This window comes from Actinosynnema sp. NPDC050801 (assembly GCF_040673975.1).
Classification (GTDB): domain Bacteria; phylum Actinomycetota; class Actinomycetes; order Mycobacteriales; family Pseudonocardiaceae; genus Actinosynnema.
Genome location: NZ_JBFAQZ010000019.1, coordinates 111,690 through 158,547 on the forward strand (window position 1 = coordinate 111,690; position 46,858 = coordinate 158,547).

The window sequence follows — 46,858 nt, forward strand, 5'->3', positions numbered from 1 at the left end:
CGGGACACGGCCAACCCGTCGACGTCCACTTGCGACGGTGACTGCGCGCGGATGTGGCCGCCGCTGCTGGCCACGTCCGGTGACGTGCGGCTGCGTGGGGTCGACCGGGCGCTGGTGACGACCCTCGACCGCGCGGACGGCACCAGGCAGGTCACCGTGGCCGGGTGGCCGGTGTACCGGTTCGCCGAGGACACGGCGCCCGGCCAGGCCAAGGGGCAGGGCGTGGGCGGCACGTGGTTCGTGGCCGCGCCGGATGGCAGGAAGGCGGCGCCCGCGCCGGGTGTGGTGCTGACGACCGCGTCCGTCGGCGACCTGGGCACGGTGCTGACCGACAAGGACGGCATGACGCTGTACCGGTTCGACCGGGACACCGCCGACCCGTCGGCGTCGAACTGCGACGGCGACTGCGCGGCGAAGTGGCCGCCGCTGCTGGTGGACGCGCCCGGGTTCGGCGTGCAGGGCGTGGACCCGTCGGCGGTGGGCGCGGTGACCCGCGCGGACGGCACGTTGCAGGCCACGGTCGCCGGGTGGCCGCTGTACCTGTTCGCCGACGACGTGGTGTGCGGTGACGCGAAGGGCCACGGCGTGGGCGGGGTGTGGTTCGCCGCCAAGCCGGACGGCACGAAGGCGGGCGGGTGAGACGACCGGTCGATCAGCCGCGGCTGCGGGGGTTGCGCAGGGCACGTCCGGGCAGGGCGTCGGTCCGCCGGCCCTCGTGCAGCACGGCGACGCCGTTGACGAGGACGTGGGTGATGCCCGCGGCGGCCTGCCGGGGCGCCTCGAAGGTGGCGGTGTCGGCGACGGTGTCCGGGTCGAACAGCACGAGGTCCGCCGCGTACCCCTCGCGCACGAGCCCCCGGTCGGTCAGCCGCAGCCGCCGCGCGGCCCGCCCGGTCAGGTGGGCGACGCACTCCTCCAGGCCCAGCACGCCGAGCTCGCGCACGTACCGGGCGAGGTAGCGGGGGAAGGTGCCCCACGCGCGCGGGTGGGGCCGGTCGCCGACGAGCAGCCCGTCGCTGCCGCCGGTGTGCGCGGGGTGCCGCATGATCGCCCGGACGTTGTCCTCGTGGCCGACGTGCATCAGGCACGAGGTGCCGAGCCGTTCGGACAGCAGGACGTCGAAGAACAGGTCGGCGGGCGGGCGCCCGGCGCGGCGCGCGGACTCGGCGATCGAGGAGCCGACGAGGTGCGCGTTCTCCGCCTGGCGCACCCCGTTGACCTCGATCGTGGTCCAGTCGACCGGCACGCCGTGGCAGCCGTCGGAGCCGGTCTCCTCGATCTCGACCCGGATCCGCTCCCGGGTGTCCACATCGGACAATCGGGTGAGCGTCGCCTCGGGGCCGCCCGAGCCCGCCCAGCTCGGCAGCAACGCCGACAGGTAGGTCGCGCCGGGCAGGTAGGGGTAGGTGTCGAGGGTGATGTCCGCGCCCGCCGCGATCGCCCGGTCGAGCAGGTCCAGCAGCTCGCCCGCCCGTCCGCGGTTGACCTCGAAGTTCATCGTGGCGTGCGCGAGGTGCAGCGGGCAGCCGGAGTCGCGCGACACGCGCACCATCTCCGCGTACGCCGCCAGCGCGCCCGCGCCGTAGCTGCGGTGGTGGGGGCTGTAGAACCCGCCGAGCTCGCCGACGACCCGGCACAGGCCGGTCAGCTCGGCGGTGTCGGCGTACATGCCGGGGGTGTAGGTCAGGCCGGACGACATGCCCACCGCGCCCTCCCGCAACGACCGCGCCAGCACCTCGCGCATCCGGTCCAGCTCGGCGTCGGTGGCGGGCCGGTCGTCCTGGCCGACGCACAGCATCCGCAGCGTGCCCTGCGGCACGAGGTAGGCGGCGTTGACCGCGATTCCCCGGTCGAGGCGGTCCAGGTACTCGCCGACCGTGCGCCAGTCCCAGTCGAACCCGGGCGGGTCGTCGTTCCACCCGGCCAGCTGGGCGCGCAGCACGGCCAGCACGTCGTCGTCCGCGGGCGCGTAGGACAGCCCGTCCTGGCCCAGGACCTCGGTGGTCACGCCCTGCGAGACCTTCGCCAGGTGGTCGGGCTCGGCCAGCACCTGGAGGTCGGAGTGGGAGTGCATGTCGATGAAGCCGGGGGTGAGGACCCGGCCGTCGGCGTCGACCACCCGGCCGCCGTCGACCCGGTCGCCGATCGCGGCGATCCGCCCGTCGCGCACGCCGACGTCGGCCCGGTAGGCGGGCGCGCCGGTGCCGTCGACGACCCGCGCGCCCCTGAAGACGATGTCCACGGCGACGGTCCCCCTAGAAGTAGGTGCGCACCAGGTCGACCACGGTGGTGCCCTCGACCACCGGGATCAGCGGCCACTTGTCGAACACCGTGCAGGGGTGCGACAGGCCCAGGCCGACCCAGTCGCCGACCTCCACGTCGTCACCGGACAGCCGCACGAACGCGTGCTGGTCGTTGAGCGCGGTGACCTCCGCCGCGAACGGCCGCTCGACGCCGTCACGGCCGCGCACGACCTGCGGTTCGGGCAGCCCCTCGTCGAACGACGCGTCCCGCTTGCCCAGCGTGAGCAGCGCCAGGCCGGCCTGGGGCCGTGAGGTGACCTGCGCCCACGCGCGCAGCGCGCCGCGGAACGGTTGCGCGCCGGGCGTGCGGGCCAGCGGCGAGATGCCGCGGTAGAAGCCGTCGTCGTGGGTGATGTACGCGCCGCTGCGCAGCACCGGCCGCACCGGGAACGGCCACGGCCGGGTGAGCGCCGCGGCCACCTGGTCGAAGTACGCGCTGCCGCCCGCGGTGACGATCGGCTCGTCCACGGCGAACAGGTCCCGCAGCGCGATCGCCAGCTCCCGCAACGAGGTCAGGTAGTCGTCCACGACGGACCGCGCCGCGGGTGACGCGTCGTGCGCCAGCGCGCCCTCGTAGCCGCCGACGCCGACCAGCCGCAACGCCGGGCTCGCGGCGGCGGCACGGGCCACCTCCAGCGCCGTGGCCTGGTCGCGCGCGCCCGTCCGCCCGCCGCGCGCGCCCAGCTCGACCAGCACGTCGACCGGTCGCGCCGGCGTGCCCAGCGCCTCGGTCATCCGGGCCACGCCCGCGACGGAATCCACCCAACAGGTGAACTCGAACGTGTCGTCGGCGGCCAGTTCGGCGGCCAGCCACCGCAGCCCGGCCGGGTCCACGAGCTGGTTGGCCAGCAGCACCCGCTCCACCCCGAACGCCCGGTAGACCCGCAGCTGGCTGGTGTTGGCCGCGGTGATGCCCCACGCGCCGTGCGCCAACTGGCGGGCGAACAGCTGCGGGGCCATGGTCGTCTTGCCGTGCGGCGCGAGCAGCACGCCGCGGTCGGCGCACCACCGGGCCATGGTGGCCAGGTTGTGCTCCAGCGCGGCCGCGTCCAGCACGACCAGCGGACCGACGAACCCGTCGGCGAACAGGTCGAGCCGGCGCTCGGCCACGTCGCCGATCGTCGCGCCGAACGCGTCGGCCGGCAGGCCCTTGAACCGCCAGTCGACCCGCTCGTCGCGGATGGCGGCCACAGCGTCGAGGTCCACGTCAGTCGCTCCTCACGTTGCATGTTACGCAACGGCTATTGCGCGATGTGCTGCTGGAGTGTGTAACATTCGGTCGCCCCGCCGTCAATCAACCGACGCCGGTCACCCGACCGCGCCCGTCACCGGGCCGACGTCCGCCGGCCGGCACCGTCGATCAAGGAGCAAGGATGCGGTTCGACCTGCCGGGCGGCGTGGTGTGCCTGGGCGAGACCATGGCGGTGCTGGTGCCCGCCGAACCCGGACCGGTGCGCGCCGCGCGCACCTGGACCCGGGCCATCGGCGGCGCCGAGTCCAACGTGGCCATCCACCTCGCGCGGCTGGGGGTGCGCAGCCGGTGGGTCGGCGCCGTGGGCGACGACGCGTTCGGCGGCGCGGTCCTCGACGCGATCGGCGGCGCGGGCGTCGACGTCACCGACGTGCGCGTGGATCCCGACCGGCCGACCGGCCTCTACGTCAAGGAAGCCGACGCCGCCGGCAGCGCCGTGCGCTACTACCGGCGCGGCTCGGCGGCCTCCGCGATGGGCCCCGACGCGCTGGACCGGCTGCGCCTGGACGACGTCGCGCTGGTGCACGTCAGCGGGATCACCGCGGCGCTGTCGGACAGCTGCCTGGACCTGGTGCGCGCGGTGCTGCGCCGACCGAGGACCGCGCTCGTGTCGTTCGACCTCAACTGGCGGCCCGCGCTGTGGCGCGACCGCGACCCCTCCGTGCTGCGCGACCTGGCCGACGCGGCGGACGTCGTGCTCGCCGGCTCGGACGAGGCGGAGGTCGTGTGGGGCACCGGCGACCCCGCCGACCTGCGGTCACTGCTGCCCGGCCCGACGACGCTCGTGGTCAAGCACGGCGCCCGCGGCGCGACCGTGGTCGAGGGCGGTGCGACGACGTTCCAGCCGGGACTGCGGGTGGACGTGGTGGAACCCGTCGGCGCGGGCGACGCGTTCGCCGCCGGCTACCTCGCCGCCCACCTCTCCGGGCAGCCACCGGCCCGCCGGCTGCGCGTCGGGCACCTCCAAGCCGCCGCCGCCCTGCTCACCAGGGAGGATGTCGGCGAACCACTGCCGTCCGCGGTGACCGCGCCACTGCTGGACGCCGACTCCCGCACGTGGGCCGCCGCACACCTGAGGAGCCGTCGATGAGCCAGAGCCTGGACCGGGCGCTGACCCTGGTGGGTCAACTGGCCACCGGACCGAAGACGCTCGAAGAGCTGTCGGGTGTCATCGAGGTGCACAAGTCCACCACCATGAGGCTGCTGCGCACCCTGGAGTCGCACCGGTTCGTGCAGCGCGAGGGCGTGCACCACTACCGGCTGGGCACCGCCCTGTTCGACCTGGCCAACCGGGCCCTGGAGGAACGCGACGTGCGGCGCAGCGCCGAGAACGCCCTGCGCGACCTCAACACCCGCACCGGCTACACCGTGCACCTCGCGTCCTACGAGGACGGCGAGGTCATCTACATCGACAAGTACGACAGCACCCACCCGATGCGGATGTACTCGCGCATCGGCAGACGGGCACCGCTGCACTGCACCGCCGTGGCCAAGGTGCTGCTGTCCGACCTGCCCGAGCCGCGCCGCCGCGAGGTCGCCCGGTCCATCGACTACGTGCCGCTGACCGCCAACACCATCACCTCACCCGAGGCCTACCTGGCCGAGCTCGACCGCGTCCGCACCGCCGGCTACGCGGTGGACAACGCCGAGCACGAGGACTTCATCCACTGCGTCGCCGCACCCGTGCGCGGCGCCCGCGGCGAGGTCGTCGCGGCCGTGTCCCTGTCCGTGCCCAAGGTGCTGCTCGACTTCGACGGCCTGCTCGGCCACCTGCCCGACCTGCTCGCCACCGCGCGGGCCGCGTCCGTCGAGTGCGGCTGGACGCCGCGCGACTGACGAACCACCAGAGAGGACAACGCACACCCATGGCGAAGACCGACATCAGGACCGCCGACGCGCCCACCCCCGTGGCCGCGTTCTCCCAGGGCGTCCGCAAGGGCCCGATCCTCCAGGTCGCGGGCCAGGTCGGGTTCGACCCGGCCACCGGCGCCATCGTCGGCGACACCGTGGCCGAGCAGACCCGGCAGGCCATGCGCAACGTGCTCGCCGTGCTCGCCGCCGGCGGCGCGTCCCTGGCCGACGTGGTGATGCTGCGCGTCTACCTCACCGACACCGCGCACTTCGCCGAGATGAACGCCGCCTACGGCGAGTTCGTCACCGAGGAGCCCTACCCCGCCCGCACCACCGTCTACGTCGGCCTGCCCGCGAAGCTGCTGGTCGAGATCGACGCCCTCGCCGTGCTCGACTGACACCGGACTCGACCGGCGCCGGCCTCGACTGACCGTGTTCGACCGACGCCGGACGCGACCGACCGTGTTCGACTGACACCGGACTCGACCGACCGGCAGAACCCGCGCGGGGGGACCGCACGTACTTCTGCCGGTTGTTCTGCGTGGTGCCGGGCCCACCGGGGCGATTGACTGGAGTCACCTCCGAGAAGCACGTCAGGGAAGGACCCGGCGATGGCTAGGAACGCATCACCGATCGGCTGACTCCACGGCCGCGGCCCGGTCGCGGGACACCCCAGCCTCGACCGGGTCGCCCAGGGCCTGCTGGACGTCCGCCAACGCGGTGAGCACGACCGCCAGCCGGTGGTGGCGATGCCCCTCCGCCAACGCGACCGCCCGCACCAGCTCCGCCCGCGCACCCTCCGGATCACCCAACCGGTGCAGTGCGAGCCCACGCAGGTAGTGCGCGTCGCACAGGCTCGGCGTCGCGGTCGACGCACGCAGCAGCCCCAGCGCCTCGTCCGCCGCCGCCAGCACCTCCGGCCACCGCGCCAACCGGCCCAGGCTGTCGGCCATGCGCACCAGCAGCGTCGCCGACATCTCGGTCGCCATCACCGGCGCCAGCGCCAACCTCCCCGACCGCACGTTCCCCAGCAGCTCCCGGTGCACCTGCACCGCGTCCTCGTACCGCGCCAACCCGTCCAACACCAACGCCAGGCACGACAACGAGATCTGCTCGCCCAACGGGTACCCGGCCTCCCGGAACAGCTCCTGCGCCCGCCGCGCGCTGACCTGCGCCTCCTCCAACCGCCCGGTCCGCAACTCCGACACCGACCGGTAGTGCACGGCCCAACCCTGCTCTGTCACGTCACCCGCGGCCACCGACGCGCGCCACGCCTCGTCGTACAACGCCAACGCCTCCGGGTAGCGGCGCATCAGCACCGACAACGTCCACGTCAGGAAGTTCAGCTGCACGGCCTCGTCCCGCACGCTGCCCAACGCCCGCGCCGCCGCCACACCCGCGGTGAACACCTCGACCCACGTCTCGGCCCGCCCGCGCTGGTCCGAGTACCAGTGCATGGCCGTCGCCAACCGCACCACCTCGGCGTGCATCCCGTTCCCGCCGGCCCACCGCAACGCGCCCAACCAGTTGCCCGCCTCCGCGGTCAACCACGCGTCCGCGTCCTCCTGGCCGCGCAACGACCCCGACGGCGTGACCCGCGCGTCCGGCCCGAAGAACCCGGCCGCCGCCACCGCCGTGCCCAACAACCAGTCCACCACCCGCCGCCGCGCCTGCCCCACCACCGGCGCCGGCTCCTCGTCCGCCAACCGCTCACCGGCGAACACCCGGATCAGGTCGTGGAACACGTACCGGCCGGGCACCTCCGCGGTGTCCAGCAAGCTCATGTCCACCAACTCCTCCAACGTGTCCTCGGCCGCGAACCGGTCCACGTCGGCCACCACCGCCGCCAACTCCGGCCCGAAGTGCGCCCCCGGCGCCAACGACAGCCGCCGGAACAGCACCGCCGCCTTCTCACCGAGCTGCCGGTAGGACATCTCGAACGCGGTCCGCACCTGCAGGTCACCCGCCGTCAACGCGGACAACCGCCGCCGCTCGTCCACCAGCTGCCCCGCCAGGTGCCCGATCGTCCACTTCGGACGACTGGCCAACCGGTTGCCCGCGATCCGCAACGCCAGCGGCAGGTGACCGCACAACGTCGCCACCCGCGCCGTCGCCACCGGCTCCGCACCCACCCGCGCCGGCCCCGCGATCGCACCGAGCAGGTCGAACGACTCACCCGGGTCCAGCACGTCCAACCCCAGCCGCCTGCCCGCCTCCAACCCGCCCAGCACCAGCCGCGACGTCACCACCACCAACGAACCCGACCCCGTCGCCAGCAACGGCCGCACCTGCGCCTCGTCGGAAGCGTTGTCCAGCACCAACAACGTCGACCGCTCCCGCAGCCGCGCCCGGTACAGGTCCGAACGCTCCGCCTCACCCGCCGGGATCTGCTTCTCGTCCACCCCCAGCGCCAACAACATCCGGTGCACCACCTCCGACGGGTGCACCGGCCGCACGTCCATGCCGCGCAAGTTGAAGAAAAAACACCCGTCCGCGAAACGAGACGCCAACTGGTACGCCGCCCGCACCGCCAACGCCGTCTTCCCCGCACCCGGCGGACCGTGCACGACCACCAACGACGTCGTGCGCGCCCGCTCCGCCTCCGCCGCCAACACGGCCAACTCGCTCTCGCGCCCGGTCAGGTCGGCGACATCGGGCGGCAACGCCAACGGCGCCACCGACGACGGCACCCGCCGCACCCGGCCCTGCTTGGCCGCGTCCAACAACTCCCGGATCTCCCGCTCCGCCAACGAGAGCACCCCGGCCAGCGCCTCCACCGTGCGCCGCTGAGGCCCCTTCGCGCGACCGCGCTCCATGTCGCTGATCGCCCGCACGCTGACCCCGGAACCCTCCGCCAGCTCCTCCTGCGTCAACCGGACCCGCAACCGGTGCGCACGCAGCAGCTCACCGAACGTCATCCCCACGCCTCGACAGTAGTGGCACGCGCCCCGGCCGAGGCCCACCGTCCCGGCGACGACCATCACGTCGGTTTCCGGTAACGCCGAGGTGGTAAGACCACACCCCATGAAGTGGTACGCGGATCGTTCGCCCCGGCTGGTCCGGCAAGTGGTCGCCGACCTGCTCGCGCTCGCCTGGACGTGGTTCTGGGTCCGGGTCGCCACGGCGGTGGGTGACGCGGTCCAAGCGCTGCGCGCCCCCGGCGACGGCCTGGCCACCGCCGGACAACACCTGACCGACACCTTCGGCGACGCCGCCGCCAAGGCCCGCGACGTGCCGCTGGTCGGCGGGAAGCTGGCCGAAGCGCTGGAACGCGGCCGGTCCGCCGGCGGCACGCTGACCGCCGCGGGCGACGCCCAGGTGCAGGCCGTCGAGTCCACCGCCCTGTGGCTCACCATCGCCCTGATCGCCATACCCCTGGCGTTCCTGCTGGTCACGTGGCTGCCGCTGCGACTGCGGTTCGCCCGACGGGCCGCGGTGGCACGGCGGCTGCGCGACCAGGGCCGCCTCGACCTGCTCGCGCTGCACGCGTTGAACACCCTGTCGCTGCGCGACCTGGCCGCCTTCCCCGGCGACCCGGTCGAGGGCTGGCGACGCCAGGACCCGGAGGTGATCCGCCAACTCGCCGCCCGACGGCTGCGAGCCAGCGGCGTCCGGCCGTGACGCCGGGGCCGGGCGGACCGACCCCGGCGTCACGACTCGCGGATCAGGCCAGGCGGTGCCAGAACACCTGACCACCCGGGCCGTAGAGCACCAGGTTCGAGTCGTTCTGCACGACCAGCCGGTCGGCCGCCGTGCCGTGCGTGCTCGTGTGCCACAACGGCTGCCCGGCCGCCGTGTAGATCACCAGGTTGCCGTCGTGCTGGAGGACCACGTGCGTCGCCGCCGTGCCGTGCGTGTTCGTGTGCCACAGCGCCTGACCGGCCGCCGTGTACAGCACCAGGTTGCCGTCACCCTGCATCACCAGCGTGAACCGGCCGTCCTGGGACACCTTGCTCTGCCCGGCCGCCAGGCTCTCACCGCGGACCAGGGTGTCCGCGCCCGGCTGCGGCGGCGGCGCCGAACCGGTGAACAGCAGCACGTTCGGCGAACCCGTACCCGGGTTCGCCACCTTGTTCGGCGTCGCCGCCGTCACCAGCGCGTCCCGCACCTGCTGCGGCGACGCGCCCGGGTTGCCCGACACGTACAGCGCGGCGGCACCCGCCACGTGCGGCGCGGCCATCGACGTCCCGCTGATCGAGTTCGTCGCACCGTCACCGGTGTGCCACGCCGACGTGATGCCCACACCCGGCGCGAACACGTCCGTGCAAGTGCCCCAGTTCGAGAACGACGCCCGGTTGTCGGCGCTGTCCGTCGCGTTGACCGTGATCGCCTCCGCCACCCGCGCGGGGGAGAAGGAACAGGCGTTGGCGTTCGAGTTTCCCGACGCCACCGCGTACGTGACGCCCGACGCGATCGACCGCCGCACCGCCGCGTCCAGGGTGTCGTTCGCACCGCCGCCGAGGCTCATGTTCGCCACCGCCGGCTTCTGCGCGTTCGCCGTGACCCAGTCCACACCCGCCACGACGCCCGCGATCGTGCCCGAACCGGCGCACGTCAGCACCTTCACGCCGTGCAACCGGACGGCCTTCGCCACACCGTGCGCCGCACCGCCGACCGTGCCCGCGACGTGCGTGCCGTGACCGTTGCAGTCCGTGTTGTTGCCGTCACCGGTGGTGTTGGCGTCGAAGCTGGCCCGACCGCCGAAGTCCGCGTGCGTGGTGCGGATGCCGGTGTCGATGATGTAGGCGTGCACGTTGCCCGCCGTGGTGGCGTAGCTGTAGTTCGCGTTGAGCGGCAGGTCGCGCTGGTCGATCCGGTCCAGGCCCCACGACGGCGGGTTCGGCTGGTCGGCCAGGGCGTGCACCCGCTGGTCCTGGGCCACGTAGGCGACCGCCGGGTCGGCGGCCAACCGCTTCGCGTCCCGCTCGCTCATCGTCGCGGCGAAACCGTTCAGCGCGGACCGGTAGCGGTGCGTGACGCGGGCGTCGACCCGCGCCGCCACCGCGTCCACCCCGGCGCCGTCCTCCAGCACCACGATGTAGCTGCCGGGCACGGCCGTCGGACTGCCGGCGTCGCGGATCGACGCCTCGCCGGCCTGCGCGGGCGCCACCGCCAACGCCGCCGCCACCAGCGCCGACGCGCCGACACCGGCCGCTCTCGTCGCTAATCGGATCCAGGGCGCGCGAAACTCTCCCATGTCGGGTTCTCCCTCGTGCAGGGTTCGAGGATCAAAAAGGGGTTCGCGCGAACCTCCCCGACCCTGGCACGCCCGGGACCCCACCTCCAGACCCGACGAGTCGAACCTTCGGCGCCCCTCCACCGCACCTTCGGCGCCCCCGCCCGCCCCACCCCACGCGTGTCCTACCCCCAGAACCCGCGTGTCCTACCTCCAGCACCCGCGTGTCCCACGTTCAGGACCCGCGAGTCCCACGTTCAGGACCCCTGAGTTCAACGCTCAGTAGACGGGGCCGGTGTACTTCTCGCCCGGGCCCTGGCCCGGCTCGTCCGGGTACGCCGACGCCTCGCGGAACGCCCGCTGCACCGACTGCAACCCCTCGCGCAGCGGCCCGGCGTGCGGTCCCAGGTACTCGGCCGACGCGGTCACCAGGCCGGCCAGCGCGGTGATCAGGCGGCGGGCCTCGTCGAGGTCGCGGCGAGGGCTGTGGTCGGGGTCTTCGTCGGCCAGGCCCAGGCGTTCGGCGGCGGAGGAGAGCAGCATGATCGCCGCCTTGCTGATCACCTCGACGCTGGGAACATCGGACAGGTCGCGGACGTTGTTCGAAGGCAGGTCGGTCACGGGAGCCATTCTCGCAACCGCCCCGGACGGGTCGCCGATTCGGGGGTTGACAAGGCCGTCTGCTAGTATTCTCCGCGCGACCAGTCCCCACACGTGTGGGGACGGCAAGTGGAGCCCCGCTCCCACCCGAGTCTGCCGCTTCGTGCAGGTGGCCGGGTCCGGTCCATCGAGGGGTCGACTGCGCCCTTCGTTGTGCGATCGGTAGGAAGCGGGCCTCACACCGGGCAGGTGTGAGGCCTCTTGTCTTTGGCGCACAACGAGTCACAAAGGACGTGAATGACAAGTCCCTCGAACCGAGGTGCTCCGGTGAGCACCGAGCCGCGCATCAACGACCGCATCCGCGTGCCCGAGGTTCGTCTGGTCGGGCCGAACGGCGAGCAGGTCGGGATCGTTCGCATCGAGGACGCGCTCCGACTCGCCCAGGAATCGGACCTCGACCTCGTCGAGGTCGCCGCGCAGGCTCGGCCGCCCGTCTGCAAGCTCATGGACTACGGCAAGTTCAAGTACGAGAGCGCGCAGAAGGCCCGCGAGTCACGCCGCAACCAGCAGCTGACGGTCATCAAGGAGCAGAAGCTCCGGCCGAAGATCGACCCGCACGACTACCTGACGAAGAAGGGCCACGTGGCCCGCTTCCTGTCGCACGGGAACAAGGTCAAGGTGACCATCATGTTCCGGGGCCGCGAGCAGTCCCGGCCGGAGCTGGGTTACCGACTGTTGCAGCGGCTCGCGGAAGACGTCGCGGAGCTCGGTTTCGTCGAGTCGAACCCGAAGCAGGACGGCCGCAACATGATCATGGTGCTGGCCCCGCACAAGACCACGAAGACCCGCCCGATCAAGCACGACGACGCCGATGAGGCGCCGGCGGAGTCTGTCGAGGAGTGATCTCCCGGCCTCCGGGCCGGGAGCAAGCATGGCCGCCCCCATCCCCGGTGGCTGCACGAGACTGAGGACGGAAATGCCCAAGAACAAGAGCCACAGCGGGACCTCCAAGCGAGTGAAGGTCACCGGCAGCGGCAAGCTGATCCGTGAGAAGACCGGCAAGCGCCACAAGCTGGAGAAGAAGTCCAGCAAGCTGACCCGTCGCCTCTCCGGAACGACCGACGTCTCGAAGCACGACGTGCCGCGGCTGAAGAAGCTGCTCGGCCTGTAAAGGCCTTAGACCTTCACCCCCTTGAACACCGGGGCCTCCACCGGCCCCATGAGATCGACAGGATGGACCCGTGGCACGCGTCAAAAGGGCAGTGAACGCCCAGAAGAAGCGCCGTACCACCCTTGAGCTCGCCAGCGGCTACCGCGGCCAGCGTTCGAGGCTGTACCGCAAGGCCAAGGAGCAGGTGCTCCACTCGCTCAACTACGCCTACCGGGACCGCCGCGCCCGCAAGGGTGACTTCCGGAAGCTGTGGATCCAGCGCATCAACGCCGGTGTCCGCGCCAACGGCATGACGTACAACCGCTTCATCCAGGGCATGCGGCTCGCCGGCATCGAGGTGGACCGCAAGATCCTCGCCGAGCTGGCCGTCAGCGACCCCGGCGCGTTCGCCGCGCTGGTCGAGGCCGCTCGCGCCGCCCTGCCGAGCGATGTCAACGCGCCCGTCGAGGACAAGGCCTGAGCGCGGACGATCGCGCACCACGACCCGGGGAAGCTCCGTTCACCGAACGGACTCCCCGGGTCGTTGCCGCTAGGCGTCTGACCAGGCGTTCCGGCCGTGACCGCGCGGAGCGCTTCCTGGCCGAGGGCGCGCAGGCCGTGCGCGAAGCCCTGGCCTGGGCGGCCGCCGGGCGCGGCCGGGTGCACGAACTGTTCGTGACCGCCGTCGCCGCCACCCGCAACCGCGAGCTCGTGCGCGACGCCGTGGACGCCGGAGTGCCGGTGAGCAGCGTGACCGACAAGGCCGCCGCCGCGCTGTCGGAAACCGTGACGCCGCAGGGCATCGTCGCGGTGTGCTCGCTGGTGGACGTGCCCGCGGCGGAGGCGCTCGCGCCGGGGGTGCGGCTGGTGGCCGTGCTGCACGGCGTGGCGGACCCCGGCAACGCGGGCACGGTGGTGCGCGTGGCGGACGCCGCGGGCGCCGACGCGGTGATCTTCGCGGGCGACACGGTCGACCCGCACAACGGCAAGTGCGTGCGCGCGTCCACGGGCAGCGTGTTCCACCTGCCGATCGCACGGGTGCGGGACGCCGGTGAGGCGTTCGCGGCGTGCCGGGACGCCGGGCTGCGGCTGGTCGCGGCGGACGGTTATGCGCCGGAGGACCTGGTGACCGCCGACCTGCGCGGTGACCTCGCGGTGCCGACGGGGTGGGTGTTCGGCAGCGAGGCGCACGGGTTGCCCGACGAGGTCGTGGCGGGCTTGGACGCCTCGCTGAAGGTGCCGATCTACGGCGGGGCGGAGAGCCTCAACCTGGCTACCGCAGCTGCGGTGTGCCTCTACGCTTCGGCTCGGGCTCAGCGGACCTGAGGGGACATCGGGCCTCGGAACCTGAGGGGCCGGGGATCTGAGGGGCCCGGGGGCCACCGTCCCGGCCGGGTGCCGGGTTGGGTGCCGGTTGGGTGGAGGCCCCGTTGGCGGGATGGCCCTGTTGGGTTCCCGTTGGCTGGGTGGCCTTGTTGATCCCGTTGGGTGGGTGGGCCCTGTTGGGTCCGGTTGGTTGAGCGGCCGGTTGGTTGAGTGGCTGAGCGGCGGATTGGCTGGGTGGTGGGGGCGGGGGTGCGGTGCCTGAGCCGGCCTCCGTTCTTGTTCTAGGCGACGCGCGAAGTGGGTTTTGGTTCTGGCTGGACCGGTGATTCGCTCGATGTGGTGATCGTTCTTGACTTTGTCGTGCCGCCTTCAACGGCGTGCTGACCAGCCGTTACAGGCCGATCAGCACGCCGTTGGTCAGTCTTCGAGGCGGCTGGTGAGGGTGCGGAGCAGGGGGTCGCCCGAGGTGGGCTTGTCCTGCGTTCGGAGGGCTTCCTCCAGGGCGTTGGCGATGTCGCCGAGGATCTGTGGCGGGGTCTCGTCGTTGATCAGGGCGCCGGCGCGCCGGGCTTCGGCCTCGGCGTTGACCGGGTCTCCCGACTCCAGGAGGAACCTGGCGCCGCGGGCCACCAGGAACGTCTGCCAGTCCGGGTCGTCCAGGTGCGCGGCGAGTTCCTCGGCGATGCCGTTCTGCTCGATCGCCGCCGCGTGGTCGCCCGCCTGGATGTGCAGGAACGCCCGGATCGCGGCGATCCGCGCGGTCAGGTGGGTGCGGTGGTCGGGATCCTCGACGTCGGGCAGGAGCTGTTCGGCGGCGGTCAGGGTGGTGGCGCACTCGGCGGCCTCGTCGTTCGGCAGCGCGGCGGCCGCCTCGACCAGGGAACCCGCGGCTTCGGCCGGATCCGCGACCTCCTGCCACGCCGCCGCGGCGCCCTGGTAGGCCGACGCGGCCTCCAAGGGCAGTTCGAGGCGGCGCAGCACACCGCCCAGGACGTCCAGCACCATCGCACGCCGCCACGGCTCGTCGGCCGGGACCAGGCCGAGCGCCACCTCCAGGTGCCGGCGGGCGGCCTGGATCTCGTCCAGCCGCGCGCACACCTGACCCAGCCGGTACCGGACGGGGACGACGACGTCCGGGTCGACCTCGCCGTCCTCGATCACGCGCACCGCTTCTTCGAGCGCCTCGGCGGCCTCCACGAACCGGCCGGACTTGAGGTAGCCGCCGGCCAGCGCGTAGCACGCCTTCGCCACGTCGTCCGGCACGCCGAGCTCGTGCCCGGCGCTGACCGCGTCACGCAGTTCCGCCAGGTGCTCCGCCTCCAGGCCGAGCCGTTCGACCGACGCCACCCGCTGCCGGTGCGCCTCGGCCGTCCACGGCCCGCGCGGTGAGCTGAACGAGTCGACGAACGCGGCGGCCGTGGCCACCGCCTCCTCGTCGCCGCGCACGGTCTGGATCTTCAGCAGCAGCCGCAGCGCGTCGAACCGCACCGAAGCGGGCTCCTCGCCCGCCAGCACGTCCGCCACCTCGGCCTGCGCCTCGTCCAACCGCCCGGTGGTGGCCAGGTGCTGCGCCCGGTCGCACCGCGCACGCGACACGAGCTCCGGCACCTCGGCCCGCGCCAGCTCCAACGCCTCGGCCGCCAACGCGCCCTGCTCGTCGTTCTCGTCCGCGTCCGCCAGCAGGTCCGCCAGCAGCAGCCTGGTCAGCACCCGCGTGTACGCGGTGCCCGCGACCTCCGCCTCGGCCAGGCACGTGCGCGCCACCGCCGTGGACTCCGCGAGCCCGCCCTCCTCCGAACGCAGCGCCGCGCCCCGTGCCCGGTACCGGTTGGCCAGGTCGTGCTCGCCGCACGCGGCCAGCCGCTCGATCGCGGCGTCCAGCTCCGCCAGCACCTCCGACTTCGGCCGGGCGTGCGCGCCGACGGTCGCCCGCCGCGCCGCGACCAGCGCGCTCAGCGACTCGGGCAGCAACGGGTCCATGTCCTCGGGCAACGACCGCAGCAGCCGCATGCCGAGGATGAACTCGCCCTGGTCGAACGCGTCGCACATCTGCCGCGCCAGCTCGACCGGGTCGGCGACCGCCACCGGCTCCTCGTCCACCACGGGCCGGGGCGCGGGTGCGACCGGCACGGCCAGCGGCACCGGGATCGTGTCGGCCGCCGCCAGCGTCCGGCGGATGCGGGTGCTCACCGCGTCGCTGCCGTTGCGCTGGTCGAACCGGGCCGCGAGCTCCAGCGCCCGCGCCTCCAGCAACGAGCGCAGCTCCGGCGCGGACAGCACGGTCGTCAGCCCGTCCTGCGGCACGGCGAACTCCTCGTCCGGCGACACCCGGCTGAGCAGCAGCGCCGCACCCGCGGCGAAGTGCATGGCCCGGGACGGGCTGGTCGAGTGGTGCACCCGGTGCAGGTGCCCGCGCAGCAGCTCGACGCCGCGCCGGACGTTGCCCGACGTCGCGCAGAACTCCAGGTGGTCGTCCAGGTAGCCGCTGACCAGGTCGTCCCGCACCAGCCGGTACGCCACCACGTGCGCCTGCCGGGCCCGGTCGACGTGGCCGAGCGCCACGAACGCGGGCGTCAACGTGGTCAGGATGCCCTGCGGCTGGGTGGCGCAGCCGGTCTCCTGCGCCAACTGGTGCTCGGCGTGCGCGACGGCCTCGGCGTGCCTGCCCTGCCGGATCAGGTGCCCGGCCTGCTCCTCGATGACGCACGCCTCGCAGTCGCTCATCGGGCCGCGGTCGACCGCCAGGTACTTCGCGAAGTGCTCCCGGTACGCCTCGTCGTCGCCGACGTGCGCGGCCAGGTCGGCGCGGGCGCCGTGCACCGGCTGCATCGAGTACCCGAGCCGCTGGTAGCGCGCGGCGAGCTGGTCGACGAACGAGCCGATCTGCGCCAACGTGAACCGCGGGTCGGCGATCAGGCCGCTGACGATCCACTTGTGCGCCCAGTCGAAGCTGTGCGTCTCCCACTCGTCGAACGCCGTGGGGTCGCGCTGCTCGGCCGTGCCGCACCAGGCGAACGGCGCCAGCATCAGGTCGTAGCGGCCCAGGTCGTAGGCCGAGCGGATGAGCGCGATCCGGCAGCTCACGGCCAGCGGCAGGTGGTCGAGGGCGTCCGCGGCACGTGCCGCGCGCTCCAACGCCTCGTGCCGCGCCATGCCCTCCGGCATGTGGTAGGCCTCGACGAACTGCCGCTCGGCGGCTTCCTTGTCCTCGTTCACAGGTGATCCCCCACGGCGCGGTCCAGCAGTTCCAGGAACGAACGGTTCAGCGCCGCGGTGTCCTTCGGGCGCATCGGACGCCGTGCCTGCAGCAAGGCGTGCACGTACAGCGACTCCATGGTCAGCTCGACCAGTGCCGAATCGGTGAGCTGCGCCAGCCGCCGCACCAGCGGGTTGCGGCAGTTGAGCACCAGCCGCTGGGAGGCGTCCGACGACGACTCGACCAGGCTGCCCAGCAGCTCCGCCCACAGCGGGTCGGCCTGCTCGCCGACCTGCTGCGCGTCCCGCTTGCGCTCGGCGTCGACGTTCGTGACCAGCAGCGCGGGCAGCGAGCCCGGGTCGAAGTCGCGCGGCACGGCCTCGCAGTCGTGCCGTTCCAGCACGTCCTTGGCCAGCGTGAACCGCTCGCGCAGCGCGCGCTCCAGCTCGGGGTCCGGGTCGTCGAGCGCGGCCAGCACCTCGTTCGGCGCGACCCGGCGGGCGGCCGTCGGCCCGTCCAGCGCGACCAGCCGTTCCATGATCTCCGCGTCGTAGGCGTAGCCCGCGTTGACCAGGCCCATGCCCTGCGCGTGCGCGACGGGTGCGAGTTGGCGGAACTCGTCGACGTCCGGCACGTGCGCGATGGTGCCGTGCTTGCGGCGGAACTGGCGCAGCGACTGCGGGCCGTCGGTGGTCTCGAACGGCAGCCACCGCTCGACCAGCCGCAGCATCTCGTCGTCCACCCTGGCCAGCGACTTGATGCCCAGGTGGTGCGCGTCGAGCAGGGCCCGCGTGCGCTCCGGGTTCGTCGCGTCGAGCCGGACGAGCCAGTCGCGGACCTGGCGGCCGAGCTCCTCGCGCACGGCGAGCAGCGTCTCGTCCTGGTAGAGCGACTCACGGCTCGCGGTCGGCCGCAGCGACGTCGAGTCGACCACGCAGCGCACGAAGTACGCCCACTCCGGCAGCAGGCCCTCGATGGCGTCACCGACGAGCATCCGCTTGAGGTAGACGCGGTGCGACTGGCGGGCGCCGGGGTGCACGCCGCGCGGCAGCACGTAGGCGATGCCCTTGAGGCCGACGGTCGGCACCTCGACCGGGATCGCGTCGAACGGCGCCACGCCCAGCACCCGCTCGCCGTAGGCCAGGGCGTCCTCGCCCCACGGCAGCTCGCCGTGCGTGACGACCTCGTCGCCGACCCGGACGGTGACCGGCAGCAGTTCGCCGTACTCGGTGACGAGCGCCTTGACCACGTCGCGCTCCAGCCAGTGCTCGGAGTCGCGGTGCGGCACCAGCTCGATGGTGGTGCCGACTGGGATGTCGGAATCGGCAGTGTCGGCTGAAGTCGGATTGTCGGCTCCGCCGACGACCTCCACCTCGTAGTTGCCCGCCGCGTCGGCCGTCCAGCGCACGGCCGGGCCGCCCTTCGCGGACCGGCTGACCAGCCGGATGCGTTCGGCGACCAGGAACGCCGACAGCAGGCCGACGCCGAACTGGCCGAGGAAGCCCTGGCGGGCGAAGCCCAGGTCGTCGCGCTTGGACGTGCGGCCGAGCGTGGAGAGCAGGTCGTGCACCTCGCGCTCGGTGAGGCCGATGCCGGTGTCGGTGATGCGGAGGGTGCCGCCGGAGGACCCGACCGGCTCGATCACGACCTCGCCCGGCGCGTCCGGTTGCAGGGCGCGGCGGGCGGTGATCGCGTCCACCGCGTTCTGCAGCAGCTCGCGCGCGTACACCCGGGGGCTGCTGTAGAGGTGGTGGCTGAGCAGGTCGATGATCCCGCGCAGGTCGACACCGAAGGTGTGTGCCATGGGACTGGAGTTCACCTCGGGTCAGGTCACGGGGAGGGACGATTCTAAGGGCGTGCCGGCGGCTTGTGACCCGGTTTTTCGCTGATCGCCCGCCGGGGTCCTGCTCGCAAGGTCCAGATTGCCACGGCCCACCGACAATTCCGGCGCCGCCGGTTGCGAACGGCGATTACGGCACGATGTCACCACGGACGGTGGGAGGTGGTGTCCGGGTGCCGGACGGGTGGGACTTCTTCGTCTCCTACACGCAGGACGACCGCGCGTGGGCCGAGTGGGTGGCCTGGGAGCTGGAGGAAGCCGGGTACCGCGTGCTGGTGCAGGCCTGGGACATGGTGCCGGGCAGCAACTGGGTCAACGGCATGCAGGAGGGCGTGCGGGGCGCCTCGCGGACGATCGCGCTGCTGTCGTCCGCGTACACCGCGTCGGTCTACGGGGCGGCGGAGTGGCAGGTGGCCTGGCGCGACGACCCGCTGGGGGTGGAGCGCAAGCTGCTGGTGCTGCGGGTGGAGGACTGCGAACGGCCTGGGCTGCTGGGGTCGGTGGTGTCGGTTGACCTGTTCGGCGTGCCGGAGGGGGAGGTCCGTGAACGGGTTCGGCGGGCGGTCCGGGGGGCGGTCGACGGGCGGTTGAAGCCCGCGAAGGCCCCCGACTTCCCCGGACGGGCGGTCCCGGTGCAGCGGCGGTTCCCCGGTTCGCTGCCGGAGGTGTGGAACGTGCCAGCCCGCAACCCGAACTTCACCGGCCGGAAGGAGTCACTGGTCCGATTACGGGAGGCGTTGCGCGCGCCGGGGACCGTCACGGTGCACTCGATCAAGGGGATGGGTGGGGTCGGCAAGTCGCAGTTGGCGATCGAGTTCGCGCACCGGTACGCGGATGACTTCGACGTGGTGTGGTGGGTGGCCGCAGAGCAGTCGGCCTCGATCCCAGACCACCTGGCGGAGTTGGGCGCCAGGCTGGGGCTCGACGGTCAGGGCGACTCGGAGGCAGTGCTGGAGGCGCTGCGGGATCGGCGGTTCCTGCTGGTGTTCGACAACGCGGAGGACGCCGCCGCGTTGCGCGACTTCCTGCCCTCGGGCCCCGGACGAGTGCTGGTCACGACCCGGCGCAGCGGGTTCGGGGGACTCGGCGAGGTGCTGGACGTCGACGTGCTCGACCGCGCCGAGAGCGTGGCGCTGGTGCGGCGCCGGGTGCCTGTGGCCACGGATCAGGAGGCCGACGAGCTGGCCGGGTGGCTGGGCGACCTGCCACTGGCGATCGAGCAGGCATCGGCGTACTTGGAGGGCACTGGGCTGACCGTGGCCGAGTACCTGTCGCTGCTGCAGGACCACACCGCGAAGATGATCGGCCGAGGGCACGTCATCGACCGCGAGGAGACGCTCGCGACGCTGTGGGACCTCTCGCTGGCGGTATTGGCCCAGGACAACCCGGCAGCGGTCCAGCTGTTGCGCGTTGTGGCCTGGCTGGCGCCGGAACCTGTTCCTCTGGACCTGTTCACCGCGAACCACCGCGCCTTGCCCGCACCACTGGACGGGGTGGTGGTGGATCCGATCGCCTTCGTGGAGGCCGTCGGTGCGCTGGTCGGACACTCCCTGGTTCGCCGCGAGCCGGGCGGGGTCGTCATCGGCCACCGGTTGCTGCAGCAGTCGCTGCGTGCCCGCCATGCTCTTGGCGCGCACGCGGTGGCGCAGGAGCTGCTCGCGGCAGACCTGCCGACAGAAGTTCCGGACGATCCGCTGCGTTGGCGCGTACTGCTGCCGCACGTATTAGCAGTCCACGACGACACTTACGCGGACAAGAGCTTGAGGACGCAGCACACGGCCCAGCTGTTGAGCGGGTTGGCCGACTACCTCCTTGCTCATGGCGGCCCCCGCTCCGCCCGACCGGTGCTGGAGCACGTACTGGCTTTCGAGGAGGAGGCACACGGACCCGATCACGAGATAGTTGGCGCCCGCTTGCACGAACTCGGCCGCGTCTTGCATCAATTCCGGGAGTACGACGAGGCCTGTTCGTCGCTGGAGCGCGCGGTGGCGATCAGTGAGGCGAATTTCGGGCTCGACCACCCGAGGGTCGCCGATGTGGTGACCAGTCTGGCGTGGACGCTGCTGTACCTCGGCCGACACGACGAGGCGCTACTGCTGTTGGAACGGGCGGTGGCGATTGACGGGAAAGCAGGCCACCCAGGCGACGGCCGGCACTTCACCAATCTGGCCAAGGCGCTGAGCGGCCTGGGTCGGGACGAACAGGCACTACCGCTGTGGGAGCGGGCGCTGGTGATCGACGAGAAGACCTACGGACCCGATCATCCGGTGGCCGTCATCAGCCTCAAGCGCCTCGTCCGGGCGCTGCTCGACCTCGGCAGGTTCGAAGAGGCGCTGCCGCTGGCGGAACGGCTGGTGGTCACGGTGGAGGAAGCTCCTCGGCCGCACGACCCTCACGACCCTCACTATTGGTATTTCCTGGCCGATCTGCCCCGCATCGCCGGCCTGCTGGTCCTCGCCCTGTCCGACCGGGCCCGGCCGCTGCTCGACCGAGCGGAGCGGCTGGCGGGAGAGCGGATCCCGCCCGAGTTCCGGGATGCCTGAACACCGGAGAACTCCCTGGTCGGACGGCGGTGGGGGTGGGGGAGGGGGGATCACCTAGGATCGAGCCGCTACTCCGCATGCCGTGCGGGGGGCTGACCACTTGTGTCCGTGACGGGAGCTGTTCACCAACCATGTCCGGAGCCAACGACCCGTACGACCCCAAGCAGGTCGCGGCGCTCTCCCCGGAGGCGCTCGACGCGGCGGTCGAGCAGGCTCGTGAGGCGTTCGCGAAGGCGGCCGACCTCGACGAGCTCGCCGCCGTGAAGCCGAGCCACCTGGGTGACCGCTCGCCGGTCCTGCTGGCCCGCCGCGAGATCGGCGCGCTGCCGCCGGCCGCGAAGGCCGAGGCGGGCAAGCGGGTGAACGAGGCGCAGAACGCGGTCAAGGTCGCGTTCGAGGAGCGCCGCGCCCGGTTGCAGGCCGAACGCGACGAACGGGTGCTGCGCGAGGAGACGGTCGACGTCACGCTGCCCTGGGACCGGGTGCCCCGCGGCGCACGCCACCCCATCTCCACCCTCGCCGAGCGCATCGCGGACGTGTTCGTGGCCATGGGCTACGAGGTCGCGGAGGGCCCGGAGCTGGAGACCGAGTGGTTCAACTTCGACGCGTTGAACTTCGGCAAGGACCACCCGGCGCGCACCATGCAGGACACGTTCTACGTGGGCCCCGCCGACTCGGGCCTGGTGCTGCGCACGCACACCAGCCCGGTGCAGGCGCGCACCCTGCTCGACCGCGAACCACCGGTGTACGTGGTCTGCCCCGGCCGCACGTTCCGCACCGACGAGCTCGACGCCACCCACACCCCGGTCTTCCACCAGGTCGAGGGCCTGGCCGTGGACAAGGGCCTGACCATGGGCCACCTGAAGGGCACGCTCGACGCGTTCGCCCGCGCCATGTTCGGCGAGGACTCCAAGACCCGCCTGCGGCCGAGCTTCTTCCCGTTCACGGAGCCGTCCGCCGAGGTGGACGTGTGGTTCCCGCAGAAGAAGGGCGGCGCGGGCTGGGTCGAGTGGGGCGGCTGCGGCATGGTCAACCCCAACGTGCTGCGCAACTGCGGCGTCGACCCCGACGTGTACTCCGGGTTCGCGTTCGGCATGGGCCTGGAGCGCACCCTGCAGTTCCGCAACGGCCTGCCCGACATGCGGGACATGGTCGAAGGCGATGTCCGCTTCACCCAGCCATTCGGAACGGAGGCCTGACCGGTGCGTATTCCGGTTACCTGGCTGGTCGAGAACCTGGAGTTCGCCGAGACGCCGACGCCCGAGCAGCTCGCCGAGGCGTTCGTCCGGATCGGCATCGAGGTCGAGGACGTCCACAAGCTCGACTCGGTCACCGGCCCGCTCGTCGCGGGTCGCGTGGTGGAGGTCGAGGAGCTGACCGAGTTCAAGAAGCCGATCCGCTACTGCCAGGTCGAGGTCGGCCCGGGGCAGGTCAACGGCATCGTCTGCGGCGCGTCGAACTTCCAGGAGGGCGACACCGTCGTGGTGGCGCTGCCCGGCGCGGTGCTGCCCGGCGACTTCACCATCTCCGCCCGCAAGACCTACGGCAAGACCAGCAACGGCATGATCTGCTCGGCCCGCGAGCTGGGTCTGGGCGACGACCACTCGGGCATCATGGTGCTGCCCAGCGGCACCGCGCAGCCCGGTGACGACGCGATCGAGCTGCTGGGCCTGGGCGACACGGTGATCGAGGTCGCGCCGACCCCGGACCGGGGTTACGCGTTCTCCGTGCGCGGTCTGGCCCGTGAGATCGCGTGCGCGTTCGACGTGCCCTACCGCGACCCCGGCACGGCCGAGGTGCCCGAGGGTGAGGGCGAGGTGCTGCCCGTCACCGTCGAGGACCAGGGAGCGTGCCCGCGGTTCGTGGCCCGCCGCGTGAGCGGTGTCGACCCGACCGCGCCGACGCCGTGGTGGATGCGCCGTCGGCTGATGCTGGCCGGCATCCGGTCGATCTCGTTGCCGGTGGACGTCACCAACTACGTGATGCTGGAGCTGGGCCAACCGCTGCACGCGTTCGACGCGTCGGCGGTCCGGGGCGGCCTGGTGGTGCGCCGCGCGGCGGCGGGCGAGAAGCTGACCACGCTGGACGAGCAGGTCCGCACGCTGGACCCGGACGACATCGTGATCGCCGACGACAGCGGCGTGATCTCGCTGGCCGGTGTGATGGGCGGCGCGAGCACCGAGGTCTCCCCGGCCAGCTCGGACATCCTGCTGGAGGCGGCGAACTGGGACCCGGCGTCCATCGCCCGCACGGTGCGGCGGCACAAGCTGCCCAGCGAGGCGGCGAAGCGGTTCGAGCGCACGGTGGACCCGGCGTTGGCGCCGGTTGCGCTGGAGCGCGCGGCCCGGCTGCTGGACATGTTCGGCGACGGCAGCATCAAGCCCGGCCGCACGGACGTCGGCACGCCCGCGCCGCCACGGCCGGTGTCGATGCCGATCAACCTGCCCGACCGGGTCGCCGGGGTGAACTACGCCCGCGGCGTGACCGCGCGCAGGCTCGGCCAGATCGGCTGCCAGGTCGAGGTCACCACCGGTGACGACGGCGCGACCATGGTCACCGCGATCCCGCCGACGTGGCGCGCGGACCTGACCCAGCCCGCGGACCTGGTGGAGGAGGTGCTGCGGCTGGAGGGCTACGACACGATCCCGTCCACGCTGCCGCCCGCGCCCGCCGGTCGGGGGTTGACCGAGCAGCAGCGCCGCCGCCGCACGGTGTCGCGCGCGTTGGCGGAGAACGGGTTCGTCGAGGTCAAGCCGTTCCCGTTCGTGGCGCCGTCGGTGTTCGACGCGCTGGGTCTGCCCGAGGGCGACGTGCGGCGCAACACGGTCAGCGTGCTGAACCCGTTGGAGTCGGACAAGCACGCGCTGGCCACCACGCTGGTGCCGGGGTTGCTGGAGACCGTGCAGCGCAACCTGGCGCGCGGCCAGAAGGACCTCGCGGTCTACGCGGTCGCGCAGGTGACGTTGCCGCGCACGCAGCAGGTGCCGGTGCCCGAGGTGGGTGTGGGCGAACGGCCGTCGGACGCGCAGGTGGCGTCGCTGCTGGCCGCGCTGCCGCAGCAGCCGGTGCACGTGGCGGCCGTGCTGGCGGGCCACCGCGAGCAGGCGGGCTGGTGGGGCAAGGGCAGGCAGGCCGACTGGGCGGACGCGGTGCAGGCCGCGCGGCTGGTCGGTCAGGCCTACGGGGTGGAGCTGACCGTGGTCGCCTCCGACCTCGCGCCGTGGCACCCCGGTCGGTGCGCCGAGCTCCGGGTCGGTGACTGGCCGGTGGGCCACGCGGGTGAGCTGCACCCGAAGGTCGTGGAAGCGCTGGGACTGCCGAAGCGGACCGTGGCGATGGAGCTGGACCTCGACGCGTTGCCGTTGAGCGACAGCCGGCCCGCGCCGGTGGTGTCGGCGTACCCGCCGGTGCTGCTGGACGTGGCCGTGGTCGTGCCCGCGGAGGTGCCCGCCGAGCAGGTGGCGCGGGTGCTGCGCGGCGGCGGTGGGGCGTTGCTGGAGGACATCCGGCTGTTCGACGTCTACACCGGTGACCAGGTCGGCGACGGCAAGCGGTCGCTGGCGTACTCGTTGCGGTTCCGCGCTCCGGACCGGACGCTCACCGTGGAGGAGGCGACCGCGGCTCGTGACGCGGCCGTGGCCGCCGCGGCCGAGCGCTACGGCGCGGTGCTGAGAAGCTGACGCGGGAAGTCCTGGACCCGCACCAGTGCGGGTCCAGGATTAGACCAGCCGGGTGAACCGCCCGGTGGTCGAGATAGCGGGAACGTGCTGGTCGCGATGCGTCACCGGACGTGTCAAGAGGCCCAAAGACCTTTCTTTCCGGGTCGGCTTGGTCCTTGCGCACAGGTTGAACGTTCTCCAAGATTGGCTTCGCGGCCCGCTGGGCCGAGGGGCGAAGCGATGAACCGCCGGGCGAGTCTGGTCGCCGGTCCGACGGGGAGCTAGCGGCGAACCCACCGCCTGGAGCAGCAATCGAGTGAGGTTGCCTCATGCGCAGCTTGGGCCCGCGGATGGAAGTCGCCGTCGCCATGACCATCCTCGGCGTGGGTGCCGCCGTCGTGGCCGCCATGCACCTGACCTGGCCCGAACCGGATGTGCCGGTGATGGCGTACTCGGTGAGCGGCGGCGAGGTGTCCGACCTCAAGCCGTTCGAGATCAACGACATCTCCGGCGGCGCGGTCGAGCTGACGCCCGGCAGCGAGGGTGCCCGCCTGGTGCGGCTGTCGAACCCGAACAGCGTGGACATCGTGGTGCTGACGTTGCAGGCCGTGCCGGGCCAGCCGTTGGACGAGGCGCAGAACCGGGTGTCGGACTGCCCGTCCGGTGTGCTGACCGTGGTGCCGATGGCCGAGCCGGTGACCATCCCGCCGGCGGGGTCGGTCGAGGTGGAGATGGTCGTGCAGATCGCGCACGACGTGCCGAGCGCGTGCACGGACCTCGTGTTCCCGCTGACCTACACGGGTCGCGCCGCGCCGGTCTAGAGGTACCGCGGACGAGGTACCGCCGGCACGAGTCCGTCCACGGCGACACCGCGGGACGCCCGGTTGTGCGACGCGCCGTTTTGCGGCCCTGCCGTGTGCGGCCCTGCCGTGTGCGACCCTGCCGTGTGCGACCCTTCTGGTCATGAGCGAGTACGACTACGACCTGCTGGTGATCGGCTCGGGTCCCGGCGGGCAGAAGGCCGCCATCGCGGGCGCCAAGCTCGGCAAGCGGGTCGCGATCGTGGACCGCGCCGACATGGTGGGCGGTGTGTGCGTGAACACCGGCACCATCCCGTCGAAGACGCTGCGCGAGGCGGTGATGTACCTGACCGGCCTGAGCCAGCGCGACCTGTACGGCGCGAGCTACCGCGTCAAGCAGGACATCACGATCTCCGACCTGCTCGCCCGCACGCAGCACGTGATCGGCCGCGAGGTCCAGGTCGTGCGCGCGCAACTGCACCGCAACCAGGTGGAGCTGCTCGTCGGCACCGCCCGGTTCCTCGACCCGCACACGATCGCGGTGGACGGCGCGCACCGCGGCGAGCACCACACCGTCACGGCCGGGCACGTGGTGATCGCCACCGGCACCCGTCCCGCCCGGCCGGACCAGGTGGACTTCGACGAGGTGCGGGTGCTGGACTCCGACGAGGTGCTGGCGCTGGAGGAGATCCCGTCGTCGCTGGTCGTCGTGGGCGCGGGCGTGATCGGCATCGAGTACGCGTCGATGTTCGCCGCGCTGGGCAGCCGGGTGACGGTGGTCGAGCAGCGCGACCGGATGCTCGACTTCTGCGACCCGGAGATCGTGGAGTCGCTGAAGTTCCACCTGCGCGACCTCGCGGTGACGTTCCGGTTCGGCGAGAAGGTCGTCAACGTCGACGTGTCCGACACCGGCACGGTCACCACGCTGGCCAGCGGCAAGCGCATCCCGGCCGCCGCGGTGATGTACTCGGCCGGTCGGCAGGGCAACACCGAGGCGCTGGACCTGCACCACGCGGGCCTGGAGGCCGACAACCGCGGCCGGCTGTCGGTGGACGAGCACTACCGCACGCCCGTCGAGCACATCTACGCGGTCGGCGACGTGATCGGCTTCCCGGCGCTGGCCGCCACGTCGATGGACCAGGGCCGGCTCGCCGCCTACCACGCGTTCGGCGAGCAGGCGCGCGAGCTGTCGGCGTTGCAGCCGATCGGGATCTACACCATCCCGGAGATCTCCTACTGCGGCGCCACCGAGGCGGAGCTGACGTCGTCCGCCGTGCCGTACGAGGTGGGCCTGGCGCGGTACCGCGAGCTGGCGCGCGGCTCGATCGTCGGCGACGCCTACGGCATGCTCAAGCTGCTCGTGTCCACTGTGGACCGCAAGTTGCTCGGGGTGCACCTGTTCGGCACCGGCGCGACCGACCTCGTCCACATCGGCCAGGCGGTCATGGCGTGCGGCGGCACGGTGGACTACCTGGTGGACACGGTCTTCAACTACCCGACGCTGTCCGAGGCGTACAAGGTGGCCGCGTTGGACGCCACCAACAAGATCCGCGCCCTGGAGCGGTTCGGGGCCTGACCGGCCCCCTCGCCGTCCCGGCCGACCGTCCTACGCGGGCAGCCGGTCGAGGAACGCGGCGATCAGCGGCGCGATCTCGGGCAGGTTCTCCTCCAGCGCGAAGTGCCCGGTGTCGAACAGGTGCAGTTCGGCGTCGGGCACGTCGCGCAGGTACGCCTTCGCGCCGTCCTCGGTGAAGATCGCGTCACCGCGTCCCCAGACGATCAGCGTGGGCGGCTGGGCCGTGCGCAACCACTCCTGCCACTCGGGGTAGCGGGGGAGGTTGGCGCGGTAGTCGAGGGCGAGGTCGACCTGGATGTCGGCGCGCCCGGGCAGGTCCAGGAAGTGCTGGTCGAGGGTCCAGCCGTCCGGCGCGACCAGGGCCGGGTCGGTGACGCCGTCCTCGTACTGGCTCCGGGTGAACGCGAGGGTCATGAACTCCCTCGCCACCTCGCGGTCGTCGTTGGCGATGAACCCGTGCGCCGCCTGCGACAGGCCTTCGTCGTAGGCGTTGGCGTTCTGCACGACCAGGCCGCTGATCAGCTCGGGCCGCCGCACGGCCAACCGGAAGCCGACCGGCCCGCCGAAGTCGAACGCGTAGAGCGCGAACCGGCGCAACCCGATCGCGTCGACGAACGCCTCCACGGTGTCGGCGAGGCGGTCGAACGTGTGCCGCCCGTCGAGGTCGCCGCTGTGGCCGAAGCCGGGGTAGTCGGGCGCGACCAGGTGGAAGCGGTCGCCGAGCGCGTCGATCAGCCGGCGGAACTGGTGCGAGGCGCTGGGGAAGCCGTGCAGGAGCAGCAGCGTGGGCGCGGCGGCCGGGCCCGCCTCGCGGTAGAAGACCCGGACGCCGTCGACGTCCACGTGCCGGTGGAAGACCTTCGGGATCATGCCGCCGACCATACCTAATGGTTGATGGGGGTATCAACCATTAGAGGCGAGCAGTGCGGTGACGAGGTGCAGCCGCGCGTCCGAGACGTCCCGCAGCGGCGGGACGAGCAGCGTCGGCATGCCGACCTCCACACCCGCCCCGTCGTGGGTGGCGCGGTCGCCGACCATCAGCGTCTCCCCGGGCTCGGTGCCGAGCTCCCGCAGCGCGAGGTCGAAGATCGCCGGGTCCGGCTTGACCACGCCGTGCTCGAACGACAGCACGAACACGTCGACCGGCAGGTCGGCGAACGCGGGCCGGACGTCGAAGTGGATGTCGCTCAGCACCGCGATCGGCACGCCGCGCCCGTGCAGCTCGCGCAACGTCGGCCCGGCGTCCACCGCGAACGGGTTGGCCGCCGGGTCCGACTCCACCGCGTACAGCGAATCGGCCAGCTCAGCGTCCAGCCCGGCCGCCCGGAACGCCTCGTAGTACGTCCTGCGGTGCAGCTCGGCGTCCGCGTCCACGCCGGGCACGTCCATCCGCGCCGGGTCCAGCGCCGCCACCACCTCGGCGGCGCCGTCGGGGTCGCGCCCGATCCGCCGCAACGCCTCCGCCGCCCACCCCCTGAACGTGGGCGTGAGCACGAGCGTCCCCCGCCAGTCGAAGATCACGGCCCGCAGCCGGTCGGCCATCGACGCGCTCCTGTTCATCACGGTGAGTAGTTCGTCGACTCACTCGTGTGAAGGCTGCCGCACCACTCCGACAGGTGACTACGTTTTTTCCCACGATCCCCAACGGTGGGAGGCCGGCATGGCCGCGATACCGACGATGCCCCTGCACATGCGCCGGGTGGGGTTCGACCCCGGCCCCGAGCTCGGAGAACTGCGCGAACGGGACGGGGTCCGGCTGGTCGACTCGCCGCTGGGCCGCCCGGCGTGGCTGGTCACCCGGATCGAGGACGTCCGGGAGGTCCTGGGCGATCCGCGGCGGTTCGGCAACTCCGCGCACCACCTGGTGCCCGGCGCGCCCGCGTTGAGCGAGGACGAGCTGGCGATCGTGCGGCCGGGCAACCTGCTCGCGTTCGACCCGCCCGAGCACACCAGGCTGCGCCGGCTGCTGGCGCCCGAGTTCACCGTCCGCCGGATGCGCCGGCTCGAACCGCGGGTCCACGAGATCGTGCGCGAGCACCTGGACGCGATCGAGCGCGACGGCCCGCCCGCCGACCTGGTGCCGGACTTCGCGCTGCCGATCCCGTCGTTGATCATCTGTGAGCTGCTCGGCGTGCCCTACGAGGACCGGCACGACTTCCAGGACCGGGCCGCCCGCATCTTCGACGTGCGGCTGTCCGCCTCCGCCAGGGTCGCCGTGCAGGTCGAGTCCCGGGCGTACCTGGGGGAGCTGATCGCGCGGGCCAGGGTCGAGTCGGGCGACGACCTGCTCGGCACGCTGGTGCGCGACGAGTCCGCCGACCTCGACGACCGGGAGCTGGTCGGCATCGCGGACCTGCTGCTGCTGGCGGGCCACGAGACGACGGCCAACATGCTCGGCCTCGGCGTGCTCGCCCTGCTGCGCCACCCCGACCAGTTCGCCCTGCTGCGCGACGAGCCGGAACGCGCCGATGCCGCGGTGGAGGAGTTGCTGCGGTGGCTGACCGTCGTGCACACCGGCGTGCCGCGGGTGACGACCACCGACGTCGAGGTGGGCGGTCACGCGATCGGCGCCGGTGAGCTGATCATCTGCTCCCTGCCCGCGGCCAACCGCGACCCCGGGCTCGTGCCCGACCCGGACGGGCTGGACATCACCCGCGACGCGGGCAGCCACGTGGCGTTCGGCCACGGCGTGCACCACTGCCTGGGCGCGCCGCTGGCCAGGATGGAGATGCGGATCGCGTTCCCGGCCCTGGCGCGCCGGTTCCCCACCCTGCGCGTCATCGAGGAGGAACCGCGGTTCCGCACGCAGCAGATCGTCTACGGCCTGGCGTCACTGCCCGTGACCTGGTGAAGGGGGACCGCGCCGCCGCGTTCGCGGACCGTCGAAACAGATTTGAGTGACTTTGCATCAGCGTGCATACTTATCCGCATGACGGTACGGATCGCGGTCGCCGGCGCCAGCGGGTACGCCGGGGGAGAGGTGTTGCGCCTCCTGCTCGGTCACCCGGACGTGGAGATCGGCACGCTCACCGCCGGCGGCAACGCGGGCTCGACGCTGCTCGCCCACCAGCCGCACCTGCTGCCGCTGGCCGACCGGGTGCTGGCGGAGACGACCGCCGACACCCTCAAGGGCCACGACGTCGTCTTCCTCGCCCTGCCGCACGGCCACTCCGCCGAGATCGCCGCGCAGCTGGGTGACGACACGCTCGTCATCGACTGCGGCGCCGACCACCGGCTCACCGACCCGGCCGCCTGGGACCGCTGGTACGGCGGCACGCACGCGGGCAGCTGGCCGTACGGCCTGCCCGAGCTGCCCGGTCAGCGCGACGAGCTGCGCGGCGCCCGCCGCGTCGCCGTGCCCGGCTGCTACCCGACCGTCTCCTCGCTGGCCCTGGCCCCCGCGATGGGGTTGGTCGAGCCCGACGTGACGGTGGTGGCCGTCTCCGGCACGTCCGGCGCGGGCAAGTCGCTCAAGCCCAACCTCCTCGGGTCGGAGGTGATGGGCTCGCTCAGCGCCTACGGCGTCGGCGGCGCGCACCGGCACACCCCCGAGATCGCGCAGAACCTGTCGAAGGTCGCCGACGAGCGGGTCCGGGTCTCGTTCACCCCGGTGCTCGCGCCGCTGCCGCGCGGCATCCTCGCCACCTGCTCGGCGACCCTCAAGGACGCCGACGTCGACGTGCGCGCCGCCTACGAGAAGGCCTACGCGGACGAGCCGTTCGTGCACCTGCTGCCGGAGGGCCACTGGCCGACCACGGGCGCGGTGCTCGGTTCGAACGCCGTGCAGCTGCAGGTGGCGGTGGACCGCGACGTGAACCGGCTGGTCGTGGTCGCCGCGATCGACAACCTGGCGAAGGGCACCGCGGGCGCGGCGGTGCAGTGCATGAACCTGGCACTCGGCCTGCCGGAGACCACCGGCCTGTCCACCGTGGGAGTAGCACCGTGAACCGCAACAAGGGCGTCACCGGCCCGGGGGGCTTCAAGGCCGCCGGTGTCGCGGCCGGCATCAAGGAGTCCGGCGCGCTGGACCTGGCGCTGGTCGTCAACGAAGGACCCGGCCAGGCCGCCGCGGGCGTCTTCACCACCAACCAGGTGAAGGCCGCGCCGGTGCTGTGGTCGCAGCAGGTGCTCCGGGAGCGCAAGCTCGCCGCGGTGGTGCTGAACTCCGGCGGCGCGAACGCGTGCACCGGCCCCGAGGGCTTCCAGGACACCCACGCCACCGCCGAGAAGGTCGCCGAGGTGCTGGACGTCGGCGCGATCGAGGTCGCGGTGTGCTCCACCGGCCTGATCGGCGAACGACTGCCGATGGACGCCCTCAAGGCGGGCGTGGAGAAGGCGGCGCGGGAGCTCGACTCCTCCGACCTGGCGGGCCTGAACGCCGCCACCGCCGTGATGACCACCGACACCCACCCCAAGCAGAGCTGGCAGGCCCACCCCGACGGCTGGTCGGTCGGTGGGTTCGTCAAGGGCGCGGGCATGCTGTCGCCGAACATGGCCACCATGCTCAGCGTGCTCACCACCGACGCGGTGATCGACGGCGACGCCTTGGACGCCGCGCTGCGCGCGGTCACCGCCAAGACCTACGACCGGCTCGACGTGGACGGCGGCACGTCCACCAACGACACCGTGCTGGTCCTCGCCTCCGGCGCCTCCGGTGTCACGCCGACCGCGGAGCAGTTCGCCGACGTGCTCACCGCCGTGGCGAAAGACCTGGTCAAGCAGCTCCAAGGGGACGCGGAGGGCGTGACCAAGGAGGTCTCGATCACGGTCAACGGCGCGCTCACCGAGGCCGAGGCGGTCGTCGTCGCCAAGACCGTCGCCGAGGACAACCTGGTCAAGACCGCGCTGTTCGGCTCCGACCCGAACTGGGGCCGGATCGCGATGGCCGTCGGCCGTGCGCAAGCCACCGTGGACCAGCACCGGCTCGGCATCACGATCAACGGCGTCACGCTGTTCGCGGACGGCCACAAGGCCGCCGACCGGAGCGAGGCCGACCTGTCCGGCCGCGACGTCGAGATCGTGGTCGACCTGAACCTGGGCGACGGCACCGCCACCGTGCTCACCACCGACCTGTCGCACGGGTACGTCGAAGAGAACAGCGCGTACAGCTCGTGATCACGCCCCAGGACAAGGCCGGCATCCTCATCGAGGCGCTGCCGTGGCTGCAGCGGTTCCGCGGCGCGATCGTGGTCGTCAAGTACGGCGGCAACGCCATGGTGCACGACGAGCTCAAGCGGGCGTTCGCGCAGGACATGGTGTTCCTCAAGCTCGCCGGCCTGCACCCGGTCGTGGTGCACGGCGGCGGGCCGCAGATCGCCGCGATGCTCAAGCGGCTCGGCATCGAGTCCGAGTTCCGCGGCGGCCTGCGCGTCACCACGCCCGAGGCCATGGACGTGGTCCGCATGGTGCTCGTCGGCCAGGTCCAGCGCGAGCTCGTCGGCCTGATCAACTCGCACGGCCCGCTCGCGGTCGGCCTGTCCGGCGAGGACGCCCACCTGCTGACCGCCGCACGCCGACCGGCCATCGTGGACGGTGAGCCGGTGGACATCGGGCTGGTCGGCGACATCGTCGAGGTCAACCCGGACGCCGTGCTCGACATCGTGCGCGCCGGCCGCATCCCGGTGGTGTCCACGGTCGCGCCGGACGTCGACGGCGTGGTCCACAACGTCAACGCCGACACGGCGGCGGGCGCGGTGGCGGTGGCGCTGAAGGCCGAGAAGCTGGTCGTGCTCACCGACGTCGAGGGCCTGTACGCGGACTGGCCGCACAAGAGCTCCCTGCTGCACCAGGTGGACGCCGACCGGCTGGAGAAGATGTTGCCGGACCTGGACAGCGGCATGGTGCCGAAGATGGAGGCCTGCCTGCGCGCGGTGCGCGGCGGTGTCCCCGAGGCGCACGTGATCGACGGCAGGCTGGCGCACTCGGTGTTGTTGGAGGTCTTCACCTCCGAGGGCGTCGGAACGATGGTGACCGAACGGACCGGGGCGGACGAGACATGAGCGACCAGCAGCGGTGGCAGGCCGCGATGATGAACAACTACGGCACGCCCGGCCTGACCCTGACCCGGGGCGAGGGCGCGCACGTCTGGGACGCCGACGGCAACCGGTACCTGGACCTGCTGTCCGGCATCGCGGTCAACGCGCTCGGCCACGCGCACCCGGCGATCGTGGCCGCGGTGACCGAGCAGATCGGCAAGATCGCCCACACCTCCAACCTCTACGTCAACGAGCCCGCGCTCAGGCTCGCCGAACGGCTGCTCGACCTGTCCGGTGTGGACGGTGACGGCCGGGTGCTGTTCTGCAACTCCGGCGCGGAGGCCAACGAGGCCGCGTTCAAGCTGAGCCGCCGCACCGGCCGCACCAAGGTCGTGTCGACCGACGGCGGCTTCCACGGCCGCACCATGGGCGCGTTGGCGATGACCGGCCAGCCCGCGAAGCGGGAGCCGTTCGAGCCGCTGGTGCCCGGCGTCGTGCACGTGCCGTTCGGCGACGTGGCGGCGCTGGAGGCGGCGATCGACGACGAGACCGCCGCGTTCATCGTGGAGCCGATCCAGGGCGAGAACGGCGTGGTCGTGCCGCCCGAGGGCTACCTCCAGGCGGCCCGCCGGATCACCGCCGAGCACGGCGCGCTGCTCATCCTGGACGAGGTGCAGACCGGCGTCGGCCGGCTCGGCACCTGGTTCGCGTTCCACCAGGTCGGGATCGTGCCCGACGTGATCACCCTGGCCAAGGGCCTCGGCGGCGGGCTGCCGCTGGGCGCGTGCATCGCGGTCGGCCCGGCCAAGGACCTGTTCGAACCCGGCCAGCACGGCACCACGTTCGGCGGCAACCCGGTGTGCTGCGCCGCCGCGCTCGCGGTGCTGGACACGATCGCCGCCGACGGCCTGCTGGAGCACGCCTCCGCGGTCGGCAAGGAGATCGCGACCGGTGTCGAGGCGCTGGACCACCCGCTCATCTCCGGTGTGCGGGGCGCCGGCCTGCTGCTCGGGATCACGCTGCGCGAGGCGGTCTCGGCGAGGGCCGCGGCGGCCGCGCAGCAGGCCGGTTATCTGATCAACCCGATCCAGCCCGACGTCATCCGGTTGGCGCCGCCGCTGGTGCTGGACGAGGCGGACGCCCACCGGCTGGTGGCCGACCTGCCCTCGTTCCTCCCCTCCCCGTCCGTTCCCCAGGCTGGTCAGGAGCCGTGATGGTGCGCCACTTCCTGCGTGACGACGACCTGACACCCGAAGAGCAGGCCGCGGTCCTCGACCTGGCCGACGGGTACAAGGCCGACCGGTTGAGCGCCAAGCCGCTGGCCGGGCCCAAGTCGATCGCGGTGATCTTCGAGAAGAACTCCACCCGCACCCGGCTGTCGTTCGAGGTCGGCATCGCCCAGCTCGGCGGCAACCCGGTGATCATCGACGGCCGGTCCATGCAGCTGGGCCGCGAGGAGACCATCGAGGACACCTCCCGCATCCTGTCCGGGTACGTCGACGCGGTGATCTGGCGGACGTTCGCGCAGAAGCGCATCGACGCGATGGCGTCGGTGTCCCGCATCCCGGTGATCAACGCGCTGACCGACGAGTTCCACCCCTGCCAGGTGCTGGCCGACCTGCAGACCATCCGGCGCGTGCACGGCACGCTGGCCGGCCTCACCGTCACCTACCTGGGCGACGGCGCGAACAACATGTCCCACTCGATGCTGCTCGGCGGCGCCACGGCGGGCATGCACGTGCGCATCGCCGCGCCCGCCCTGTTCCAGCCGCTGCCGTGGGTGCTGGACGACGCGCGCAAGCGCGCCGCGGACACCGGCGGCTCGGTGACCGTGATCGAGGACCCGCGCGAGGCGGTGGACGGCGCGGACGTGCTGGTCACCGACACGTGGACGTCCATGGGCCAGGAGAACGACGGCCGTGACCGGACGCGCCCGTTCCGGCCCTACCAGCTCAACGCCGACCTGGTCGCCGCCACCGGCGTGAAGACGACCGTGCTGCACTGCCTGCCCGCGCACCGCGGCCAGGAGATCACCGACGAGGTGCTCGACGGGCCCGACAGCGCGGTGTGGGACGAGGCCGAGAACCGGCTGCACGCGCAGAAGGCGCTGCTGGTGTGGCTCCTGGAGAACTCGGCCGCCCCGAAGGCACCGGCGCGATGACCAGAACCGCGCGGCAGGCCCGCATCGTCGAACTGGTCGCCCAGCGCGCCATCCGCAGCCAGTCGGAGTTGGCGAAGACGCTGGCGGTGGAGGGCATCGAGGTCACCCAGGCCACGCTGTCGCGCGATTTGGACGAGCTGGGCGCGGTCAAGCTGCGCGGACCCGACGGCGGCGCGCCCGTCTACGTCATCCCCGAGGACGGCAGCCCGGTGCGCGGCGTGCAGGGCGGCACGTCCCGCCTCACCCGCGTGCTCGCCGAACTGCTCGTGTCGGTGGACCACTCGGGCAACCTGGCCGTCCTGCGCACCCCGCCCGGCGCGGCCCAGTTCCTGGCCAGCGCGCTGGACCGGGCCGCGTTGCACGACATCGTCGGCACCATCGCCGGTGACGACACGATCCTGGCCGTGGCGCGGGAACCTCTCACCGGGGCGGACCTGGCCGCCCGGGTGACCGCGCTCGCCGCCGGCGAGGACCAGTCGCCGCAGGTGGACACCGATGAGTGAACGGGTCGTCCTCGCGTGCTCCGGCAGGGCGATGACCGCGGCCGGGATCGGCCGGCTCGCCCGGGAGACCGGCGCCGGGGTCGTCGCCGTCGCGGTGGACCTCGGCCGGGGCGAGGACCCGGAGGCGTTCCGGGAGCGGGCGCTGGCCGGTGGCGCGGTCGAGGCCGAGGTCGTGGACGCCCGCGACGGGTTCGCCGACCGGTTCTGCCTGCCCGCGCTGCGCGCCAACGCCCTGCGGCCCGCGTCGGCGCTGTTCCCGCCGCTCGTCGCCGAGCACCTGGTCGGGGCCGCCGTGCGGCACGGCGCGACGGCCGTGGCACACGGCTGCACCGGCCACGACGGCGTCCTCCTGGAGACCGGTGTCCGCGCGCTCGCACCCGACCTGAAGGTCATCGCGCAGGTCCACGACCACGTGCCGCGCCCGGCGGACCGCACCCCGCCGGTCGAACCGGGCGACGCCGACGAGCTGGTGGTCACGTTCGACCGGGGCAGGCCGGTCGCCATCGACGGCGAGACCGTCACCCTGCTCCAGGCCGTCCAGGAGCTGAACCGGCGGGCGGGCGCGCCGGGGTTCGGCCGAGGCGCCCACGTCCACCGGACACCGGGCGCGGTCGCGCTGACCACCGCGCACCGAGGGCTGGAGGACGCCACCCTGGAACCCGACCTCGCCCGCTTCAAGCGGCAGGTCGAGAGGCGCTGGGGTGAACTGGTGCGCGACGGCCTGTGGTTCTCACCGCTCAAGCAAGCGCTCGACAGCTTCATCGACAACACCCAGCCGCACGTGTCCGGCGAGGTCAGGCTCGTGCTGCGCGGTGGCCGCGCGGTCGTCGCCGACCGGCGCGCCGAGGTGCCGCCGCCGGACTTCAACCAGGGGCCCGCGTCACCGCGGGGCCTGCCGAACAAGATCGCCGCGAAGAGGGATTCGATCACGTGAGTTCATTGTGGGGTGGGCGGTTCGCCGGCGGACCGGCGGAGGCGATGGCGCGACTGTCGGCGTCGACGCACTTCGACTGGCGACTCGCCCCGTACGACATCAGGGGTTCCCGCGCGCACGCCCGCGTGCTGCACCGGGCGGGTCTGCTGACCGCCGACGAGCTGGAGCGGATGCTGGCGGCGCTGGACGCCCTGGAGGCCGACGTGGCGTCCGGCTCGTTCACCCCGACGTTGGCCGACGAGGACGTGCACACGGCGTTGGAGCGCGGCCTGATCGAGCGCGCCGGGTCCGAGCTGGGCGGCAAGCTGCGCGCCGGCCGCTCCCGCAACGACCAGGTGGCGACGCTGTTCCGGATGTGGCTGCGCGACGCCGCCCACCGGGTGTCCGCGGGCGTGCTGGACGTGGTCGAGGCGCTGGCCGAGCAGGCGTCCACGCACGCCACCACCGTGATGCCCGGCCGCACGCACCTGCAGTCCGCGCAGCCCGTGCTGCTGGCGCACCACCTGCTGGCGCACGGCCAGGCGTTGCTGCGCGACGTCGACCGGCTGCGCGACTGGGACAAGCGCGCCGCCGTGTCGCCGTACGGGTCGGGCGCGCTGGCGGGCTCGTCGCTGGGGCTGGACCCGGCGGCGGTGGCCGCGGAGCTGGGCTTCGACGGCCCGGTGGAGAACTCGATCGACGGCACCGCGTCGCGCGACTTCGCCGCCGAGATCGCGTTCGTGCTGGCCATGATCGGCGTGGACCTGTCCAGGATCGCCGAAGAGGTGATCATCTGGACGACGGCCGAGTTCCGCTTCGCGGTGCTGGACGACGCGTGGGCCACCGGCAGCTCGATCATGCCGCAGAAGAAGAACCCGGACGTCGCCGAGCTGACCAGGGGCAAGTCCGGCAGGCTCATCGGCAACCTGACCGGCCTGCTGGCGACGCTGAAGGCGCAGCCCCTGGCCTACAACCGGGACCTGCAGGAGGACAAGGAGCCGCTGTTCGACTCCGTCGAGCAGTTGGAGCTGCTGCTGCCCGCGCTGGCCGGGATGATCGCGACCATGCGGTTCGACACCGCGCGGATGGCGGAACTGGCCCCGGCCGGGTTCACCCTGGCCACCGACATCGCCGAGTGGCTCGTGCGGCAGGGCGTGCCGTTCCGGGTGGCGCACGAGGCGGCGGGCGAGTGCGTCCGGGTCGCCGAGGCGCGCGGCGCCGGCCTGGAGGACCTGACCGATGAGGAGTTCGCCACCATCTCGCCCGCGTTGACGCCGGACGTGCGTAGCGTGTTGACCGTGGAAGGGTCCATCGCGTCACGGGACGCCCACGGCGGCACCGCCCCCGACCGGGTCGCCGAGCAGTTGAAGAGGTTGCGCGACAAGGTGTCCGTTGCCCGCAACGCCTAGGCAGTTCACCGAGCGGGAGCTCGCGATCGACCCCGTCGACGCCGCGCGGCTCCTGCTCGGGAGCGTCATCGAGTCGACCACGGACGAGGGCGTGGTCGGCGTGCGGATCGTCGAGGTCGAGGCGTACCGGGGCGGCGACGACCCGGCGTCGCACTGCTACCGGGGCCGGACGCCGCGCAACGACGTGATGTTCGGCCCGGCCGGCCGCCTGTACGTGTACTTCGTCTACGGCATGCACTTCTGCGCGAACGTCGTGTCGCTCACCGACGGCGTGCCCGGCGCGGTGCTGCTGCGCGCCGGCGAGGTAGTGACCGGGTCGTCCCTGGCCCACGTCCGCCGCCCGTCCGCGCGCAGCACCGCCGAACTGGCCAAGGGCCCGGCGCGGCTGACCGGCGTCCTCGGGCTCGACCGCGCGCACAACGGCGTGAACCTCACCGAGCCGGACGCGACCGTGCGGCTGCTGGCGGGCGACCCGGTGGACCCCGCCGACATCCGCACCGGCCCGCGCGTCGGCGTGGCCGTGGCGGTGGACGTGCCGTGGCGGTTCTGGATCGACTCACCGGCCGTCAGCACGTACCGCCGCGGCACCCGCCGCACCCGCACCACCGCTCTGCGGACCTCCCGGGAAGGTCCCTAGATCTCGCCGAAGACGTGCGTGCCGGGGGCGTCCGCGTCGTCGCCCGCCCAGAACTCGACCCAGTGCCGGACGAACTCCGACTTCGAGATCGCGCCGTCACCGTCGAGGTCGAGCCGGGCGAACACGGCGTCGGTCGGCGAGTCGTCCCCGGTCCAGGCGTGGATCATCCGGCCGTACTCGGGCGCGGACACCCGACCGTCACCGTCCTCGTCCACCGCCTCGAACATCGACTCCGCGGTGGCCACCACCAGGTCGAGCATGGTGCCGAGGTCCTGCACCACGCTCAGCACCTCGTCCACCGTGACCTTGTCGTCCCGGTCGTGGTCGGACGCCGCCCGCAGCGCGTCCCACCAGCCCATCATGATCTCCCGCAGCCGGTCCTGCTCGTCCGCGCCGCCCCGGATGTGCACCCACCTGTCGGTCAACGCCTCGAAATCGGCTCGTTCGAGGAACCCGTCACCGTTCGAGTCCATCGCGGTGAACACGATGGAGGTCTTCTTCCGCTGCAAGTCGCTGGCCACGCAAGCAAACTTGGCCGGGGAACGCCGGAAGGACAATTGACCAGCCGGGGCATACCGGAGCGCGCCAGGGTGACATCGTGGTGACGTTCGGTAGCGCGAACGGCTAGCGCACCGTCCGCCGGTACCAGACCCGCCGCTCGTTGGCCGGCAACGCGACCCGCCTGATCACGCTGGTCAGCACGGCGCCGATCAGCAGCCACAGCAACGCGGCCAAGCCGTCGTTGAGCAGCGTCCGGAAACCGGCGTTCGCCGGCGTGAACAGGTCGCGCAGGCCCAACGACACCGCCGCCGACCACGAGTCGATCAGCTGCGCGAACCCGTTGGCCGAGTTGGCGCCGCCGATCACCAGGAAGATGTGGATCGCCAGCACGATGGCGAACAGCCAGCACAGCAGGTCGATCACGGCACAGGCGATCCGAACACCGCGCACCCGACCGTCACCGCGCTCGACGACCTCTTCCTCCCGCCGGTACGGCGGCTCGGCCGGGGTCACGAACTCGGTGGGGCGGTCAGCGGGACGTCGGTCGCGATCGGGATAGGTCATCGCTGGTGCCCTCTTCTCTTCAGCCCTCGACGGAAGTGCCCGCCGGCGGGACGTCCCAAACGTCCGGTGGTGCCGGACGCGACCGCCCGCGTCGCGTCCGAATGGGTAATCCCCTTTCCCGGCGCGGTGGAATAAGCGCAGTTCGGCCCTTCGGTGTTCCCGCTGAATGAAACGCGCCGATGATCATCGCTTGACCGATTCTGCGACGTGTGCTTAGACTCGGGTGGGGTGTTAATCAAGGGGGCAGTTCACGGTGCCGGTAAGTCGACGCACCGGTGCTCGTCGCCCCAATTCCTTGGGGGGAATTCATGTTAGCGAACCCGTCCGGGTACGACCGTGCGCGCCACGGCACGCACAACCTCGGCCGCGCCACCGTGGTGGCCGACCCGTTGATCTACATCGACGCCGTCGCCGAGCTCGGCCCGCTGTTCTACGACCAGGTAGGCGGCGTGTGGGTGTGCACGGGCTACGCCGAGTCCGCCCGCGTCCTCACCGACCACAAGCGGTTCTCCTCGGCCCGCACGCGCAAGGCCTCGGCGCTCGACGAACGCGGTCTGGCGGCCGCTTCCAACGCCGCCCACATCGTCTCCGAACAGATGTTGTTCATGGACCCGCCGGACCACACGGCGATTAGGTCCCGCATTAGGGAACAATTCACGAAAGCGCAAATCCGGGCACGTGACGAGGTCATGCGCCGAATGGTTGACGAGACGCTGGCCGACCTGCCCCGTGAAGGCGTGGTCGACCTGGTCGCGGACTACGCCGCGAAGCTGCCCGCCAAGCTGGTGGCGCACCTGCTCGGCATGACGGGCGACGAGGAACTGCTGACCCGCTGGGCGGACGCCTACGAGCGGCTGCTCGGCAGCCTGTCCAGCCTCCCCGACGTCCGCGACCGGGAAGTCGTCACCGTGCTGGACGAGGCCGTCGCCGGCTTCCGCGACCAGGCCCGCCGCCGCATGGCCGACCCGGGCGACGACCTGATCTCCGCGCTGGTCGAGGGCATCGACGGCACCGACGACGAGCTGTTCTCCGTGGCCGCGAACTGCATCGTGCTGGTCGGCGGCGGCTACCAGACCCTCACCCACCTGGTCACCACCGGTCTGCTCCAGCTGCACGACCACCCCGAGCAGCTGAGCGCCCTGCGCGCGGAACCGGAGCTGATCGACTCGGCGGTGGACGAGTTCATGCGCCGCAACGGGTCGAGCCAGTACCTGGCCCGCCTCGCCGTCGAGGACGTCGAGCTGGCCGGCGCCACCATCCGGGCCGGGCAGACCGTCCTGGTCCACCTCGCCGCGGCCAACCTCGACCCGCGCGCCTTCGACCGCCCGCGCGACCTCGACATCCGGCGCGGCGGCACCCGCCACCTCGGCTTCGGCATGGGCCGCCACTACTGCGTCGGCGCACCGTACGCGGAACGGCTCGGCGGGTGGGCCATCCGCGGCTTCCTCGACCGCTACCCGCACTACCAACCCGCGGGCGAGGTGGAGTGGGGTCACCACGCGAACACGCGCTGCCCGGCGCACGCCCCCGTCGAGGTGCGGACCGCGCTGCCGGCCGCCGAGGTGACGACCACACCGCCTGGCACCGAGGTGCGGACCACGCAGCCCGCCGTCCAGGTGCGGACAACACAGCCCGCCGCCGAGGTGCCGACCGCGCCACCCGTCCTCTCCGACGTCGAACGCCACCGCGTGACCGTCGAGTTCAACGACCACTCCGCCCCACTGGGCCCGCACGCGGTGTGGCACCAGGTCTTCGAGCACCGCGCCCGGCTCGCACCGGACTCCGTCGCGGTGGACGACCGGGGCCACGAGCACACCTACGGCGAGATCGACCGCCGGGCGAACGCGCTCGCCCACGACCTGCGCGCACGCGGCGTGCAGCCCGAGTCGGTGGTCGGCGTCGTCATGGAGCGCACGGTCGACTTCGTCGTCTCCGTGCTCGCCGTCGCCAAGGCGGGCGGCACGTTCATGCTGGCCGAGCCGACGTGCCCGCCCGAACGCCTGCGCGCCATGGTCGAGGAGGCCGGTGCGCGCATCGTGCTGACCGAGGTCGACACCTCCGCCGAACGCGACGACCCGCCGGTCACCGGCGTCACCGCGGGCAACACGGCCTACGTGGTGTTCACCAGCGGCACGACCGGGCGGCCCAAGGCGATCGCGATCAGCCACGAGGGCGCGGTGAACCTGCACGTCGGACAGCGCCGCATCTTCCGGCTCGCGCCGACGGACCGCGTGCTGCAGTTCCTGTCCCCGAACTTCGACGGCTGCTTCGCCGACATGATCCTCGCGCTGCTCAACGGCGCCACCCTGGTCGTCGCGCCGACCGCGCAGCTCGTCGTCGGCCCACCGCTGGTGCGACTGCTCGCGCAGCGGAGGGTCACCGCCGTCATCCTCACCCCGTCGGTGTGGCTCGCCCTGCCGGACGCCCCGTTGCCGGGCCTGCGGGTCGCCGCGGCCGCCGGTGAGCGGCTCACCACCGCCGTGCTCGCCCGGTGGCTCGTGCCCGGACGGCGGTTCCTCAACCTGTACGGCCCCGCCGAGACCGCGGTGATGGCCACCTGGCACGAGTGCACCGACACCGGCACCACGCCGACCATCGGCAGGCCGGTCGCCAACAAGCGGGTGTACGTGCTGGACGCGGACCTCCGGCCGGTGCCGATCGGCGAGCCGGGCGAGCTGTGCGTCGGCGGCCTCGGCGTGGGCCGCTACCTGTCCCGCGACGAGCTGATGCGCGAGCGGTTCAGCCCGGACCCGTTCGCCGCCGAGCCGGGCCGGCTGCTCTACCGCACCGGTGACCGGGCGCGGTGGTTGCCGGACGGTTCGATCGAGTACCTCGGCCGGCGCGACCGGCAGGTCAAGATCCGCGGCCAGCGGGTCGAGCTGGACGAGGTCGAGCGCGTGCTGGAGGCCTCGCCGGGCGTGGAGGCCGCCGTGGTCGCCGAGCGCGGCGGGCGGCTGGAAGCGCAGGTCGTGGGCGACCTCGACGAGGCGGTCGTGTGGAAGCACCTCCGGATGCACCTGCACAGCGGCATGGTCCCGGCGACGCTCACCGTCGTCGCCGAGCTGCCCCGGAGCATCACCGGCAAGGCCGACCGGGCCGGAACGCCCGCCGAGCCGGCACCCGCCGAACCGGCAAGCTCCAAGCCCGCGCCGGCCGACCCCGCACCCGCCGAGCCCGCAAGTTCCGAGCTGGCACCCACCGAACCGGCGCACGCCGAGCTCGCATGCCCGGCGCACGCCGTGAACCCGGCCCCGGAGCCCGTCGCGGAGCCCGTCCCGCAGGCCGCCGTCGCGGAACTCGCGGAACCCGCACCGGAACCCGCACCGGAACCCGACCGCAGGCGCGCCCGGCTCACGTGGCGCATCGCCCAGTTCTTCGCGAGCTGCGTCGGCATCCGGCAGGCCGAGGTCAAGGCCGACTCCGACTTCTTCGCCCTCGGCGGCGACTCACTGGCCGTCGCGACCCTGCTGACCAAGATCGAGCAGGAGGTCGACCAGGTGCTCGACGTCGAACAGCTGCTGGCCGACCCCACCCCCGCACGCATCTCCGACCGGATCCTGGCGGTGGCATGAACACGCGAACCGGACGCCGACCGACGGTCGTCAAACGCGCCGGCGGACCCGACAAGGTCGTCCTCGTGCACGGCTCACTCGACCGGCACATCAGCTTCCGCCAGGTCGCGGCCCACCTGCCCGACTGGACGGTCGTCGGCTACGACCGGCGCGGCTGGGGCGGCTCCCGCGCCCTCGGCGACGCCACCACCACCCTTGAGGACCACGTCGAGGACCTGACCACCATCCTGGCCGCGCACCCCGGAGCCGTCGTCGCCGGGCACAGCTACGGCGGGCTCGTCGCCCTGTGCGCCGCGGCCCGCTCACCCGAGCTGGTCCGGGCCGTGGTGGCCTACGAACCACCCGTGCGGTGGCTGCCCTGGTGGCCACCGACCGCGCCGTGGGAGCAGCTCGTCCGCGACGCCGAGCCCCACGGCCCCGCGGCCGTCGCCGAGGAGCTGCTCCGGGCCGTCACCGGACGGCCGCCCGCGACCAGCCGGCGGCAGCTGGAGGAAGATGGCGCCGCACTCGTCACCGAGATGGGGGACCACAGCCTCGACACCCCGCTGTTCGACCCGGTCGCGCTGGACGTCCCGGTCGTCGTCGGCGCGGGGGCGGACACCCTGCCGCACCACCGGGAGACGGCGCTGCACCTGGCCGCGCTGGCGCCGGCGGGACGGTTCCGGGAGATCGCCGGAGCCGGGCACGCGGCCCACGTCACCCACCCGGCGGCGTTCGCGGAACTGATCACACTATCTGGGGGAATCTCCACATGATCGGGCTCGGCACGGCGCTCAACGTCGGTGCCATCCTCGCCGGGGCGACCATCGGGTCGCTCGTCGGGCACAGGTTCCCGGAGCGGACCAGGGAGGTGATCACCCAGGGACTGGGCATGGTCACCCTCCTGGTCGCCGCGCTCAGCGCGGTCAGCGTGACCGACCCCGCGCTGTCCGGCGCGATGGGACGCGGCGTCCCGGTGCTCGTCGTGCTCGGCGCCATGCTCGTCGGCGGCGTGATCGGCTCCCTGCTCGGCATCGAGCGGTGGCTCGAACGGCTGGGCGGCGGCCTGCAGAAGCGCTTCCTGCGCGACGACGGCGGCGGCGACCACCGCTTCGTCGAGGGGTTCGTCTCCTCCTCGCTGGTCTTCTCCGTCGGGCCGCTGGCGGTGCTCGGCGCGCTGTCGGACGGCCTCGGCCGCGGCATCGACCAGCTCGCGCTGAAGTCCATGCTCGACTTCTTCACCGCGATCGCATTCGCCGCCTCGTTCGGCTGGGGCGTGGCCGCCGCCGGCCTGTCCGTGCTGGTGGTGCAGGGGCTGTTCACCGTCGCGGGGTTCGCCCTCGGCGGCGTGCTGCCCGACCCGCACGTGGCCGCGCTCGACGCCACCGGCGGCCTGCTCCTGGCGGGCGTGGGGCTCCGGCTGCTCAAGATCAAGGAGTTCCCGACCGGCGACCTGCTGCCCGCCCTGCTGTTCGCCCCGCTGCTCACCGCCCTGGCGATCGCGGTGAGCTGACACCACCACCTGGACGAAACCGCTGGACGCGGTAGGCGAAGATGGGACCCGTGAGCGAGCACATCCTCGATGAGCTGTCCTGGCGCGGCCTGATCGCGCACTCCACCGACCTCGACGCGCTGCGGAAGGATCTCGACGCGGGCCCGCTCACCCTCTATTGCGGTTTCGACCCGACCGCACCCAGCCTGCACGCCGGCAACCTCGTCCCGCTGCTCATGCTGCGCCGCTTCCAGCGGGCCGGGCACCGGCCGATCGTGCTCGCCGGGGGCGCGACCGGGATGATCGGCGACCCGCGCGACACCGCGGAGCGCACGCTCAACCCGCTGGACACCGTCGCCGAGTGGGCCGGGCGCATCCGCGGCCAGCTGGAGCGGTTCGTCGAGTTCGACGACAGCCCCACCGGCGCGATCGTGGCCAACAACCTGGACTGGACCGGCGAGCTGCCGGTGCTGGAGTTCCTGCGCGACATCGGGAAGCACTTCTCGGTCAACGTCATGCTCGCCCGTGAGACGGTCAAGCGCCGCCTCGACGGCGAGGGCATGTCGTACACCGAGTTCAGCTACCTGCTCCTGCAGTCGCACGACTACCTCCAGCTCAACCGGAAGTACGGCACCAAGCTCCAGGTGGGGGGCTCCGACCAGTGGGGCAACCTCCTCGGCGGCGTCGACCTGATCCGCAAGGTCGAGGGCCGCTCGGTGCACGCGCTGACCGCACCCCTCGTCACCGACGCCGAGGGTCGCAAGTTCGGCAAGTCCACCGGCGGCGGCAAGCTGTGGCTCGACCCGGCGATGACCTCGCCGTACGCCTGGTACCAGTACTTCGTGAACGTGGGTGACGCCGACGTGCTCCGCTACCTGCGGCTGTTCACCTTCCTCACCCAGGAGGAGATCGCCGAGCTGGAGCGGCAGACCGCCGAAGCGCCGCACCTGCGGGCCGCGCAGAAGAAGCTGGCCGAGGAGTTCACCAACCTGGTGCACGGCGAGCACGAGACCCGGCAGGTCATCGCGGCCAGCCAGGCACTGTTCGGCCGCGGCGAGCTGCGCGAGCTGGACCTGTCGACGCTGGAGGCCGCGATGGCCGAGGCGCCGACCGGCGAGGTCCGCCTGGCCGACGGGCCGACCATCGTCGACCTGCTGGTCGGCTCCGGGCTGGCGGAGAGCAAGGGCGCGGCGCGGCGCACCGTGAAGGAAGGCGGCGCGTACGTGAACAACTCGAAGGTCACCGACGAGGAGTGGGTGCCCGCCAAGGAGGACCTGCTGCACGGCTCGTGGCTGGTCGTCCGACGCGGCAAGCGCAACACCGCGGGCGTGCGGGTGCAGGCCTGACCTGCACGAACAGCCCTGACGAGAGCCACGTCGAAGGCCGTCGGTCCCACCCGGACCGGCGGCCTTCGCGTTCGCTGGATGTGATCGCGGTCACACTGTTGCCGGTGGACCGGGTCGGATAGCGTGAGGTGAACTGCGGCACGGGCTGCTGACCTGCGGTTTCAGCCTGTGGCGCGGTGCTGTGCCCCCGATTTGACCTCCGGTTCGGGTGCGTGTAACTTTCTCCATGTCAGCACGGAACGGGCCGGGAACGCCGGAACGGAGTGCGGCAGGTCACGAACCAAGCTCCCACTAGCGTGGTAGAGTGGGTGACTGCGGAACGGAAGACCCAGTCCAGGCTCGTCTGAGCCGTTGCGACCAGGGCGTCTGGATTCCACATACAAGCTCTAGCTGAATCACAAGCCTCGGATCACACCGTGCGAGCGGTGGGTGATGATGTGCGCGTGTTCTTTGAGAACTCAACAGCGTGCCGAATAGCCAGTAAATTTATGAACCTCGTCAAGAGGTTTCCTTTGAGATTGTTACTGGACAACT

The 46,858-nt window shown here is 72.3% G+C and carries 39 protein-coding genes (1 of these 39 running past the window's edge); 28 read left to right on the forward strand and 11 right to left on the reverse strand.

Going from position 1 to position 46,858, the window contains the following annotated elements; genetic code table 11:
- On the forward strand, positions 1-639 hold the 3' portion of the coding sequence (locus tag AB0K14_RS32000) for a hypothetical protein (protein WP_360457497.1). 252 nt of this gene lie to the left of the window's left edge; only the last 639 of its 891 coding nucleotides appear in the window; its start codon lies off the left edge, out of view; the stop codon is at positions 637-639.
- 13 nt (positions 640-652) lie between these two features.
- Here AB0K14_RS32000 and AB0K14_RS32005 read toward each other — a convergent pair whose 3' ends face one another.
- Together AB0K14_RS32005 and AB0K14_RS32010 are read right to left on the reverse strand one after the other, a co-directional pair.
- Positions 653-2,242, reverse strand: coding sequence for a D-aminoacylase (locus AB0K14_RS32005; RefSeq protein ID WP_360457500.1), 1,590 nt, complete (start codon positions 2,240-2,242; stop codon positions 653-655).
- A gap of 13 nt (positions 2,243-2,255) precedes the next feature.
- A complete protein-coding gene (locus AB0K14_RS32010; protein WP_360457503.1) occupies positions 2,256-3,509 on the reverse strand; it encodes an amino acid deaminase in 1,254 nt (417 codons plus the stop codon).
- A gap of 167 nt (positions 3,510-3,676) precedes the next feature.
- On the opposite strand from AB0K14_RS32010, the gene AB0K14_RS32015 reads away from it, so the two are divergent.
- Genes AB0K14_RS32015 through AB0K14_RS32025 form a run of 3 tightly spaced genes read left to right on the forward strand, consistent with a single transcriptional unit; the run spans position 3,677 to position 5,804 of the window.
- Positions 3,677-4,645 carry a sugar kinase gene (locus AB0K14_RS32015; protein WP_360457506.1) on the forward strand — a complete coding sequence of 323 codons (969 nt, stop codon included), beginning with the start codon at positions 3,677-3,679 and terminating at the stop codon, positions 4,643-4,645.
- Positions 4,642-5,391, forward strand: a complete 750-nt coding sequence (locus tag AB0K14_RS32020) for an IclR family transcriptional regulator (RefSeq protein ID WP_360457509.1) — start codon at positions 4,642-4,644, stop codon at positions 5,389-5,391. The genes AB0K14_RS32015 and AB0K14_RS32020 overlap by 4 nt, the downstream gene beginning before the upstream one ends.
- 29 nt (positions 5,392-5,420) lie before the next feature.
- Positions 5,421-5,804: a Rid family detoxifying hydrolase gene (locus AB0K14_RS32025; RefSeq protein ID WP_360457512.1), complete on the forward strand. Its 384-nt coding sequence runs from the start codon at positions 5,421-5,423 to the stop codon at positions 5,802-5,804.
- Positions 5,805-6,032: 228 nt separating this feature from the next.
- Here the strand turns inward: AB0K14_RS32025 and AB0K14_RS32030 are convergent, their stop codons facing one another.
- Positions 6,033-8,324, reverse strand: coding sequence for a helix-turn-helix domain-containing protein (locus AB0K14_RS32030; RefSeq protein WP_360457536.1), 2,292 nt, complete (start codon positions 8,322-8,324; stop codon positions 6,033-6,035).
- 106 nt (positions 8,325-8,430) lie between these two features.
- On the opposite strand from AB0K14_RS32030, the gene AB0K14_RS32035 reads away from it, so the two are divergent.
- On the forward strand, positions 8,431-9,027 hold the full coding sequence (locus tag AB0K14_RS32035) for a hypothetical protein (protein WP_360457515.1): 597 nt from the start codon (positions 8,431-8,433) through the stop codon (positions 9,025-9,027).
- A 43-nt stretch (positions 9,028-9,070) separates the two neighbouring features.
- Here the strand turns inward: AB0K14_RS32035 and AB0K14_RS32040 are convergent, their stop codons facing one another.
- Together AB0K14_RS32040 and AB0K14_RS32045 are read right to left on the reverse strand one after the other, a co-directional pair.
- Positions 9,071-10,603 (reverse strand): S8 family serine peptidase, encoded by a 1,533-nt coding sequence (locus tag AB0K14_RS32040; RefSeq protein ID WP_364339623.1) that lies wholly within the window; start codon positions 10,601-10,603, stop codon positions 9,071-9,073.
- Between the two features lie 258 nt (positions 10,604-10,861).
- Positions 10,862-11,212 (reverse strand): DUF1844 domain-containing protein, encoded by a 351-nt coding sequence (locus AB0K14_RS32045; RefSeq protein ID WP_360463568.1) that lies wholly within the window; start codon positions 11,210-11,212, stop codon positions 10,862-10,864.
- A 267-nt stretch (positions 11,213-11,479) separates the two neighbouring features.
- On the opposite strand from AB0K14_RS32045, the gene infC reads away from it, so the two are divergent.
- The 4 genes from infC (at position 11,480) to AB0K14_RS32065 (ending at position 13,658) form a co-directional block, all read left to right on the forward strand.
- Positions 11,480-12,085 (forward strand): translation initiation factor IF-3, encoded by a 606-nt coding sequence (gene infC / locus AB0K14_RS32050; RefSeq protein WP_360463565.1) that lies wholly within the window; start codon positions 11,480-11,482, stop codon positions 12,083-12,085.
- A 73-nt stretch (positions 12,086-12,158) separates the two neighbouring features.
- Positions 12,159-12,353 (forward strand): 50S ribosomal protein L35, encoded by a 195-nt coding sequence (gene rpmI / locus AB0K14_RS32055; protein WP_360463562.1) that lies wholly within the window; start codon positions 12,159-12,161, stop codon positions 12,351-12,353.
- Positions 12,354-12,423: 70 nt separating this feature from the next.
- A complete protein-coding gene (gene rplT / locus AB0K14_RS32060; RefSeq protein ID WP_360463559.1) occupies positions 12,424-12,813 on the forward strand; it encodes a 50S ribosomal protein L20 in 390 nt (129 codons plus the stop codon).
- Positions 12,810-13,658 carry an RNA methyltransferase gene (locus tag AB0K14_RS32065; RefSeq protein WP_360463574.1) on the forward strand — a complete coding sequence of 283 codons (849 nt, stop codon included), beginning with the start codon at positions 12,810-12,812 and terminating at the stop codon, positions 13,656-13,658. Before rplT ends, AB0K14_RS32065 begins: the two co-directional genes overlap by 4 nt.
- Positions 13,659-14,075: 417 nt before the next feature.
- Here the strand turns inward: AB0K14_RS32065 and AB0K14_RS32070 are convergent, their stop codons facing one another.
- Both AB0K14_RS32070 and AB0K14_RS32075 read right to left on the reverse strand, forming a co-directional pair.
- Positions 14,076-16,874, reverse strand: coding sequence for a hypothetical protein (locus AB0K14_RS32070; protein WP_360463556.1), 2,799 nt, complete (start codon positions 16,872-16,874; stop codon positions 14,076-14,078).
- On the reverse strand, positions 16,871-18,658 hold the full coding sequence (locus AB0K14_RS32075; RefSeq protein ID WP_360463553.1) for an HSP90 family protein: 1,788 nt from the start codon (positions 18,656-18,658) through the stop codon (positions 16,871-16,873). The genes AB0K14_RS32070 and AB0K14_RS32075 overlap by 4 nt, the downstream gene beginning before the upstream one ends.
- Positions 18,659-18,867: 209 nt before the next feature.
- Between AB0K14_RS32075 and fxsT the strand changes: the two genes are divergently transcribed.
- The 5 genes from fxsT to sthA all read left to right on the forward strand — a co-directional run bounded on the left by fxsT (position 18,868) and on the right by sthA (position 27,272).
- Positions 18,868-21,237 (forward strand): FxSxx-COOH system tetratricopeptide repeat protein, encoded by a 2,370-nt coding sequence (gene fxsT / locus AB0K14_RS32080; protein ID WP_360463550.1) that lies wholly within the window; start codon positions 18,868-18,870, stop codon positions 21,235-21,237.
- Positions 21,238-21,368: 131 nt separating this feature from the next.
- A complete protein-coding gene (gene pheS, locus AB0K14_RS32085; protein ID WP_360463547.1) occupies positions 21,369-22,436 on the forward strand; it encodes a phenylalanine--tRNA ligase subunit alpha in 1,068 nt (355 codons plus the stop codon).
- A gap of 3 nt (positions 22,437-22,439) precedes the next feature.
- Entirely contained in the window at positions 22,440-24,917 is a 2,478-nt protein-coding gene (pheT, locus tag AB0K14_RS32090; RefSeq protein ID WP_360463544.1) for a phenylalanine--tRNA ligase subunit beta, read from the forward strand.
- A 308-nt stretch (positions 24,918-25,225) separates the two neighbouring features.
- Positions 25,226-25,717 (forward strand): hypothetical protein, encoded by a 492-nt coding sequence (locus tag AB0K14_RS32095; protein ID WP_360463541.1) that lies wholly within the window; start codon positions 25,226-25,228, stop codon positions 25,715-25,717.
- A 142-nt stretch (positions 25,718-25,859) separates the two neighbouring features.
- Positions 25,860-27,272 (forward strand): Si-specific NAD(P)(+) transhydrogenase, encoded by a 1,413-nt coding sequence (gene sthA, locus AB0K14_RS32100; RefSeq protein ID WP_360463538.1) that lies wholly within the window; start codon positions 25,860-25,862, stop codon positions 27,270-27,272.
- 30 nt (positions 27,273-27,302) lie between these two features.
- Here sthA and AB0K14_RS32105 read toward each other — a convergent pair whose 3' ends face one another.
- The gene (locus tag AB0K14_RS32105; RefSeq protein WP_360463535.1) at positions 27,303-28,142 is read right to left on the reverse strand and encodes an alpha/beta hydrolase; all 840 of its coding nucleotides are present in this window, start codon (positions 28,140-28,142) and stop codon (positions 27,303-27,305) included.
- A gap of 33 nt (positions 28,143-28,175) precedes the next feature.
- Positions 28,176-28,832, reverse strand: a complete 657-nt coding sequence (locus AB0K14_RS32110) for an HAD-IA family hydrolase (RefSeq protein ID WP_364339632.1) — start codon at positions 28,830-28,832, stop codon at positions 28,176-28,178.
- Between the two features lie 100 nt (positions 28,833-28,932).
- Here AB0K14_RS32110 and AB0K14_RS32115 point away from each other — a divergent pair, with 100 nt between their 5' ends.
- From AB0K14_RS32115 to AB0K14_RS32160, 10 genes are all read left to right on the forward strand, one after another.
- Entirely contained in the window at positions 28,933-30,123 is a 1,191-nt protein-coding gene (locus tag AB0K14_RS32115) for a cytochrome P450 (protein ID WP_360463529.1), read from the forward strand.
- 78 nt (positions 30,124-30,201) lie between these two features.
- A complete protein-coding gene (gene argC, locus AB0K14_RS32120) occupies positions 30,202-31,218 on the forward strand; it encodes an N-acetyl-gamma-glutamyl-phosphate reductase (protein WP_360463526.1) in 1,017 nt (338 codons plus the stop codon).
- The gene (gene argJ / locus AB0K14_RS32125; RefSeq protein ID WP_360463523.1) at positions 31,215-32,387 is read left to right on the forward strand and encodes a bifunctional glutamate N-acetyltransferase/amino-acid acetyltransferase ArgJ; all 1,173 of its coding nucleotides are present in this window, start codon (positions 31,215-31,217) and stop codon (positions 32,385-32,387) included. The genes argC and argJ overlap by 4 nt, the downstream gene beginning before the upstream one ends.
- Positions 32,384-33,271: an acetylglutamate kinase gene (argB, locus tag AB0K14_RS32130; protein WP_360463520.1), complete on the forward strand. Its 888-nt coding sequence runs from the start codon at positions 32,384-32,386 to the stop codon at positions 33,269-33,271. The genes argJ and argB overlap by 4 nt, the downstream gene beginning before the upstream one ends.
- Positions 33,268-34,461: an acetylornithine transaminase gene (locus AB0K14_RS32135; RefSeq protein ID WP_360463517.1), complete on the forward strand. Its 1,194-nt coding sequence runs from the start codon at positions 33,268-33,270 to the stop codon at positions 34,459-34,461. Before argB ends, AB0K14_RS32135 begins: the two co-directional genes overlap by 4 nt.
- A complete protein-coding gene (gene argF / locus AB0K14_RS32140) occupies positions 34,461-35,408 on the forward strand; it encodes an ornithine carbamoyltransferase (RefSeq protein ID WP_360463514.1) in 948 nt (315 codons plus the stop codon). Before AB0K14_RS32135 ends, argF begins: the two co-directional genes overlap by 1 nt.
- Positions 35,405-35,911 carry an arginine repressor gene (locus AB0K14_RS32145; protein ID WP_360463511.1) on the forward strand — a complete coding sequence of 169 codons (507 nt, stop codon included), beginning with the start codon at positions 35,405-35,407 and terminating at the stop codon, positions 35,909-35,911. Before argF ends, AB0K14_RS32145 begins: the two co-directional genes overlap by 4 nt.
- A complete protein-coding gene (locus AB0K14_RS32150; RefSeq protein ID WP_360463508.1) occupies positions 35,904-36,845 on the forward strand; it encodes an argininosuccinate synthase domain-containing protein in 942 nt (313 codons plus the stop codon). The genes AB0K14_RS32145 and AB0K14_RS32150 overlap by 8 nt, the downstream gene beginning before the upstream one ends.
- Positions 36,842-38,233, forward strand: a complete 1,392-nt coding sequence (gene argH, locus AB0K14_RS32155; protein WP_360463505.1) for an argininosuccinate lyase — start codon at positions 36,842-36,844, stop codon at positions 38,231-38,233. The genes AB0K14_RS32150 and argH overlap by 4 nt, the downstream gene beginning before the upstream one ends.
- Positions 38,217-38,870: a DNA-3-methyladenine glycosylase gene (locus tag AB0K14_RS32160; RefSeq protein ID WP_360463502.1), complete on the forward strand. Its 654-nt coding sequence runs from the start codon at positions 38,217-38,219 to the stop codon at positions 38,868-38,870. Before argH ends, AB0K14_RS32160 begins: the two co-directional genes overlap by 17 nt.
- Here the strand turns inward: AB0K14_RS32160 and AB0K14_RS32165 are convergent.
- Positions 38,867-39,391, reverse strand: a complete 525-nt coding sequence (locus AB0K14_RS32165) for an EF-hand domain-containing protein (RefSeq protein WP_360463499.1) — start codon at positions 39,389-39,391, stop codon at positions 38,867-38,869. The two genes, AB0K14_RS32160 and AB0K14_RS32165, sit on opposite strands and share 4 nt — an antisense overlap.
- A 103-nt stretch (positions 39,392-39,494) precedes the next feature.
- Positions 39,495-39,935 carry a hypothetical protein gene (locus AB0K14_RS32170; RefSeq protein ID WP_360463496.1) on the reverse strand — a complete coding sequence of 147 codons (441 nt, stop codon included), beginning with the start codon at positions 39,933-39,935 and terminating at the stop codon, positions 39,495-39,497.
- Positions 39,936-40,243: 308 nt separating this feature from the next.
- On the opposite strand from AB0K14_RS32170, the gene AB0K14_RS32175 reads away from it, so the two are divergent.
- Genes AB0K14_RS32175 through tyrS form a run of 4 tightly spaced genes read left to right on the forward strand, consistent with a single transcriptional unit; the run spans position 40,244 to position 46,324 of the window.
- Complete coding sequence (locus AB0K14_RS32175; RefSeq protein ID WP_360463493.1) at positions 40,244-43,507, forward strand: amino acid adenylation domain-containing protein; 3,264 nt, start codon at positions 40,244-40,246, stop codon at positions 43,505-43,507.
- Positions 43,504-44,262, forward strand: a complete 759-nt coding sequence (locus AB0K14_RS32180) for an alpha/beta hydrolase (RefSeq protein WP_360463490.1) — start codon at positions 43,504-43,506, stop codon at positions 44,260-44,262. The genes AB0K14_RS32175 and AB0K14_RS32180 overlap by 4 nt, the downstream gene beginning before the upstream one ends.
- The gene (locus tag AB0K14_RS32185) at positions 44,259-44,999 is read left to right on the forward strand and encodes a DUF554 domain-containing protein (RefSeq protein WP_360463487.1); all 741 of its coding nucleotides are present in this window, start codon (positions 44,259-44,261) and stop codon (positions 44,997-44,999) included. The genes AB0K14_RS32180 and AB0K14_RS32185 overlap by 4 nt, the downstream gene beginning before the upstream one ends.
- A gap of 50 nt (positions 45,000-45,049) precedes the next feature.
- Positions 45,050-46,324 carry a tyrosine--tRNA ligase gene (tyrS, locus tag AB0K14_RS32190; protein WP_360463484.1) on the forward strand — a complete coding sequence of 425 codons (1,275 nt, stop codon included), beginning with the start codon at positions 45,050-45,052 and terminating at the stop codon, positions 46,322-46,324.
- The last annotated feature ends 534 nt before the right edge of the window (positions 46,325-46,858 follow it).

What these genes read in the sequence shown, in the direction of transcription:
- AB0K14_RS32015 (WP_360457506.1), top strand. Translation starts at nt 3,677, where the DNA reads ATGCGGTTCGACCTGCCGGGCGGCGTGGTGTGCCTGGGCGAGACCATG.
- AB0K14_RS32020 (WP_360457509.1), top strand. Translation starts at nt 4,642, where the DNA reads ATGAGCCAGAGCCTGGACCGGGCGCTGACCCTGGTGGGTCAACTGGCC.
- AB0K14_RS32025 (WP_360457512.1), top strand. Translation starts at nt 5,421, where the DNA reads ATGGCGAAGACCGACATCAGGACCGCCGACGCGCCCACCCCCGTGGCC.
- AB0K14_RS32030 (WP_360457536.1), bottom strand. Translation starts at nt 8,324, where the DNA reads ATGACGTTCGGTGAGCTGCTGCGTGCGCACCGGTTGCGGGTCCGGTTG.
- AB0K14_RS32035 (WP_360457515.1), top strand. Translation starts at nt 8,431, where the DNA reads ATGAAGTGGTACGCGGATCGTTCGCCCCGGCTGGTCCGGCAAGTGGTC.
- AB0K14_RS32040 (WP_364339623.1), bottom strand. Translation starts at nt 10,603, where the DNA reads ATGGGAGAGTTTCGCGCGCCCTGGATCCGATTAGCGACGAGAGCGGCC.
- AB0K14_RS32045 (WP_360463568.1), bottom strand. Translation starts at nt 11,212, where the DNA reads ATGGCTCCCGTGACCGACCTGCCTTCGAACAACGTCCGCGACCTGTCC.
- infC (WP_360463565.1), top strand. Translation starts at nt 11,480, where the DNA reads ATGACAAGTCCCTCGAACCGAGGTGCTCCGGTGAGCACCGAGCCGCGC.
- rpmI (WP_360463562.1), top strand. Translation starts at nt 12,159, where the DNA reads ATGCCCAAGAACAAGAGCCACAGCGGGACCTCCAAGCGAGTGAAGGTC.
- AB0K14_RS32075 (WP_360463553.1), bottom strand. Translation starts at nt 18,658, where the DNA reads ATGGCACACACCTTCGGTGTCGACCTGCGCGGGATCATCGACCTGCTC.
- pheS (WP_360463547.1), top strand. Translation starts at nt 21,369, where the DNA reads ATGTCCGGAGCCAACGACCCGTACGACCCCAAGCAGGTCGCGGCGCTC.
- AB0K14_RS32095 (WP_360463541.1), top strand. Translation starts at nt 25,226, where the DNA reads ATGCGCAGCTTGGGCCCGCGGATGGAAGTCGCCGTCGCCATGACCATC.
- sthA (WP_360463538.1), top strand. Translation starts at nt 25,860, where the DNA reads ATGAGCGAGTACGACTACGACCTGCTGGTGATCGGCTCGGGTCCCGGC.
- AB0K14_RS32105 (WP_360463535.1), bottom strand. Translation starts at nt 28,142, where the DNA reads ATGATCCCGAAGGTCTTCCACCGGCACGTGGACGTCGACGGCGTCCGG.
- AB0K14_RS32110 (WP_364339632.1), bottom strand. Translation starts at nt 28,832, where the DNA reads ATGAACAGGAGCGCGTCGATGGCCGACCGGCTGCGGGCCGTGATCTTC.
- AB0K14_RS32115 (WP_360463529.1), top strand. Translation starts at nt 28,933, where the DNA reads ATGGCCGCGATACCGACGATGCCCCTGCACATGCGCCGGGTGGGGTTC.
- argC (WP_360463526.1), top strand. Translation starts at nt 30,202, where the DNA reads ATGACGGTACGGATCGCGGTCGCCGGCGCCAGCGGGTACGCCGGGGGA.
- AB0K14_RS32135 (WP_360463517.1), top strand. Translation starts at nt 33,268, where the DNA reads ATGAGCGACCAGCAGCGGTGGCAGGCCGCGATGATGAACAACTACGGC.
- argF (WP_360463514.1), top strand. Translation starts at nt 34,461, where the DNA reads ATGGTGCGCCACTTCCTGCGTGACGACGACCTGACACCCGAAGAGCAG.
- AB0K14_RS32145 (WP_360463511.1), top strand. Translation starts at nt 35,405, where the DNA reads ATGACCAGAACCGCGCGGCAGGCCCGCATCGTCGAACTGGTCGCCCAG.
- AB0K14_RS32150 (WP_360463508.1), top strand. Translation starts at nt 35,904, where the DNA reads ATGAGTGAACGGGTCGTCCTCGCGTGCTCCGGCAGGGCGATGACCGCG.
- AB0K14_RS32170 (WP_360463496.1), bottom strand. Translation starts at nt 39,935, where the DNA reads ATGACCTATCCCGATCGCGACCGACGTCCCGCTGACCGCCCCACCGAG.
- AB0K14_RS32175 (WP_360463493.1), top strand. Translation starts at nt 40,244, where the DNA reads ATGTTAGCGAACCCGTCCGGGTACGACCGTGCGCGCCACGGCACGCAC.
- AB0K14_RS32180 (WP_360463490.1), top strand. Translation starts at nt 43,504, where the DNA reads ATGAACACGCGAACCGGACGCCGACCGACGGTCGTCAAACGCGCCGGC.
- AB0K14_RS32185 (WP_360463487.1), top strand. Translation starts at nt 44,259, where the DNA reads ATGATCGGGCTCGGCACGGCGCTCAACGTCGGTGCCATCCTCGCCGGG.